Below are 57,671 nucleotides of genomic sequence, written 5' to 3'. Positions count from 1 at the left end.
GGAAGACCTGGCCGAGCTGCTCGAACGCATCGACCCACCGCAGACCCCGGCAGTGGCGGTCGACGATCCCGGCTCGACGCGTTTGTGGGCGGCGCGGGAGTGTTTCGCCGAAGTGGTCGGACTGTTCGGTCCCCCACTGAAATTCGACGCGGCGCTGCCGCTGGACTCGCTTGCCACCTTCGCCGAGGACGCCGCGGCGGTGATCGCGAGTCGTGCCCCCGAGGCAATTCCGATCCTCTTCGGACATGTCGCCGAGGGAAACATCCACCTCAACGTCCTGAACTGCCCGAACGCCGACACCGTGTACCGCAGCGTCCTCGAACTGGTTCGCGACCACGGCGGAAACGTCAGTTCCGAGCACGGGGTGGGCTCGCTCAAACGCAACTATCTGAACCTGGCCCTCTCTGCGGAGGACATAGCCACGATGTGGGCGATCAAGCGAGCCCTGGACCCGAGCGACTATCTCAATCGTGCAGTGATGTTTCCCGACGCGCTTCGGCACTGACGGCCATCGCGTCGTCGTGTGCGTCGCCGCGCAGAGGCCGAGCGAAGCACACCGAAGCGACGAAGCCGATGAGCAGCACGCCTGCGGGCAGCCAGATCGACTCCGACATCGCCGTGCTGAACGGTTCACGGACGAACTCGGGTAGGTGACCCACTCCGGCTTCGGAACTGCCGCCGGTCAGACCCTGAGCCGCCAATCGTGCGGTGATCAGTGCTCCGATCGCGGCACTGCCGAGAACCGCACCCACCTGCCGGGTGGTGTTGTAGACGCCGGCGCCGGCGCCGGCCTGCATCGGAGGCAGGTTGTGTGTGGCGGTGGCCGCGAGCGGCGACCAGATGCATGCGTTGGCGAAGCCGATCAGGCCGATCGGCAGGAGCAGTTCCCAGATCGCGACGTCGGGAGACATAACCAATGCCAGCCAGCCCAGGGCGATCGCGAACAGCAGGAAGCCGGTGCCCGCGATGTAGCGCGGATGCGTCTTGTCGACGAGCTTGCCGATGATCGGCGCAAAAATGCCGGTCAGCACGGCCATCGGAACGAGGAGGAGCGCCGACTGCGTCGGGGAGAGTCCGCGAACTGCCTGGGTGTAGAACATCAGCGGAAGGACCATCGACGTGATCGCGAAGCCCATCGCGGTGATGGCGACGTTGGCGAGCGAGAAGTTGCGGTCCTTGAAGAGTTCGAGTGGGAGCAAGGGCTCGTTCTTGTTGCGCGACTGGTAGAACACGAACACCGCGAGCAACACCACACCGGCGCCGATCAGGCTCCAGACGAATCCGTTCCAGTCGTACGAACTGCCTTCCTGGATTCCGAACACGAGCAGGAACATGCCTGCGGCGCTGAGAATCACGCCGGGAATGTCGAACTTGTGCTCGCTGGTCGGCAACGACGGAACAAGCTTCCACGCGAGGAGGAATGCGATGACACCGACCGGGACGTTGACGATGAAGATCCATTCCCAGCCGAGATTGTCGACCAACACACCACCGGCAAGCGGACCGACCAGCGTCGCAACACCGGCAACCGCGCCCCACAGGCCCATTGCGGCGCCACGCTTGTTCGGCGCGAACGTGCGTGTGATGACGGCCATCGTCTGAGGCGTCATCATTGCGGCGCCCAGACCCTGGAAAGCTCTTGCCACGATGAGCATCTCGACGCTGCCGGACAGACCACACCACAGTGAAGCGCCGGTGAACAGTACGAGGCCGATCATGTACAGGTTCTTCGGTCCGAACCTGTCACCGAGCCGGCCGGTGACGAGCAGCGGCACCGCGTACGCCAGCAGGTACGCGCTGGTGACCCAGACGACCTTGTTGATGTCGGTGCCGAGGTCCTCCATGATCGCAGGGTTGGCGACAGCGACGATGGTGCTGTCCACCAGAATCATGAAGAACCCGATACACAGCGCCCACAGCGCGTGCCAGGGATTGACCTGCTTTTCCATCTTCAGTCCTTAGGTAGTGCGGACGAGCCTGCGGAGCCGGCCAGCCGGTCGAGAAGTTCTTGTGAGAGCCAGGGCATTTCGCCGCTCTCGATGTCTGTCACCAACGCGCCGATCCACTCTCTTTCGGCGACGGTCAGTGCGTGGGCGTAGTCCGCGCCCACCGTGAAGATTCGTGGTTTTTCCGCCGCCTTCAGCGCTTCGTAGTCGGCCTCGAATTTCGCGATCGTCTTGTCGAGGTGCGCGAGACGAATTCGAAGCATCTGACACGCGGTGGACGCGGAGAGGTTGTGCATTTCGGCGAGCGCGAGCGGCAACCGCGGATACTCCCGCACCGGAACCGCCAACATCTCACGTAGTTGATGCTCGAGGGCCTCACGGCCCCGGGCGGTGATCTCGTACGTCGTCCGTTCGGGCCGGTTGCCCTCACGATCGGTCCCGATCGAAGCCAGAAGTTCCTGCTTCTCCAACCGGGAAACCGTGTGATAGAGCGATCCCGGCTTGATCTTCACCAACTGATCGCCCCGGCGAACCGAGGCCAGTTGATACATCTCGTACGGATGCATCGAACGCTCGGACAGCAGGCCCAGAACGGTGATTCCCAGAGGCGTCAGTGACACGTCACCCATGAGTCCCCCTCCCTGACAAGCCGCAATTGACTATTTCTTGACTATTCCACCTGAAATAGTCCACATGGAATATACGACCTCTGTCCATCTCGATCAACCCGTTCGAATCGGACTAGCCTGTAGCGAGTGGACGAACATCACCTCGACATCATCCGACTCGCTTGGGCACGTGAACTGGGCCTCGGCGACTCGGCACTTCGGCCGGGACACACGGCCCGCGTCGTCGGCGACGACATCCACGTTCTCGATCTGGCAGGCTCAGGTGCAATCGTCGGGCCGCAGTGGTTCATCGAGCGCACCGAGGACATCTCCGTCGACGCCCTGCTGCAACCGGCGCGTCTGCTCGAGATCGCCGGCGATCACGGCGGCCGAATCACCGGCCCCGTCGATCTCGCTTTCCTCGGCGACTACACGGACGCGCCACCCGACGAGCAACTACTGATTTCCCACGACATCGACGATGCCCTCGCCGTCGCTGCGCTGTGCCCACCCGACGACAGCACCACAGCCGACCTCGGGAACCGGGCGCGGTGGTTCACCGCCCTCACCGATTCCACCGAGGTGCTCGGATGCGCGGCGTACTCCGAATTTCAGGGATTCGTGGCAGATCTCACGACCCTGACTGCTCCAGCGCATCGCCGTCACGGAATCGGCTGCGCAGTAACGCTTCTCGCTGCGGAGGACGCTCTCGATTCCGGATTGATCCCGCAGCTACGCACAAGTCGCGGCAGTGCGATCGGAGCGACGCTTCCACGTAAAGCCAAATTCGACGTTCTGGGGGCATACGCTCGGGTACACGTGCACCTGCCCAGTTGACACTCGAACGAGAGGGACCGCAGATGAGTACGGAAGACGGCGCGAGCGAACCGACATTCGTCGAAGAGGGTCGTGAATTCAAACGCGACACCAACTACATCCCGACCCGGATCACCGAGGACGGCCGCGACGGGTACCCCGTCGAACCCGGGCGATACCGGTTGATCGTGGCACGTGCCTGCCCGTGGGCAAACCGCGCCATCATCGTCCGCCGCTTACTCGGCCTCGAAGACGTACTGTCGATGGGCATCTGCGGTCCGGTTCACGACAAGCGAAGCTGGACTTTCGATCTCGACCCGGGCGGCGTCGATCCCGTACTGAAGATCCCGCGACTGCAGGACGCATACTTCGCCCGAGATCCCCACTACCCCAGGGGAATCACGGTGCCCGCCATGGTGGAGATCGCCACGGGCAAGGTGATCACGAACGACTACCCACAGATCACCCTCGACTTCTCGACGCAATGGAAGAAGTACCACCGCGAAGGCGCACCGGATCTGTACCCGGAGCCCTTGCGAAACGAAATCGACGAAGTGGCCGAGTACGTTTTTCGCGACGTCAACAACGGCGTCTACCGCTGCGGTTTCGCCGGTTCACAGCAGGCGTACGACGAGGCATACGACACGCTGTTCGCTCGCCTCGACTGGCTCACCGAACGTCTTGCCCGGCAACGTTTCCTGGTGGGCGACACCATCACCGAAGCCGATGTGCGCCTGTTCACCACGCTGGCGCGGTTCGATCCCGTCTATCACGGCCACTTCAAGTGCAACAGAAGCAAACTCAGCGAGATGCCGGTGCTGTGGGACTACGCGCGCGATCTGTTCCAAACCCCCGGATTCGGTGACACCATCGACTTCACACAGATCAAAGCGCACTACTACATCGTGCATTCCGAGATCAATCCCTCCGGAATCGTGCCCAAGGGACCGGAATTGACACACTGGCTCGAACCGCACGGACGCGAACAGTTGGGTGGCCGACCGTTCGGGGACGGCACACCACCTCATCCGCCCATCCCGTCGGAAGTGGTTCCGGCAGAGCACTGGGCCACCAGGTAGGTCGCGGGGGGCTACTCCCCTGCGTACGTGCCGAAACTCCAGTACACACCTTCGGGATCACGGCAGGTGAACCCCCGCGAACCGTAGTCCTCGTCGCGCAATCCCTGCGTGATCGTGGCGCCCGCCGCGACAGCGCGTTCGTGGAGTGCATCGGCGGCGTCCGCGTCGTCCACGACGATGTACACCGAACCGATTCCAGGCGGCAGGCCGGCGATCGCAGAATCGGTGCGCGGCGAACCCAACATGATGCCGCCACCGCCCGGCCAGTCGAGTTGGGCGTGGTCCACCACGTCTCCCTCTCCGTAGACGGCCTTCTCCACGAAACCGAAGGTGCTCACCAGAAAGTGGATTGCCGCACGGGCGTCGAGGTAGCGCAGCGTCGGCCAGATGGTCGTCGAACGAGATTCCGAAGTGGCGGTCATAACACTCGAACTCCTGCCTGGGAAAACTCACGAAGAAAACCGAGTCTCGTACGAGCCTATGGCCCCGGTGATCACCGCCGCCAGCGAAAACTTCACCTATTCTCGAGATACGGTCCACCTCGCTTCAGAGGAGGACAACTGTGGAGGGGCAGCAATGAGCAAGTCGACGAACAACGACAGCGGGCGTATCGAGAAGGTCCTCGTTTCCGTTCTCGACAACGGAAGCCGCCTGCAAGCGCCCGCAGTGGCCAAATACGTCAACCATGTCCGTAAGGCCCACCCCGACGAGTCACCCGCTCAGATCGTCGAGCGGATGGAGAAGATGTTCATTCTCGCCGTGACCGGAAGCGGCAGTGCCGTCGGCGCCACCGCCGCCGTGCCGGGCGTCGGAACGGTCGCGTCCATCGCTGCCGTCGGTGCGGAATCGGCTTTCTTCCTCGAGGCGTCAGCGCTGCTGACGTTGGCAATTGCGTCAGTGCATGGAATCTCCGTACAGGATCACCAGCAACGACGTGCCCTGGTCCTGGCAGTCGCCCTCGGCGAATCCGGTATGGAGATCGTGCAGAAGGCCACCGGAATCACAGCCAAGAACTGGGGAACGGCAATCACGAGCAAGATTCCCGGACCCACGATGAGGGGAATGAACAGCACCCTCGTGCGGAAATTCGTGACCAAGTACGCCGCCAAGCGCAGCGCACTGATCCTCGGCAAGCTCGTTCCGGCCGGAATCGGTGCGGTCATCGGCGGTGCGGGCAACCGTGCAATCGGCAAGGGCGTCGTCAAGAATGCGCGCGAAGCCTTCGGACCGGCACCGGCCAGGTGGACCGACCACCTGATCGTGATGCCTGCCGACGATGCCGCAGTGCTTCCCCAGACAGAGACACGCCGGGCCATCCGCAGATAGCCGTCCGGGCCGTAGGCTCGCATCACGTATTCGCCGCCGACCCGGGAGCAGCATTGACGAACACCGCAATGGGATCCTTCTCTGCCCCCATCGAGATTCGTGGGTTGACGAAGACGTTCAAGGCGGCGCGCGCGGTCAACGACCTGAGCTTCGACGTTCAGGCGGGCTCGATCACCGGGTTTCTCGGCCCGAACGGTTCGGGCAAGACGACCACGTTGCGGATGCTCCTCGGACTGGTGTCACCGACGTCGGGATCGGCCACGATCAACGGCACCCCGATGCGTTTGCTGCCCAACCCGGCTCGGACCGTCGGCGCAGTACTCGACGTCGGCAGTCTCCATCCGAAACGAACGGCGCTCGGTCACCTCGAGATCTACGCGGCCGCTATCGGCATGCCGACTCAGCGCGCGGCGCAGGTGCTGGACATGGTCGGTCTGAGATCGGTCGGAGTCCACAAGACCGGCACCTTCTCGCTCGGGATGCGCCAACGCCTGATCCTTGCCACCGCGATGCTCGGTGATCCCGAGATCCTCGTGCTCGACGAACCCGCGAACGGACTCGACCCCGAGGGCATGGCGTGGCTTCGTCAGTTCCTGCAGACCTTCGCCGGTTCCGGCCGAACGGTTCTGATCTCGAGTCACGCGCTTCGTGAAGTGGAAGCGACCGTCGACAGCGTGGTCATCGTCAGCGCCGGCTCACTCGTCTACCAAGGGACCATGGACGAACTTCGCCGCTCGCAGCGCAGTCGACTGCTCGTCTCGTGTTCCAACCCAGCGCTCCTCGCCACGGCATTGGCCGCTCGCGGAATCATCGACGCCCAGATCACGCAGGACGGACGGCTCGCCGTGGGCGGCACCGACACGTCGGTGCTCCCACCGGTGGCATCCGCCGCCGGTGTCACGATCTTCGGCGTCGCAACCGAAGGCGCAGATCTCGAGCAACTGTTCCTCGCGATGACAACACCGCAGTACGCGGTTCCCCAGGTCGGATACCACCGCCCACCCGGTCCCGGTTCCGGACCGGGCTATTACGGCCCTGCCGCATACGGACCTTCCGGAGGACACCGATGACCACGCTCGTGCGCGCGGAGACACTCAAAGTTCTCACCCTGCGCTACTGGTGGGCACTGGCCATCGCACCGGTCGTCGTGGCCGTGCTGATTGCTGCCTCCACCAGGACGTTCGTCGAAGCCGTGGCCGATTCGGCAGACACCACCTTCGACGTCGATGTCGTGTCCACCGGCGTCAGCCTCGGTGTCTCCAACACGCTTGTCCTGGTGTTCGCGGCTGTCTTCGGAGCACTCACCGCCGGATCCGAATTCGGCTACAAAACTCTCACCACGACGTTCCTCACAGCTCGCGGCCGTGACGGAGTTCTCGGCGCAAAACTTGCCGTCGTCGCGGTATTCGCCGTCGGCTACGCGTTGGCGGTCGAAGTAGTCAGCATCGGCGCGATGTTGCTCTTCGGCCGGGACTTCAGCTTCACCACCGATCTCTTCGCCATCTGCGCCGCAGGCATTCTGGCGTGCGCTCTGTGGGCACTGCTCGGCGCCGGGGTGGCACTGCTCACCGGTTCGTCGATGGCCGGTGCCCTCTCGGTCATCCTGTGGTTCGTCTTCGGTGAATGGATCGTCCGCGCAGTGCTGCTCGCGATGGATCTCGGCGGGGTCGGGGCCGCGCTTCCGGTGTCGGCCACGATCGGCACGATCATCAATGCGGCCCCGTCGATCGACGTCGACGCGTTTGCGTCCTGGCCGAGCGGCCCGATGATGCTGGCAGCTTGGGTGGTTCTGTTCTGCGGGCTCGGTTGGCTGCGGACCAGGACCCGAGACATCACCTGAAAAGGCTGTCTGGGGCCGGGTCTACCGTGGATCTCGATGAACACGATCAACACGGACAGTCCGGTAGCTGGAGAGGTCGATCGAGCTCCGGGCTGGATCCGCCGCTTGGCGCACGCATGCTGGTTGCACCGAAGAGTTGCCATCGGCGCGCTTCTGGTGACCGTCATCGCTTCGGCGATCGACATCTCGTTTCCTCTTCTGACCCGCTATGCGCTCGACGCCGCAAGCCAGGAGAACCCAGGCAAGGTGATCGGGTTCGCCGCGCTGGCGATCGCGCTGCTCGCGGTCGTGCGCTTCGCGTGCCAGTACGGCCGACGGATGCTTGCCGGCCGACTCTCGCTCGATGTTCAACACGACTTGCGGCTCGCCCTGCTCGGCTCGCTGCAACGCCTCGACGGACGCGGGCAGGATCAGATCCGCACAGGCCAGGTGGTATCCCGGTCCATCACCGATCTACAACTCGTCCAGGGTTTGCTCGCGATGGTGCCCATGTCCGCGGGTGCGCTCCTGCAATTCGTGCTCGCGATCGGCATCATGGCGTGGCTCTCGCCGCTGTTGACTCTCGTCGCTGTCGCCGTCATCCCCGCAGTCGGGCTGGTGGTGTTCCTGATGCGACCGATGCTCTTCGCCGCAACATGGTCCGCGCAGCAGCGGGCCGCCGACCTCGCCCAACATGTCGAGGAAACCGTCACGGGCGTGCGCGTCGTCAAGGGATTCGGGCAGGAACAACGAGCCGTCGACCAACTCGAAAAGCACAGCCGCACGCTGTATTCGGAGCGTCTTCGCGCCGCGTGGTTGAACGCGAAATTCGCGCCGACCATGGCCGCCTTGCCCCAGCTGGGGCAGGTGGGAGTGATCGCCCTCGGCGGGTATCTCGCACTGCACGACAAGATCACCGTGGGAACGTTTCTCGCGTTCGCCACCTACATCGTGACGATGACCGGAGTCACCCGAACTCTGTCGTCGGTCATCGTCATGGCGCAGCTGGCGCGCGCCGCTGTAGAGCGTGTCTACGACGTCATCAACGCTCAGCCGGACATCGCCGATCCTGACCATCCGGTGGACCTGCCCGACGGTCCGCTCGGCGTCACCTTCGACGACGTGGCATTCGGGTTCGACACCGAACGCGACGTCCTGACCGGGCTGAACCTCCGCATAGAACCGGGCGAGACCGTCGCCGTCGTGGGGCCGGCCGCGTCGGGCAAGACCGCGTTGTCCTTGCTTCTCCCCCGGTTCTACGCCCCGACTTCGGGTGTAGTGACCGTCGATACCGCGGGCGAGACGTTCCCCATCGGCGAACTGCGCACAGAACAGCTTCGTGCCGCCGTCAGCCTGGTCTTCGACGAACCTTTCCTGTTCTCGGACACCATCGCCGCCAACATCGCACTGGGGCGCGAGGACGCCTCCGACGAGGACATCCGCGCCGCAGCTGCATTGGCACAGGCAGACACCTTCATCGAGGCACTCCCGGACGGATACGACACCGTTGTCGGTGAACGAGGTCTGACGCTGTCGGGCGGCCAGCGTCAGCGCATCGCGCTTGCCCGAGCCCTCCTCGTCGACCCGCGGATTTTGGTCCTCGACGACGCCACCTCCGCGGTCGATGCGGCAACCGAGGCTGCGATCTTCGACGCGTTCCGGGCCAGACGACGGCAAACCACGCTGATCCTCGCGCACCGGCGATCCACCTTGACGCTGGCAGATCGCGTCGCGGTTCTCGACGGCGGACGGATCATCGACTCCGGAACCGTGGACGAGCTGGAAGCGCGATGTCCGCTCTTTCGCGCCCTGTTCTCCTCGCCGCCGGAACTATCCGCCGAAATCGACGAGGCCGGCCCTGATGCTTTCGGACATCAACGCCGCGAGCCCACAGCCGAGCAGCTGTGGCCGCAGGCTCCGGAATCCGAAGCCGACAGCACTACCGCTTCGGCGCAGAGTGCCGGCGGACCGATGGCCGGAGCGCTCAGCGGAATCGCGGTGACTCCGTCTCTGCGGGCAGCAGTCGACGCTCTCCCACCCGCACGCGAAGACCCCGGAATTGCTCCTGAGAGCCTGCGCGAATCGAATCCACAGTTCTCACTCCGACAGATCTTGAGGCCGGTCCGCTGGGTTCTACTGGCGGTTGTCGTGTGCCTTGCCCTGGACTCCGCCGCGGCGATCGCATTTCCCTCCCTCGTCAGATATGCGATCGACCACGGAGTCGTGACCGCAGACAGCACCACACTCTGGATCGCGACGGCGTTCGGCGCGCTCCTGGTCGCCGCAGACTGGGTCATCGTGGCGGTCATGACGGTGCTCACGGCCCGAGCCGGTGAACGCGTGCTGTTCGGGCTCCGCGTCCGCAGCTATGCACACTTGCAGCGCCTGGGTCTGGACTACTACGAACGGGAATTGTCCGGCCGCATCATGACGCGTATGACCACCGACGTCGACGCGCTCTCGTCGTTCATCCAAACCGGTATGTCGACGGCGATCGTGAGCGTCCTGACCGTCGGCGGAATTTCGATCGCCCTCCTGGCGACCGACGTGACGCTCGGCCTGGTGGCGCTGGCCGTCATCCCACCGCTCGTGGTCGCGACCGTGGTCTTCCGCAAGATCTCCTCGGTTGCCTACAGCCAGTCCCGCGAACGGATCTCGCTCGTCAATGCCGACTTCCAGGAGAACATCGCCGGTCTGCGAGCGGCTCAGGCCTACCGCCGCGAAGAAGGTGCTGCGCGTAGGTTCGCAGAACGCTCCGAGAGCTACCGCCGATCGCGGATGCGGTCGCAGCGAGCCATTTCGATCTACTTCCCTTTCATTTCGTTCCTGTCCGACCTCGCGTTGGCCGCGGTCGTGTTCGTCGGTGCGCACCAGATCGCCAACGGATCGACTTCGCCCGGCGTACTGATCGCTTTCGTGCTCTACCTCGGTCTGCTGTTCGGACCGATTCAGCAACTCTCACAAGTGTTCGATGGTTACCAACAGGCAAACGTCGGATTGCAACGAATCGGCGACCTGCTGCGCACTCGCAGTTCGATCGAGACTGCCGACAGCGAGGATCTGATCGCGATCTCCGGACGACTCGACGGCGCCGTCCATCTCGACGGGGTCGGGTTCCGGTACTCGGGTGCGGACGTCGACGCCCTCTCCGATTTCGATCTGCAAATTCCGCCGGGCACGACCGTCGCTCTGGTCGGCCGAACCGGTGCCGGGAAGTCGACGGTCGTGAAGTTGCTCGCCCGCTTCTACGACCCGACGTCCGGGTCGGTCGACGTGGACGGAACCGACATCCGGAACTTCCACCTCTCGCAGTACCGACGTCGCCTCGGCGTGGTCCCACAAGAAGCCCATCTGTTCACCGGCACGGTCGCCGACAACATCGCGTACGGCAGGCCGTCGGCGTCGCACGCGGAGATCGAGGAAGCGGCACGTTCCGTCGGCGCACTGAATTCGATAGCCGACATGCGTGGAGGCATGAATCATCCCGTCGGCGAGCGCGGCCAGGGGCTCTCGGCGGGCCAACGCCAACTGATCGCATTGGCCCGTGCCGAACTCGTCGACCCCGACCTTCTGCTCCTCGACGAGGCGACTGCGACGCTCGATCCCGCGACCGAACGGATGGTGCTCGAAGCAAGTCGGTCGGTCACCCGGAAACGGACTTCCGTCGTCGTAGCTCACCGCCTCGCGACAGCTGCCCGAGCGGACCTCGTTGTCGTAGTTGACCGGGGACGTATCGTTGAATACGGCCCGCACGATGTTCTGCGGTATGCCGGTGGTCACTACTCGGGACTCTGGGATGCATCGCAGGCGCGTGAGGGGAATAATCTGACGTCGAGAACTGTCATCGAAGGCAACCCCGTCGCGTGACAGTCGGCACGGATTTGTACCGCCGAGAGGTAGTGCGCGATCGCAAGATCACGGACTTCCGTGAGACAGCTCACAAATTGTGTGCCGCACAATTGCTCGTCACACGCTCGGGCTAATCTCATGTATATAGGCGCTCTGATCGGGTACCGAAATAGAAACGAGGCGAACACCTGCCGTGAGCAGCAGTTCTACATCCCAATTCGGACAGAACCAGTGGCTGGTTGACGAGATGTACCAACGCTTCCAGGACGATCCGTCGTCCGTGGATCCCAGTTGGCACGAATTCTTGACCGATTACTCGCCGGACTCGGCGAACACGGGAGGTGGAAACGGGACTGCCTCGAACGGCAACGCGGCTGCACCCGCCGCTGTTGTAGCTCCGCCTGCTGCTCCCAAGGCCACGCCTCCCGCCCCCAAGACCGCGCCTCCTGCGCCGCCTGCCAAGGCTGCCGCTCCGGCCCCCGCGAAGACGGCAGCGCCCGCCGCCAAGGCCGCCCCGGCCCAGCCCGCAGCAGCCAAGCCCGCGGCCGCTACTGCGAAGCCCGCCCCTGCCGGCGGAGCCGAGGAAACCAAGGTTCTCCGCGGCGCCGCAGCCGCAGTCGTCAAGAACATGTCGCTCTCGCTCGAGATCCCGACTGCAACCAGCGTGCGTGCCATCCCCGCGAAGCTGATGTTCGACAACCGCATCGTCATCAACAACCACCTCGCGCGTACCCGCGGCGGCAAGATCTCGTTCACCCACCTCCTGGGTTACGCGATCGTCCAGGCAGTCAACGCGTTCCCCAACATGAACCGGCACTTCGCCGAAATCGACGGCAAGCCGAACGCGGTCACGCCCGAGCACACCAATCTCGGACTCGCGATCGACCTTCCCGGAAAGGACGGCAACCGCTCACTGGTAGTTGCCGCCATCCGGAACACCGAGTCGATGAACTTCGTCCAGTTCCACGCGGCATACGAGGACATCGTCCGACGCGCCCGTGAAGGCAAGCTCACCGGCGAAGACTTCACCGGCGTCACCATTTCGCTGACCAACCCGGGCGGTATCGGCACGGTTCACTCCGTTCCTCGCCTGATGAAGGGCCAGGGCGCCATCATCGGTGCCGGCGCGATGGAATACCCCGCCGAGTTCCAGGGCGCCAGCGACGAGAAGCTGGCCGAGATGGGCGTCGGCAAGTTGATGACTCTCACCTCGACCTACGATCACCGCATCATCCAGGGTGCCGAGTCGGGCGATTTCCTGCGCACGATCCACAACCTGCTGATCAGCGACGAGTTCTACGACGAGATCTTCCACGCGCTCGGCAACCCGTACGAGCCGGTGCGGTGGCGCAAGGACGTGCCGGAAGGCGCTGTCGACAAGAACACCCGCGTTCTCGAACTGATCGCTGCATACCGTGACCGCGGCCACCTCATGGCCGACACGGACCCGTTGCAGTTCGTCAAGGACAAGTTCCACAGCCACCCCGACCTCGACGTCATCAGCCACGGCCTGACGCTGTGGGATCTGGACCGTGAGTTCAAGGTCGGCGGCTTCCACGGTCAAGAGAAGATGAAGCTGCGCGACGTGTTGAGCGTGCTGCGCGACGCGTACTGCCGCCACGTCGGCGTCGAGTACACGCACATCCTCGAGACGGATCAGCGTCAGTGGATCCAGGACCGCGTCGAGGGCCATCACGCCAAGCCTTCGGTCGCTCAGCAGAAGTACATCCTGAGCAAGCTCAACGCCGCCGAGGCCTTCGAGACGTTCCTGCAGACCAAGTACGTCGGCCAGAAGCGCTTCTCGCTCGAAGGCGCCGAAGCCGTCATCCCGATGATGGACGCCGTGATCGACCAGGCCGCCGAGCACCAGCTCGACGAGGTCGTCATCGGCATGCCGCACCGTGGCCGTCTCAACGTGCTTGCCAACATCGTCGGCAAGCCGTACTCCAAGATCTTCACGGAGTTCGAGGGCAACATGAACCCGGCAGCCGCTCACGGCTCCGGCGACGTGAAGTACCACTTGGGTGCCAGCGGAACCTACATCCAGATGTTCGGTGACAACGACATCGCTGTCTCCTTGACCGCAAACCCGTCGCACCTCGAGGCCGTCGACCCGGTTCTCGAAGGCCTGGTCCGCGCCAAGCAGGACATCCTCGACAAGGGTGAAGAAGGCTTCACCGTCCTGCCGCTCATGCTGCACGGTGACGCTGCATTCGCCGGTCAGGGCGTTGTCGCCGAGACGCTCAACCTCTCGCTGCTTCGCGGTTACCGCACCGGTGGCACCGTGCACATCGTCGTGAACAACCAGGTCGGCTTCACCACCGCTCCGGAACATTCACGCTCGTCCGAGTACTGCACCGACGTCGCGAAGATGATCGCCGCACCGGTCTTCCACGTCAACGGCGACGACCCCGAGGCTTGCGTCTGGGTTGCTCAGCTGGCCGTCGACTTCCGTGAGAAGTTCGGCAAGGACGTTGTCATCGACCTCATCTGCTACCGCCGTCGCGGTCACAACGAGGGCGACGACCCGTCGATGACCCAGCCGGCCATGTACGACGTCATCGACACCAAGCGCAGCGTTCGTAAGAGCTACACCGAGTCCCTCATCGGTCGCGGTGACATCTCGCTCAAGGAAGCCGAAGACGCACTTCGCGACTACCAGGGCCAGCTCGAGCGGGTCTTCAACGAGGTCCGTGAACTCGAAAAGTTCCAGCCCGAACCGTCCGAGTCCGTCGAACTCGACCAGACTCCCCCGGCTCGCCTGACCACGGCTGTCGCTCCCGAGGTCCTCGAGCGCATCGGTGATGCGTTCGTCAACGTCCCCGACGGCTTCACCGTTCACCCGCGCGTCAAGCCGGTTGCCGAGAAGCGCCGCGAGATGGCCCGTGAGGGACATGTCGACTGGGCGTTCGCAGAATTGCTCGCGTTCGGCTCGTTGGCCGAGCAGGGTGCCTTGATCCGCCTCGCGGGTCAGGACTCCAAGCGAGGAACGTTCACGCAGCGTCACTCGGTCCTCATCGACCGCAAGACCGGCAACGAGTACAGCCCGATCGCCAAGATCGCTGCCGACGCCGAAAACGGCGGCAAGTTCATGGTCTACGACTCCGCACTCACCGAGTACGCAGGTCTGGGCTTCGAGTACGGCTACTCGGTCGGTAACCCCGACGCTCTGGTCCTGTGGGAAGCGCAGTTCGGTGACTTCGTCAACGGCGCGCAGACCATCATCGACGAGTTCATCTCTTCGGGTGAGGCCAAGTGGGGTCAGCTCTCCGACGTCGTGCTGCTCCTGCCGCACGGTCACGAGGGTCAGGGTCCGGACCACACCTCCGGTCGCATCGAGCGTTTCCTTCAGCTGTGTGCAGAAGGCTCGATGACCGTTGCGGTTCCGTCGACTCCGGCCAGCTACTTCCACCTGCTGCGTCGCCATCACCTCGACGGCATCCGCCGTCCGCTGGTGGTTTTCACGCCCAAGTCGATGCTGCGTAACAAGGCTGCCGTCAGCAACGTCGAGGACTTCACGACGGGCAAGTTCCGTTCGGTCTTCGAGGAGCCGGCATACGAGAGCGGCGAAAGCGCACGCGAATCGGTCAAGCGGGTTCTGCTGGTCAGCGGCAAGCTGTACTGGGAACTCCTGGCGAAGAAGCACAAGGACGAGCGTGACGACATCGCCATCGTGCGCATGGAGCAGCTCTACCCCGTGCCGAAGCGTCGCCTCAAGGAGACCCTGGACCGTTACCCGAATGCGGATCAGTTCCGTTGGGTCCAGGAAGAGCCCGCAAACCAGGGTGCGTGGCCGTTCCTCGGGCTGGCTCTGCCGGACCTTCTGCCGGAGACCTTGACCGGTATCAAGCGCATCTCGCGCCGTCCGATGTCCGCTCCCTCTTCGGGATCGAGCAAGGTCCACGCGGTGGAGCAGCAGGAGATCTTGGACGAGGCGTTCCTGCCGACCAACTGATCCCAGTAATTTGACAAGGGCCGGGCCCCACATTCCGCAAGGAGTGTGGGGCCCGGCCTTTCTGCGTTCACGTCAATTCGATTGCAGCAGACCCAGATCCGGCCCGGCATCGAAGCCGACGGCGGCCAGTGCCAACGCAGGTAACGACTGAACCGTCAGGTCGATCAGTTCCTCGCGGGTGATGGCGGGCGCTCGGAGCCAACTGATGGTGGCTTCCTCGACAAACGCGATCCAACCGCGAACGGCCAACTCCACCTGAGGTGTTCGAGTCAGGCCGATCTTCGGGAGCTGATCGAGGGTTCTCTTGGCCATGATGTCGCGAGTCTGCTCGAACACCTCACGCATCTGCGGATCCCCGCTGGCGGTCCCCCGGAGCAGCGAGACGTAGGTATTGCGGTTCTCGGTCACGTAGTCGACGTACGACGCCAGCACCGAGCGGAGGGTGAGCATCGGATCGTCCGACTCGCTCGGCTCGGTGCGCTGGAGCATCTGTTCACTGCTGTGTCGGACGATCGCCAGATGGAACTCGCTTTTCGACGCGAAGTAGTGGAACAGAAGCCCCCGCGAGACACCAGCCTGATCGGCGATGTCCTCGACGGAAATCTGTTCGAGCGGCCGTTCGGCCAGCATCCGCGCCCCGAGGTCGATGAGTTGCGCTCGGCGTTGCGCAGGGTCGAGCCGTGTTCGCTTTACTGCGTCCATGCCCAATAGACTACTGAATATTCGTCAATAAGCTATTGACCGTGACTCAATAAAGGCATATCGTTCCCTACATGAGTCTTCCAGTTACAGATACCTCAGCACCTGCCGCGGATACTCGCCACGTCGGCACACTGATCATCGGCAGTGGTTTCGCCGGTCTCGGTGCGGCGATCAAACTGGCACAGGCCGGCATCACCGACTACGTCGTTCTCGAGCGCGGCAACGACGTCGGCGGGACCTGGCGTGACAACAGCTACCCGGGCGCCGCGTGTGACGTGCCGTCGCATTTGTACTCGTACTCTTTTGCACTCAATCCGGAGTGGACGCGCTCCTTCTCCACTCAGCCCGAGATCTACAAGTACATCCAGTCGGTGGCCAACCGCCACAAGGTGCTCGACAAGCACATCTTCGACTGCGATGTTCTCTCCGCACGCTGGGACGAGGCGTCTGCTCGGTGGCACGTCAGCACCAACAAGGGCGAATTCGTCGCAAAGATCGTCGTCTCGGCCGTCGGCGCATTGTGTGAGCCTTCACTTCCGGACATCAAGGGCATCGACGGCTTCAAGGGCGAGATCTTCCACTCCTCGCGTTGGAACCACGACGCCGATCTGACCGGCAAGCGTGTGGCCGTCATCGGAACCGGCGCCTCGGCCATCCAGATCGTGCCGGCCATCGGCAAGAAGGTCTCGCATCTCGACGTGTACCAGCGCACGGCGCCGTGGATCCTGCCCCGCGCAGACCGCGAGTACACCAAGATCGAGCACCTCGCGTTCAAGTACCTCCCCGGCTTCCAGAAGTTGTGCCGCACCGGTATCTACTGGATGCGAGAGACGCAGGTCGTCGGCCTGGCCAAGGCGCCGGTCTTCATGAAGCCGTTGCAGTTCGCCGCCGAGCGTCACCTGAAGGCCCAGATCAAGGACAAGGATCTTCGCAAGAAGGTCATGCCCAACTTCCAGATCGGCTGCAAGCGCATGCTGATCTCGAACAACTACTTCCCCACCCTCGCCCAAGACAATGTCGACCTGGTGACCGAAGGCATCGAGGAGGTCACCGCCAACGGGATCGTCTCGAAGACCGGCACCACCCGTGAGATCGATGCCATCGTCGTGGCGACCGGATTCCACGTCACCGACTCCCCCACCTTCGCGGGAATCTTCGGCAAGGACGGACGCTCGCTCGCCGAGGTCTTCGAAGAGACCGGCATGCAGGGATACAAGGGCGCGGCAGTTGCCAACTTCCCCAACATGTTCTTCCTCGTCGGACCCAACACCGGCCTCGGACATTCGTCGATGGTCTTCATGATCGAGTCGCAGATCAACTACCTGGTCGACGCGATCGCCACCATCGACAAGTACGACATCGGCACCATCGAGGTGCGCAAGGACAAGCAGGACAAGTACAACAAGGACCTGCAGGCAGCTATGTCCAAGAGCGTGTGGAACAACGGCGGTTGCGCCAGCTGGTACATGGACAAGCACGGAAACAACACCACCCTGTGGCCTGGCTTCACCTTCCAGTTCCGCAACGCCACCAAGCATTTCGACCTCGCGGCATACCGCAGCGTCGCCACCTCGGATCTCGGCGCCGTCGGCACCGCGACCACTTCACAGATCGACCTCGACGACGAGAAGGCAGTAGCACAATGAGTGATTTTGCAGGCAAGGTCGTAGTCATCACCGGAGCGGGATCGGGCATCGGTCGCGCACTAGCACTGAACCTGGCCGGCCAGGGCGCCAAGTTGGCAATCTCCGACGTGGACACCATCGGGCTCGCCGAGACAACGCGTCTGGTGGAAGCCATCGGCGCCGAGGTGAAGTCGGACCATCTCGACGTCACCCAGCGCGAAGCGGTTCTCGAGTACGCCGACGCGGTTGTCGCCCATTTCGGCAAGGTCAACCAGATCTACAACAACGCCGGAATCGCCTACCACGGCACTTTCGAGAAGTCCGAATTCAAGGACTTCGAACGTGTCATGGACGTCGACTTCTGGGGAGTTGTCAACGGCACCAAGGCATTCCTCCCCCACGTCATCGCATCCGGCGACGGGCACATCGTGAACGTGTCGAGCCTCTTCGGTCTGCTGTCGATGCCGGGTCAGAGCGCATACAACTCGGCCAAGTTCGCCGTTCGCGGTTTCACCGAGTCGCTTCGCCAGGAAATGCTGATCGCCAAGCACCCGGTGAAGGTGACCTGTGTGCACCCGGGCGGAATCAAGACCGCCATCGCACGCAACGCCACCGCAGGCCCGGGTGAAGATCTTGCGGTCTTCTCCGAGTTCTTCGACCGCAAGCTCGCGCGCACCACACCGGAGGACGCCGCCAAGACGATCGTCAACGGTGTTCGCAAGAGCAAGCCGCGAGTTCTCATCGGGATGGACGCAATCGCACTCGACGCCTGGGTTCGCCTCGTAGGATCGGGCTACCAGCGCATCGTCGCGATCGTCGCCGGCCGAATGATGCCCAAGTCCAGCTGAGTTCGTTTCACAGCGCAGTTCGTTTCACAGCGCAGTTCGCATATAGAGTCAGGAGCCCTGCCGGTGAGCACGTTCACCCTTCCGCTGCCCGTGGTCGCATTCTTGTTGAAGCCGTACTTCCGTCTGGCTTTCAACTCGCGGCTGCCGTATCGGATTCAACGTCTGTTGCTCGAGGCCGGGGCACCGCTACAGCAGGTTCCAGCGGGCGCCGTCGTGCGCCCGCTGGAGCTGGCTTGCCGACCGGCAGAGAAGATCACCGTCGGCGCAACCGAGCGCCCCACCGCAGTTCTCTACCTGCATGGCGGGGCGTACACGCTGGGTTCGCTGTCCACACACCGTTCTCTCGCAGCTCATCTCGCCCGTGAGTCGTCCAGTGCGGTCTTCACCTTGGACTACCGTCTCGCGCCGGAGAATCCGTATCCCGCCGCTCTCGACGACGCGGTCTCAGCCTTCATGCAGTTGGTCACCGAGTTCGACTATTCGGAAGACCGCGTTGCCATTGCCGGCGATTCGGCCGGTGGCGGTTTGGCCGCGGCGACCGCTATTCGTCTGATCGAGCGTCACGGCGTGACCCCCGGCGCGCTTGCACTGATCTCACCGTGGGTCGATCCCGGCGATCGGGGTGCCACCAAAAAGGCCGACCTGGTGGTCAACACAGCGTGGTCCTTCGACGCCGCCGACGCCTACCTTGCCGGAGGCGACCGTACTGATCCCGGCTACGCACCGATGCACGGCAAGCTCGACGGGTTGCCACCCACCAGGATTCACGTCGGTTCCGAGGAAGTCCTCTACCCGCAGATCATGACGTTCACCGACAAGCTCGCCGCTGCCAGCGTCGATGTGTCCCTGGTCGAGTACGCAAGACTCTGGCACGTGGCTCACGCACAGGCGTCACTGGTGAAGGAAGCAGCAGACGCCGTTTCCGACCTCGGCCAGTTCATCGCATCGAAACTGATTCGTGCCAAGGATGATTCGAGTTCAGCAGTGGGATCAAGCGCTCACTGACGGGTGGCCCACTCCGTCTATGTCGCTGACGGGTGGCCCACTCCGTCCATGTCACTGACGGGTGTCCCACCAGGTGCGGGCGACTTCCGAGGCTGACGCCTTGCCGGTCCGCACCTGCTCGATCATTGCGGCGAGATCGGTGGTGGACAGTTCACCGGCAACGACGCTGAGCGCCTTGACAGCCGAATCTCCCAGTGCGCCCGCTCGAAAGAGCGGAACGACATTCTGCGCAGCCAGAACGTGATTCGAATCAGCGAGCACTGTGACGGCATCGGATTGTGCCAACGCCGACAGCGTCGTGGTTCCGAATACTTGTGCACCGGGTACGTCTGCCGGCGTTGCCTGATCGACACCGGCGAAGACACACTCGGCGCCCTCGGCCAACTGTTCCACTGCCCCGTCCTCGACGAATCTCGCGGAGACGAGCGGCCTCGCCGCGGCACACGAAGGAGCAAAGGCTTCTATCGTCTTCGCTCCCAACGACTGTGCGTATCCGGTGTCGAGTGCGAGGACCGCACGATCTTCGGCCATCGCATAGTCGGAGACCGAAAGACCCTCCGGCAGAGAGCGACTCAAGGCTTCGAAGACGTCGTCGGCCTTGCGGGCCGGGGATGACGGGTCGTAGTGATCGAGCAGCGCGCCGGTGAACTCGGGCACCAAAGTGACTCGCGCTGCGTCCAGAGCCTCGAGTGATTGGTTTCGGCCACCACCCACCGATTCGACGCGAGCCGACAGGCCGGAGGAGGAGAGCACCGTCGAATACACCTCGGCCAACACCGAACTCTCCACCGATGCGTCAGCAGCCACCACGATCTGGTCACGAGACTCCGCTTCGGCACCCTCTACCACCGAATCACCGTTTGCGCATCCGCTGAGAATCGGCAGGACCATCAGTGCTGCAACAACAGTCGAATACTTCGTGCGTGTGCTCTTCACCGAAATCCTCACATCCAATCCCATGGATCGAAAACCGTGCCATGTCGGTACCTATCGTTACACTTGTCGGGCGATGCGCGGTAACCAGTCCTGACGCAGCCACTCGGTGGCGGCGCCGTCGAAGTCACTCGGGTGGCTTCGCCACAAGGGAATGGTTTCCGACGCCCGAAACACGGGACGCCCGAAAAACCGGAAGGACGCTCATGCGCACCTCACGATTTCGTTCCAACCGTTGGCTCGTAGCCGCGGCAACCGTTGTCTCTCTGACTGCACTGACAGCGTGCGGTAGCAGCGACGGTGACTCCAACAGCGATCCCAACGCGATCGTCGTCGGCTCCGCCAACTTCACCGAATCCGAGACGATCGCCAACATCTACGCCGAAGCACTGCGTGTCAACGGGTTCGATGTGTCCACGTCGTTCAACGTCGGCAGCCGCGAGGCGTACATTCCGGCACTCAAGGACGGGTCCATCAGTGTCATTCCGGATTACACGGGAAATCTCCTGCAGTACTTGGATCCCGACAGCACGGCCACCAGCTCCGCTGACGTCCTCGCTGCTCTTCCCGCAGCTCTCGGGTCGGAATTGGCAATTGCGACGCCTGCATCCGCCGAGGACAAGGACGCCGTCGTCGTCACGAAGGAAACCGCTGACAAGTGGAACCTGAAGACGATCGCCGATCTGGCTCCGCATTCCGCCGAGGTCAAGTTCGGTGCTCCGGCCGAGTTCCAGGAACGTCCAGCCGGATTGCCCGGTTTGAAGTCCAATTACGGCCTCGACATCTCGGCAGCCAACTTCGTTCCGATCGCCGACGGCGGTGGACCGGCAACCGTGAAGGCTCTCTCCTCCGGTGACATCACCGCGGCAAACATCTTCACGACGTCGGCCTCCATCCCGGAGAACAACTTCGTGGTTCTCGAAGACCCGAAGAACAATTTCCCGGCTCAGAACGTGGTGCCGGTGCTGCGCGCGTCGAAGTCTTCCGACAAGTTGAAGACAGTCCTCGATGCGGTGTCCGCCAAGCTCACCACCGAAGAGTTGTTGGCACTCAACGTCCAGGTGTCCGGCGACACCAAGACGGAGCCGGCAGCGGCGGCCAAGGCGTGGGTGACGGCGCAGGGCCTCGACAAGCCGGTCTCGTAGTCACGTGATCACCTTCGAGGGCGTCACCAAGCAGTATCCGGACGGCACCACCGCCGTCGACCGTCTCGATCTCACCATCGAGGCCGAGTCGTTCACGGTGTTCGTGGGGCCGTCCGGGTGCGGCAAGACGACGTCGATGCGCATGATCAACCGGATGATCACACCGACGTCGGGCAAGATCTTCGTCGACGGTCGTGACATCGCCCAGACCGACGCGGTGAAGCTGCGTCTCGGCATCGGGTACGTCATCCAGAACGCCGGCCTGCTTCCGCACCGCACCGTGATCGACAACGTCGCAACGGTTCCGGTGCTGCGCGGTGAGTCCCGCCGCGCCGCCCGTAAAGCCGCGTTGGGTGTGCTCGAACGAGTCGGTCTGGACATCTCACTTGCCACCCGCTACCCCGGGCAACTCTCGGGTGGACAGCAACAGCGTGTGGGAGTTGCGCGTGCATTGGCGGCCGATCCGCCGATCCTGTTGATGGACGAGCCGTTCAGCGCCGTCGACCCGGTGGTGCGTGAGGATCTGCAGACCGAAATGCTCCGTCTGCAAAGCGAACTGAAGAAGACGATCGTCTTTGTCACCCACGACATCGACGAGGCAGTCAAACTCGGTGATCACATTGCCGTCTTCGGTCCCGGCGGGCGGCTTCAGCAGGTGGCGGCACCTCGCGACGTGTTGGCCGCTCCGGCAACGGATTTTGTCGCCGGATTCGTCGGACGCGATCGCGGCTATCGGGGATTGTCGTTCCGCGCTGCCGACGAGGTTCCGTTGCACCCTGTACGCACGGCCGTCGAGAACGAATTGAAGGCTCTACGTCTCGAATTGGGCGAATGGGTTCTCGTGGTCACGGACAACGGAACTCCGCAGGGATGGATCGACGTGACCGGCGTCGAAGGCCTGCGCTCGGGACGAACCCTTGCTCAGTCGACGTCTGCCGGTGGTTCGCTGTTCTCCCCCGGCGGCGACCTCCGCCAAGCACTCGATGCGGCAATCTCGTCGCCGTCCGGTATCGGCGTTGCCGTCGACGGCGAGGGCGCGGTCATCGGCGGGATCCTCGGTTCCGAAGTCGTTGCGAAATTGGCAGATCAGCGTCGACGCGAGGACGAGGAACGCAACCGCGTCGCCTTCACCGAGGGATTCGGGTCGTAGCGGCATGCGCTGGCTCATCGACAATTTCTCGACGGTCGTGGATTACTCGAAGACCCATCTGTATCTGGCACTGCTTCCTTTGCTGATCGGTCTCCTGATTGCCGTTCCGGTCGGAACAGCGATCCGCAACGTCAGATGGCTGCGCCGAATCACGTTGACCCTGGCGAGCATTGCGTTCACGATTCCGTCGCTCGCGCTGTTCGTCACCATCCCCCAGTTGTTCGGACTCAAGACCCTTGATCCTCTCAACGTCGTGATCGCACTCAGCGTGTATGCGACGGCACTGCTCATCCGGGCAGTACCCGAAGCACTCGACTCGGTGCCGGACAACGTCATCGACGCCTCCACCGCCGTCGGTTTCACACCACTACGACGCGCTCTGACGGTCGAGTTGCCATTGGCGCTGCCGGTGATGATCGCGAACATCAGAGTTATTGCCGTTACCAATATTTCGCTGGTGTCAGTCGGATCTCTGATCGGAATCGGCGGGCTTGGAGTCCTGTTCAAACAAGGCTACGACCGCGACTATCCCGACCAGATCGTTGCGGGCATCATCGCGATCGTCGTGCTGGCACTGGCGCTCGATCTGATCCTGTATCTGATCGGCCGATTCCTGACCCCGTGGACCAGAACGTCGACCTCGTCGAAGGTTCCCGCCGTCCTGTCAGCCGAGGGGGAACCCGTATGAGCATCTTCACCGGGGCCTGGGACTTCATCGTCGATCCCGGAAATTGGAGCGGCGACACCGGAATCGGCACCCGCATCCTCCAGCACCTCTGGTACAGCGTTCTGGCCGTGGCACTTTCGGCTGTGATCGCGGTGCCCATCGGATTACTCATCGGCCATCTGCGTCGCGGTGAGATCGTGGTCGTCAGTCTGGTCAACGCACTGCGGTCACTGCCCACTCTCGGCCTGCTGACCTTCCTCGTTCTTCTCATGGGTCTGGGAGTGATGCCGCCGATTCTCGCCCTCGTCATTCTTGGTATTCCCCCACTACTCGCCGGCACGTACGCCGGAATCGCCAGCGTCGACCGCGGCGTCGTCGAGGCCGCACGGGCGATGGGTATGACCGAACTCCAAGTGCTCTTCCGCGTCGAGATACCCAATGCGCTGCCATTGATTCTCGGCGGACTGCGTAACGCAACACTGCAGGTGATTGCCACGGCAACGGTCGCCGCCTACGTCAACCTCGGCGGCCTCGGCCGGTACATCTTCGACGGTCTCGCACTCTACAAGTACGACCGAGTCGTCGTCGGCGCAATCCTGGTCGCGGTTGTGGCTCTCGTCGTGGACGGCTTACTGGCGCTGGTGGTCTGGGCATCGGTTCCCGGGACCGGCAGGCTGCGCCGAACACCCGACCTCACTCGTCTGTAGCTCTCGGTACACACGAAAAAGCCCCGATCGGAACCTTGTGTGCGGGTTCCGATCGGGGCTTTCGTAGTCCCTCTTAGCTGGTCACGCCCTCAGCATGCGCTGCGGCCGCGACGGCTTCCGCTACTGCGGGTGCCACGCGAGGGTCGAGTGGGCTGGGGACGATTTTGTCCGCCGCCAACTCGTCGCCGACCACCGACAGGATTGCCTCGGCGGCAGCGAGCTTCATACCTTCGGTGATGCGACGGGCGCCGGCGTCGAGCGCGCCCTTGAAGACACCGGGGAAGGCAAGAACGTTGTTGATCTGGTTCGGGAAATCACTACGGCCCGTCGCCACGATCGCCGCGTACTTCGACGCGGTTTCGGGGTGAATCTCCGGGTCCGGGTTGGAGAGTGCGAACACGATCGACTCGGGAGCCATCGAAGCGATGAGCTCCTCGGGGATCTTGCCCGCCGAGACACCGAGGAACACGTCAGCACCTTCGAGAGCCTCGATGGCACCACCATGCAGGTCACGGGGATTGGTGCGGGCCGCGAGTTCTGCCTTCACGTCGTTGAGGTCGCTGCGCTCACCCGAGATGATGCCCTTCGAGTCCAGCACGATGACGTCGCTGATTCCGGCGGCAAGCAGGATGTTCGCGCAGGCAACACCCGCAGCGCCGGCGCCGGAGATGACGACCTTGAGTGTGGTGATGTCGCGGCTCTGGACCTTCACGGCGCCCTTGAGTGCCGCGAGGACCACGATGGCGGTTCCGTGCTGATCGTCGTGCATGACGGGGCAGTCGAGAGCTTCGATAACGCGCTTCTCGATCTCGAAGCAACGCGGCGCCGAGATGTCCTCGAGGTTGACCGCGCCGAAGCTCGGACGCAGTCGGATGAGTGTCTCGACGATCTCGTCGGGATCCTTGGTGTCGAGAACCAGCGGAATGGAGTTCAGTCCGGCAAAGTTCTTGAACAGCGCCGACTTGCCCTCCATGACGGGCAGCGACGCGCGAGGGCCGATGTCGCCGAGTCCGAGAACCGCGGTGCCGTCGCTGACCACGACGACGAGTCGGTTGGTCCACGTGTATCGATCGGCAAGGGTTTCGTCTGCAGCGATGGCGCGGCTCACCTGAGCAACACCCGGCGTGTAGGCGATCGAGAGGGCCCGCTGCGTATCGAGCGGTGCTGTGGTCTCGACCGAGAGCTTGCCACCGACGTGAGCGGCAAAGATTTCTTCGTCGGTCAACTCGACCTTGGGTACGTTGATGGCTTCAGTCACGAGGGACACGATGACACTCCTGATTAGTCCAGCCTCAAGCGGGGCTGGGTTACTGGGAAGTAATCCTTCGGACCGGTGCGAAACTACGTTCACAACGGTCAGAGATCATTTCTTCCGCGAACGACTACTGAGAAGAAGAGCATTCGGCGTGCGCGAGAAAGTGGGCCGCAATACATCCGAAGCGTCATGGTGTGGGGCGGGTGAGCCCTGGCGTACCCATGCAATCTAGGTTTCGGGAGAAATTCTGACGAAACCTGCACTTCGGGGCCGGGCTGTGGCGCCGCCTCGAAGTAACTCCAGTTTGCCACCAGAGTCGGATCACAATCAAATCCTCCAAGCGGTCGGATTCCTCACCACACTCGAAACCGAACCGTCATCCCCACCGTGTCATCCCCACCGTGTCATCCCCACCCAGTCATCCCCACCACTGCGTCACCAATAACAGCCCCGCCACCACGAGCACGACCACCGATCCGGCAACCGCCGCGATACCCCGCCTGCGGTCGCACCAGATCTGCGCGGCGAGAGCAACCACCGAGGCCGCAATGTGCGCGGTGATCGACGTTGTTCCCGGACCCGGGAATCCGCGGTTGCCGCCCAGATATGCCGAACCGATGATCACGAGTGTCAAGACCACGATTCCGGCCGCCACGGTGCCACTCAGGGCGCGTAGAGCGCGGACCAGCAGCCATTGTCGTTTGTCGGCGGGATAGTCGTAATCGTCTTCGTACTGATAGTCCTGATATTCCTGGTACTGGTAGTCGTCCTCGTACCTGTCGTTCCGGTCGTACCTGTCGTCGTATGTCATCTCTTACGCTCCCGCGACGAATCCGCGGACTGATTCCGCAATGAGTTGAACCGCGATGGCGGCGAGCAGAAGACCGGCGATGCGTGCCAGCAGACTGATGCCACCCTCGCCCAGTATCCGGATCAGTGCGGTCGAGAAGCGCAGGACCACGAACAGCACGAGGTGGATGGACAGAATCGCCAACGCGATCGCCAGATACGACGCCGCTTCACCGTCGGCCTGGGCGACAAAGACGATGACGGCTGCAATCGCACCGGGACCGGCCATCATCGGCGTTCCCAGAGGAACGAGTGCGACGTTTACGTCGTCGGCTCCCTGCGGACGGTTGGAGGCCTTGCCGGTCAGCAGTTCGAGTGCGATGAGAAGCAGCAGCAATCCGCCGGCGCCCTGCAACGCCGGAATGCCGATGTGGAGGTAGTTGAGGATCGCCTGACCGCCGATGGCAAAGACCGAGATGACCGCAAGGGAGACGGCGGGGGCCTGCCATGCCGCTCGGTTGCGATCTTCACGGCTTTTGCGGCCGACCAGTGACAAGAACACCGGGATGACTCCGGGCGGGTCCATGATCACGAACAGCGTGATGAACACGGTGAGGTAGAGCGTGGTGTCGAGCATCAGCGCCCAAGTACCTCCACGCCGGTGGCAGCCGAGACGAGTTTGTCGAACTCGGCCTCGTCCGTGAGCTCGTCGCCGAGTCCGATCGTCTTGTTCTCGCCGTGGTAGTCCGAGGATCCGGTGACTGCCAAACCCAGGTCGACAGCCAGGCGGCGCAGGACGTCACGATCGTCGCTGCGATGGTCTGGGTGATCGACTTCGAGACCCCCGAGACCCAGCTCGGCCAGATCGCGGATGTGGTCGAGCGCAAGCAATCCGCCGCGCGAACGGGCCCGTCCATGCGCAAGGACAGTTACTCCCCCGGCCGCTGCCACCAGTTCGACGGCGTACTCGAGCGGAGTGTCGTACTTGGGAACGTCGTATCGCCCTCGACTGGACAACAGGTCGGAGAAAGCCTCACTGATGCTCGACACCACTCCCGCTCGCATCAAGGCCGCTGCGACGTGCGGGCGTCCGACGGACGGACCGGCGTCGGCGAGGATCTGATCGGGATCGACGGGCAGACCGTCACGCGCCATCATGGTCGTCATCACCCGGATACGTTCGACGCGTTCGGCGCGCAGTCGCTCACGTTCTTTTGCGAATTCGGGGTGCGTCGGATCGAACAGGTACGCAAGCAGATGTACAGCGACCGGCCAACCACGCTCACCTCGACCTTCGCACGACATCTCCATCCCACGAACCAGGCTGACGCCGGCCGGCAAGGCCTGCGCCGCCTCGGCCCAGCCCGAAGTCGTGTCGTGATCGGTGATGGCGACGACGTCGAGTCCGGCGTCGGCTGCGGCGCGCATGAGGGCAGCCGGGGTGTCGGTGCCGTCCGATGCGTTGGAGTGGGTGTGAAGATCTATTCGCACTGTTCCAGTGTGTCAGCAATCGGCAACTTCATCGCGCTCCGGTGGGCGAGCCGGAAGCTGACGTACGATTACGCCGCAGCGGCAGCGCAATTCGATCAGGTGTCGCTGTAGTGCCGTTCCCCTGCCGTTCCACTGCATTACAGACCGAGAAGGAGCGAGCGTGCCAACCATGCCGTCACTGCCGAATTGGTCGAACGGCAAATCGACGCAAGCCGATGCGCCCAAGATCCCCGTTCCGGCTGCCCGCGCGATCGTCGACTGCGCGGTCTACGTGGATGGCGTGCGGTTGCCGGGCAAGTACACGCACCGCGCCGCGTTGGCCGAGGTTCGTAGTCGCGACAACGCGTTCGTCTGGGTGGGCATGCACGCTCCCGACGAAGGTCAGATGCAAGATGTCGCAGCAACTTTCGGACTCCACGAGCTGATGGTCGAGGATGCCGTCCATGCACACGAGCGCCCGAAACTCGAACGCTACGACGACGTCATGTTCCTGGTGCTGCGCACGGTCGTCTACGTACCGCACGAGTCCGTCGCGACGGCGAGCGAGATCGTCGAAACCGGCGAGATCATGGTGTTCGTCGGCCCCGACTTCGTGGTGACCGTCCGGCACGGGGATCACTCCGAACTGGCAAGCGTGCGCAAGTCACTCGAGCAGAACCCCGAGCGCCTCACCATGGGCCCGTTCGCGGTGTTGCACGCGATCACCGACCACGTCGTCGACAGCTATCTCTCCGTCATCCAACTCGTCGAACAGGACGTCGACAGCATGGAAGAGTTGGTGTTCAACCCGCGGAACACCGTTGCCGTCGAGCACATCTACCTGCTCAAACGTGAAATCGTCGAACTACGACGCTCGGTCACTCCACTCGGATTGCCACTGCTCCAGCTGACCCAGCCCGCGGGCGGCCTCGTCCCGAAGGAGATCCGGCGATACTTCCGTGACGTACGAGATCACCACACGATCGTGGCCGAACGTATCTCGGAATACGACGAGGTGTTGAGTTCGCTGGTCGACGCCGCACTCGCGAAGATCGCGGTGCAGCAAAACACCGACATGCGCAAGATCTCCGCGTGGGTCGCTATCGCCGCCGTGCCGACCGGCGTTGCCGGTATCTACGGGATGAACTTCGAGAACATGCCGGAACTCGGTTACAAGTACGGCTATCAGTCCATCCTGTTCCTCATCGCGTCGGTGTGTGTCGGCTTGTTCTTTCTCTTCCGTCGCAACAACTGGCTGTGAACCTCGCACGCTGACTCCCTGTACTTGCCACCGTCGCAGGCGGACAATGGATATGGGTACGCATTTTCATTCCGTTCCCGAAATCCATTTTGCGACAAGCAAATTCAGATCCAAAGAGAAGTGGAGGAGCAACCATGCCTACAGTCGAGCAATCCGTGGAGATCGCGTTGCCACCCAAGGACGTCTGGGAGTACATCGCCGTCGCCGAGAACTGGCCCAACTGGGAGAATTCGATGGTCGAGTGCAAACAGATCACCGACGGCCCGATGGGCGTGGGAAGCCGCTGGCACGGTGTCTCGCGAATCCTGGGCAAGCGTCTCGAGTGGACATCCGAATTCACCGAGTACGACCCACCGAGATCGTCGAAATCGACGTCCGTCGAAAGTCCGGTCAGCTTCTCGCAGACCACGACCTGCGAAGAAGTCGGTGACGGCACTCGGGTCACCTACCGACTCGACAGCGAAAGCGGCCTGGGAGGAGTATTCGGCAAGATGGCCGACCCGATCGTCACGAAAGCATTTTCACGGACGGTTCGGGTAAGTCTCGAGAACTTGGCGGACATCCTCGTGCACGCCGAATGATCTGACGGACAAAGCGCCAGCGCAGCTAGAGCGAGGCAGCGGAACGGTGCGGATCGCGGATGTCGATCCCCGCCTCGGTCCACGCTTCCCTCAGTGCCTCCGCGCCGCGCAGACGCACCCAGGCGGCTTCGGTACCGGTCAGGGGGACCACACCAAGGAAGCGCACCGGGTCGAACGGCTCCGGCAGCGTCAGGTCTTCGATCCCGCTGTCACCGAGAAGCACCGCCGTGAACGCAGTGTCCTTCCACAGCGGCTCGCCCAGGTCCAACAGTGCGTCCTCGAGCAGCACGACGCCTTCGACGGACGGCGCCGCGGCCAGCACCGCGAGCGTCCTGGCCACACCTGACGCCACACCGGTGCCACCGCGCAGCGTGAGTACCAACTCGGCGCGGGGTCCGCGTGTGGGGTCTGCGACCAGTTCGTTGGGGTCGCCCATCGGATGACGCGAGCACCCCAGTGTGACGTAGCGGACCAGGCCGTCGGGTGATTCGAAACGCAGCACGTCCAGCGGTTCGACACCGAGGAACGTCACCGAGGCCGCGGTGGGGTCCGGCCCCTCGATGCTGCTGACGAGATGGGCCCGGACGGAAGATACGACGCTGTCTGACACTCGTCCATCTAAACACCGTGCCCGCGAGGTTCGCAGCGCAGATACCTCGCGGTGGCGGTAGCGTCGTCGAAATGGTCTCCGTTCTCGCTGTCAGCGACGAGACCGTCGAATTCCTGTGGAGCAGTCAGGTTCGTTCACTCGGAGTCGACGTGATCCTGGGCGCGGGCGATCTGCCGTTTGCGTATCTGGAGTACCTGTCTGACCAACTGAATGCGCCTTGCGTGTTCGTTCCCGGAAACCACGACGCCGATCTGTCCGGATATTCGAACAAGAGATCGGGTTGGACGCGGGCCGGGATGCCGGCGCAGTGGCCGGGGCCTACCGGCGCAGTCAACGCCGACGGACGCATCGTGACCGTCGCCGGTCTGCGGATCGCGGGCCTCGGTGGTTCCATCCGATACAACACGGGTCCCAATCAATGGTCCGAGCGCCAGCAGAGCCGACGCGCTCGCTCGCTCGCCTGGCGAAACGCCTGGCAATCGCGGCTTCCCGGCGGCCGGGCGGGCGTGGATGTGCTGCTCACCCACAGTCCCGCCCGCGGTGTCGGCGACGCCGAGGATCGGCCACATCGAGGGTTCGAATGCTTCACGCATTTGATTCACAACCTCGATCCGACGGTGATGGTCCACGGACACATCCACCCGCACGGGCGAACCCCTCTCGATCTGGAGGTAGGCCGGACTATCGTGCTCAATACCGTCGGCTTCACGCTGATGGAGATTTCCCCAGGTACTCCGCCGACGATCGTGAGGCGCCGACATGGCTCGTGACACCGGATTTCCCACAGCCGACGCGGAGAACGACTTCGCTCGTCAGCGTCGACGTGCCGACGTGGCACGTCTGGTCAGTTGGCTACGACGCGAACCCGACGACGTCAACGCGATCCTGCCGTTCGACGAGGTTGTCGCAGCTCTGGGCAAGGTCGGCGAGAAGTCTCTGGGGCTGCAGGTCGTCACCATCGAATCGATCGTCGGAAGTGTCGACCGCACAGGTGATTTCGACAGGTACTTCCGTCCGACGTCCACTCACTCGCGCGCTCGTTGGGAGCGACTTGCGGTGGCGCAACGACGCGGCGAATCGGTACCACCTGTTCAGTTGTATCGCGTCGGCTCCATGCATTTCGTGATCGACGGGCACCACCGAGTGTCCATTGCGTGTGCGATGCACCAGAAGACAATCGACGCGTACGTCACCGAGATCATCACGCGTATCTCGCCGGAAGGCATCACTCAGCGCGCTGATCTGCTCATCAAGGATCATCGTCGACTCTTCCTCACCCGCGTTCCGCTGCAGGGTTCACAACGCGAAGCCGTCCAGGTCACCGACCCGTGGGAGTACGCCGAACTCAGTGAGTGTGTGGAGGCGTGGGGTTTTCGGCTCATGCAGGAGAAGGGTGAGTTCCTCGGCCGAGACACCGTCGCCCGCCGCTGGTTCGGCGAGGAGTTTCTGCCCGTCGTGCGAATGCTGCGGGGTGCTGACATGTTGCCCGAGCACACCGACGCCGAGGCCTACTTGTGGATCGCCCGGGAGCGGTACCGACTGGTGCGGCGTCACATGTGGAACGACGAGATCGTGGCCGAACTACGCGATCGAGCACCGCGAAAGCACAAGCCCGCTACGTAGCGACAGCGAACCGCACCTCTCGGTTCGGGATCTTCGGGTGCATGAATTTCAGCAACGCACGCGCTTCCTTCTCGATGGATGCGAGCGCCGTCTTCGGTTGCTGCGCAAACAGAGTCGCGCCCAATTCGACCGTCTCCTTGTCCGGCGTCACCGTCGCGAATCCCACCACCTTTCCGCGCACCAGGATGGCGGGCTTGACGATGCCGTTGACGGTGAAGACGCGAGTTCGGTACTGCTCGTCCATGATTCGCGAGCGGTCGGCGTGCGAGAGCAGGATGTTGTCGAACGGAGCAAGGATTCTGACCGGCGGTGTTCCGGAGGTCGGTCGTGGCGCGTCCGGCAGGTCGAACACCTCGGCCCCTTTCGCGTTGACAAAGGTGATCAAGCCGGGACGTAGCCTCTCGAAGACTTCGGCGAGTCTCGTGAGCCCTGACCACGCTTGCGCATCTTTCACACTGGCGGGCCCGAAGGCCGCCAGATAACGAAGCACCATCGCATCCGGATCCGGCGATGAACTCACTTCCGTGCCAAGCCAATTCTCCAAGGTCGTCAGTGCCGGTACTCCGGATCGTCCCCACAGGCCTCGCGGTGGGACCTGCACCATCGGCAGAAGTCCTCGAACTCCGTGCGCCAGTCCCTCGGCCGCGTGACCGGGAAAGCGCTCTGCCAGTATCGGTCTCATCTGCATCTGGGTGAGCGGCCCGTCCGCTACGAGGTCCCGTCCCGCCCGCGCCAGAGCGTCGAGATCCAACCCGGTGAGCGCCGCACGCTGTGTGCTGTTGGTGTGGAGATCGCGTTCCATGATCGTCTGAACCGTGGCCCGGAAGGGGCCCGCATCCGCGGCCGAGAGAGCAAAAACCGTGCCCCGCATGGCAACCAGCCGCACCACCTGGCGCTTCTCGACAAGGGTGGAGAGGTCTTCTGCTGCAAAGTTCTTCAGCCGCGCCCACAGTGCCAGATAGGGAGGCGTCGGCGCCTGGGCCTGCAGACCTGCCAGGTGCTCGATCGCATCCAACGCACTGACCTCGGCCCTCCGCAGCATGAACTGCCGCGCCAGAGTCGCCAGGTTGAGCTCGCGATCGGTGATCAGTGCAGCCATCGACAACTCCTCAACGATCGTGGTCAGTGGCGGTGACGATCTCGAACGGTATCTCCACTCGCGCGAGGGTTCCGGACTCTTCACCCGGTCCGACCGAGAACGAGCCACCCGCGGCAACCACACGCAGTTCGTGCGAGAGCAGTCCGATGTGCCCGGCGGCCCGTCGTTCGGCAATCCGATCGGCGCTGATCCCCCGGCCGTCGTCCGAGACCACGAGCACCGCACGGTGGTCCAGTCGTGCAAGCTCGATCCGGACGTTCTGCGCGCCGGCATGTTTGACGACGTTGCCCAGAAGCTCTCGGGTGGCGCCGAACAAGACCTCGTCGGCAGACGTGCGTAGATCGTCGTTCCAGCCCGAAGTGTCGACGTCGACCACCACTCCGCCGCGTCCCTGCGCCGAGCGCGCGAGGTCCCCGATCGCGCGGGCAAGACCCACGTGAACAAGGACAGTGGGATGCAACTCCGAGACGGAGGATCTCAACAGCGTTGTCGCTTCACCGAGCGCTTTCGCGGCTCGCGCCAGGGCGACAGGCTCCGCGCTGTCTGCCAATTCGTCGAGATCCATCCGCGCCGCGAGGACGTACTGCAGCGCCCCGTCGTGTAATTGCTCCGACAGTTCCGTGCGCTCACGCTGCTCGAGCCCCATGAGCTCGGCAAGAAGGCTCGTGCGATGCCCGACGAGTTGTCCGATGGTCAACACGCGTGATCTTTGAATCCGAGTCAATCCGATTGCGCCCGCGCCCACTCCGGCCAAGGCCATGGTGCTCAGCAGGATCGACGGCCACGGCTCGGAGTTCGAAGTCATCGTTGCCCAACTGGAAACGAAGAACACCCCGATCGTGCAGGCAACGACGCCGACACACACGTCCGTCCGCAGTTGCGTACACGCAAGAACCGGAATGACGAAGAGCCCGTTGCTCAAGATGTCGGCGGTCCAACTCTGCTCGGCTGCGAGACCGGTCAGCAATGTCAGAGTTGCGAGCACGGCGAGGTCGACGAACAAGCCGAGCCAGATCATCGTCACCGGGCCGGTGCCGCCCTTGCGGATCCACAGCGCCACGGCTGCCGACCAGAGGGCATAGGCGCCCAGAATCGCGAAACACCATCCCGCGTCGTTCATCGGCGGGACGAAGATCAGTGTCAGGGCGATGAACAGCACCAGAGCGCCGCGCACCGTCAGTTGGAGGTACGCACCGCGGTAGGCGTGTTCGCGCAAGATCCGCTCGAGGTCCGGGCCGCCGGGCAGGTGCTCGGTTCGTACCGAGGATTCGTTCATCTGTCCTCCTGTGCCGCCCATCCCAGTTCCCTGTGAATGAGCTTCGCACACGAGATTTCACAATCAACCCGCAATACCGTGAATGGCACAGCATTCACCGAACCTCGAAACCACGCAGGAGTGCTCATGATCTCGACCCGAGCAAGCAAGCGCCGCATCGCCACTCGATTTGCCGTCGCCGGCGCCCTGGCAGCGGCGCCGATCGCCGTGGTGGCCGGGACAGCGCAAGCCGCCCCGGCCTCCACCCATCACGAACAATTCGGCCGCCTGGTCCCCCTACCCGAACCGGCCGACGCAGCGCCCGGCCCCGAACAGGTACCGCTGCCCTGGGCCGCGACGTATTCGGTCACCTTGCCCGGGTAGAGGTTCACAGCAGCAGGTTGGCTCCCGTACCGCCGTCGAACACTGCGATCTTGGCGGGGTCGAACCACAGATCGATCGACCTGCCCTTGGCCACCGTGGACTCGGATGAGAGCCTGGCAACCAGTTGGCCGCCACCAGCGACGGCCGTTCCCGAATCTGCGGCGAGTTCCTCGAGTTCACGAGAATTGACGGCAGGACCACCGGCAAGGAAATACGCGTACTTGTCCGAACCCATCGACTCCAACACGTCCACGTCGACGGTGAACGTACCGCCGTGCGGCTTCTGCGCTGCATCGACCAGCGCCACGTCCTCGAAATGCTCCGGTCTGATACCGACCACGACGTCCTTGCCCGAACCGCTGCCCGAGATCTTCGACTGCGCCGCCGCTGGCAGGCGAACATCGCCGATCGGCGTGCTCACACCGTCGGCCGTCAACTGTCCGGGGAAGAAGTTCATGGACGGGGACCCGATGAATCCCGCCACGAACAGATTGTTCGGACGATCGTAGAGTTCCTGCGGCGCACCGATCTGTTGCACGATTCCGCCGCGCAGCACGACTACCCGATCGCCGAGCGTCATCGCCTCGGTCTGGTCGTGGGTCACGTAAATCGTTGTCGTACCGAGTCGCTGCTGCAGACGGGCGATCTCCGTCCTCATCTGCACGCGCAGTTTGGCGTCCAGGTTGGAAAGCGGCTCGTCCATGAGAAACGCCTTCGGGCTGCGCACGATTGCGCGTCCCATCGCGACACGCTGACGCTGACCGCCCGACAGGTTCGCCGGTTTGCGATCGAGATGCTGGGTGAGGTCGAGGACCCGCGCAGCGTCGTCGACCTTGGCGTTGATCTCGTCCTTGGACATCTTCGCCAAGGTCAACGGGAACGCGATGTTCTGGCGCACCGTCATGTGCGGATACAGCGCATACGACTGGAACACCATCGCGATGTCGCGGTCCTTGGGGGCGCGTTCGTTGACGCGTTCACCCGCGATCCGCAACTCACCGGTCGAAATGTCTTCCAGCCCGGCAATCATGTTGAGAGTCGTGGATTTTCCACAACCGGACGGGCCCACGAGAATGATGAATTCTCCGTCGGCGATGGTGATGTCGACATCACTGACCGCCTTGGCTCCGTCCGGGTACAGCTTGGTCACCTTGTCCAGCACGATCTCGGCCACAGGCTTATCCCTTCACTGCGCCGGAAGTAAGCCCGGCCACGATACGACGTTGGAAGAACAGAACAAAGATGATGATCGGAATGGTGATGACCATGGCGGCCGCGGCGATCGACCCGGTGGGCTCCTCGAATTGTGAAGCGCCGGTGAAGTTCGCGATGGCCGCGGGGGCGGTGATGGAGCGTTCGGTCGACGTCAGCGAAATCGCGAACAACAGGTCGTTCCAGCAGAAGATGAACACCAGGATTCCCGCAGTGACGATGCCGGGCGCGGCCAGTGGAGCCACCACCTTCCGGAACGCCTGCCCCGGAGTCGCGCCGTCCATCTGCGCCGCCTTTTCGAGTTCCCAAGGAATCTCTTTGAAGAACGCCGAGAGCGTGTAGATCGCCAACGGCAACGCAAAGGTGATGTACGGCAGGATGAGTCCGGCCCAGGTGTCGAAGAGTCCGAGCCGTCGTTCGATGTCGAACAGCGGGCTCACCAATGAAATCTGCGGGAACATCGCGATCAGCAGGGCAACAGCCACCAGCAGCTTCTTGCCCGGAAAATCCAGGCGCGCAATCGCGTAAGCAGCCATGGTTCCGATCACCACGGCGATGACCGTCGAGATGAGTCCGATACCGATGGAGTTGATCAGAGCACTGGTGAAGGCGCTGGTGTCGAAGATTCCTCGGTAGTTGTCCAGGGTCCACTTCTCCGGAATGAACTTGCCGTCCTTGATCGTTCCGGCCGGTTTGAATGACAGGCTGGCGATCCACAGGACGGGAACCAGCGCGTACAGCAAGACCAGAAGGTTGACGACGGACCAGCTGATCTTGAGTCTGGGAGTCACGGTCATGTCAGCGTCCTTCCGTATCGGATCCGGGAGCCGAAGCACCGAAAAGTTTGATGAAGATGAACGCGATCACGGCCACACACACGAAGATCAACACGCTGATCGCGGATCCGATGCCCAAGTTGAATGCCTTGAACAGATTGTCGTAACCCAGAATCGACACCGACCCGGTGTCGTTCGCTCCCTTCGTGAGCACGTAGATGTTGTCGAAGATGCGGAATGCGTCGAGTGTGCGGAACAGCAGAGCGACGAGGATGGCGGGCTTCATCAGCGGAAGGATGATGCGTACCAACCGGGTCCACGCACCGGCGCCGTCCACCTGAGCCGCCTTGAGGAGGTCGTCGGGCACGAGCGCCAGGCCGGCGAGCAGGAGCAGCGCCATGAACGGCGTCGTCTTCCACACCTCGGCAAGGACGATGATCGCGAGCGACGGGATCTGGTCGGTGAGCGGCGCACTGCCGTCGGGCAGGAGATTGGCGAGGTAGCCGGTCCCCGGCGTCCACGCGTAATACCAGCTGTACGCCGCCGCGACGGTGACGATGCCGTACGGGATGAGCACAACGGTGCGGACGAGCCCCTTGCCCACGATCGTTCGGTGCATCACCAGTGCGATGGTCAGTCCGAGAACGAACTCGATGACGACCGAGACAACCGTGATCGACGTCGTCACCGCGAACGCTTGCCACCAGTAACCGTCGGTCAGCACCGACACGTAGTTGTCGAACCACACGAACTTTCGTTGATCCGGGAAGCGCAGGTCGTAGCGCTGCAAACTCAGCCAAACGGCGTAGACCACCGGATATGCGGTCACCGCGATCATGAGAATCGCGGCCGGGGCCACCAGCCAGAGACCGAGGCGACGCTCGGCCGCCTTTCCGTCGGACATCTTCGTTTTCGCGGAGTGCTTCGGCTCCGGCGATGCCGTCGCGACTGTTGGTGCAGCTCCCGAATTCTCGCTGTCGATCGTCACGGAATCAGCCCCTCGGAATTGACTGCCTTGCGTACCTGCTCGGCAAGATCGTTCACGGTCGATTCCGGATCGATGTTTCCCACAGGGTTCAGCGTGGCAGTGATGAGCGTCGAAATACTCTGATAGGCAGGAGAAACCGGACGAACCGAAGCGGTGTCCAGGCTGTCGCGAACCTCACGCCACGCCGGGTACGCCTCCTGGAACGCCGGGTCGTCGTACAGGCTCTCGAGAGTCGGCGGAACGCCACCGGCTACCGCGTTGTTGCGCTGATTCTCCTCGTTACGCAGACAGGTCAGCGCCTCGAAAGCGAGGTCCGGATGCTGACTGGTCTTGGCCACCGCCACGTTGAAGCCGCCGATCGTGACCTCGGCCGGCTTACCCTCGATCACCGAGGGATACGGAGCGGCAAGGAAATTCCGTTCTCCGTTCACCGTGAGCACCGTGTTTCCGGTGTTCTCACTGGTGACGTTGCCCTTGCCGTCGATGTACGGCAGATCGCCCTTCTCGGCATTCTCCATGATGCCGGGCAGCACGAACGGCCAGTTGACCTGGAAGGCAGATTTGCCGCTCTCCATACCCAGTCGCGACGACGCTTCATCCCCCTGCGAGATCGAGGGATCCGCACCCTTCGCGGTAGCGACGCGCTTCATGACGGTCAGCGCCTGCTGGGCAGCATCACCGTCGGCCACCGTCACGGTTGTTCCGTCCGGCCCCACCACCGATCCGCCGGCACTGGCGAGAAGGGTGTTGAACCAGACCATCAATCCTTCGTACTGCTTGCCCTGCACACCGATCCAGCTGGGGCGCCCCTCCGCGGCCAGGCCTTCGGAGATGTCGATCATCTGATCCCAGGTCTGGGGTGGTTGCCCGTCCGGCATCAAATCCTTTCGATACCAGAGCAATTGGGTGTTGGTGTTCAATGGCGCCGCATAGAGCTGGTCCTGCCACTTCGCCGACTCCAGCGGACCCTCGAGCGTCCCGTTGCTGACCTCGGCCGCCACGTCGTCAGGAAGCGGCAATGCCCATCCCGCTTCGGCGAATTCGGCAGTCCACACCACGTCGAGCGTCATCAGATCGAGTGACTTGTCATTGCCGGTCAGACGCCGGGCCAACTGAAGTCGCTGGTCGTCGGCACCCTTGGGCAGAGTTTTCTGCTCGACCCGGTACGCGCCGTTCGACGCCGCCGAACAATTGGCGGCGGCCTCCGCATACTGCTCGGCGCCGTCGGCAGCGGTGTAGAAGGACAGCACCACGCCGTCGTCATTGTCCGATCCGCACGCACTGAGCAAGGGCGCCAACAACAATGTTGCCGCGCCGAGCAACCCCGCCCGCAATTTCTTCTTCTGTCCCGCCCGCGATCTCTCGTTCTGCCCCGCCCGCGATCTCTTGTTCTGCACAGCCGTCCTCCTCGGGCGGCGAGACGGCGCAGTCGTTACGGCTGGCCGACGCACCACACATCGGCACTTTTGCCGGAGAAGGGACCTATTTCCTTGTCCGGCAAACGGTCACGGGAAGCGAGTACTACCTCGCCCGCGTGTACATAAAGTAACCGAGATCACACAAGTTGGCAGCCCGAGCGAGAATGTCAGATGGCGAGCTTGGCGAGCAGGTCGCGCGCCGACTCCGCCGTCTTGGGCTCACACAGTACGTCGTAACGTCCGGCGACCAACTGCATCGTCGAGGCGAAGTCCCGCTGCCCACGCGTCGCGGCGTACGGAATCGTCGTGGAGATGACACCGAAGATGATGCCGCCCACGATGCCCGCGATCAGCGGAGCGAGGAAACCACCGGTGACGATTCCGAGCACCAGGCCGAAGAAGACACCGAGCCAAGCACCGGAGACGATGCCGCCACCGATCACCTTGGCCCACGTCAACCGACCGAGAACTCGCTCGACCTGCATCAGGTTCACGCCGACGATCGTGACGTCCTGAACCGGGAATTCCTGATCGGAGAGGTAATCGACTGCGCGCTGCGCCTCGGCGTAGGTGGGGTACGACCCGATGGGCCATCCCGAAGGCGGTGTCGGCAACGCTCCACGGCGCGACCCATTCGACGATTGACCGAGCGGATTGGACATGGCTGGCTGCGCTCCTCTTTTCGGGCACGTCATCCACGCGGATGACGCAAGTACATCTACCCCCTATTGTGCCCTTTACAGACCTGATTCGTTCGGCTATGCGAGCGTCAGGCGTGTTCGGGCGGCGTGAATTCCGAGGTGCGCGTCATCCCCGCGGCGCGGCCCTTGGCCGAAATCACCAGTGCCATCTTGCGACTCGCCTCGTCGATCATCTCGTCGCCGAGCATGACGGCGCCCCGCCCTCCCCCGGCAGCCGAGGTGTGGAACGCGTACGCGTCCAAGATGAGTTCCGCACGGTCGTAATCGGATTGGCGCGGACTGAACACCTCGTTGGCCGCCTCGATCTGCGTGGGGTGCAGAACCCACTTGCCGTCGAAACCGAGCGCTGCCGTTCGCGCAGCCGACCGAGTGAAAGCCTCGACGTCGCGGATCTGCAGGTACGGCCCGTCGATGGCCTGGACGCCGTGCGCCCGCGCGGCCATCAAGATGGTCATCAGGATGTGGTGATACGCGTCACCGCGGTCGTAGCCGTCCGGTTGCTCACCGACGACCAGAGTTCGCATGTTCAAGCTCGCCATGAAGTCGGCCGGGCCGAACACGAGCGCCTCGACGCGGGGACTCGCGGTGGCGATCGCGTCGATGTTGGTCAAGCCGATCGCGTTCTCGATCTGCGGTTCGATCCCGATCCTGCCGACCTCGAGACCGTTGGCCTTCTCGACCTGCGTCAACAACAAATCGAGCGCCTGGACGTGACTCGCATCGGGAACCTTGGGCAGCAGAATGGCGTCCAGATGCGCTCCGGCGCGGCCCACCACCTCCACGACGTCGGCATACGTCCATTCGGTGGTCCAGTCGTTGACCCGGACGACCTTGACCTGTTTGCCCCACCCGTCCTCGGCCAACGCGTCGCCGATCGACTCCCTGGCCGCCTGCTTCGCCAGCGGCGCCACCGCATCTTCGAGGTCGAGAAAGATCTCGTCGGCGGGCAATCCCTTCGCCTTGTCGATCATCTTCCGACTGCTGCCGGGAACTGCCAATACCGATCGACGGGAACGGTTGCGTGAAGTCATTGCGGACTGCCCTTCTCGATTTTCGGTGGCGCCGTTGCAGATTTTGACGCTGGACGAATTAGCCTTGCAATCATGGCAGCAGCAGGCAAGGTATTTGCAGCCAGGCTTGCCGGCCTGGTTGTACTCGGCCCGGACGGCGAATCGATCGGTCGTGTGCGCGACGTCGTCATCACGGTCCGCATCGGACGCCAGCAACCCCGCGTTCTCGGTCTGGTGATCGAAATGTTCACGCGCAAACGTATTTTCGTTCCGATGTTGCGTGTGACAGCAATCGAACCGAGTGCAGTCACCCTCACCACCGGCAACGTCAGTCTGCGGCGCTTCAACCAGCGCCCGGGCGAAGTGCTCGCTCTGGCGCAGGTACTCGATTCGCATGTGCGCGTGGACGACCCGGAACTCGAGGAGCTTCACGGCGTCGACACGATAGTCGTCGATCTCGGAATCGAATCGACGCGGACGCGAGACTGGGTGGTCTCCAAGGTCGCGGTTCGCGGCCATCGCGGACGCCTCGGTCGACGCGCGGCGATTCACATCGTCGACTGGCAGCACGTCGCCGGCCTCACCCAGAGCGACCTCTCACTCCCCGGCCAGGGCGTAGCTCACCTGCTTCTCCAGTACGAAGGCATGCGACCCGCCGATGTGGCCAACGCCATGCGCGAACTGCCGGAGAAGCGCCGCCACGAACTGGCCGTGGCGCTCGACGACGAACGCCTCGCCGACGTCGTGCAGGAACTGCCGGCGGACGACCAGACCGATCTGCTGATGCACCTGGAAGTCGAACGCGCCGCCGATCTACTCGAAGCGATGGATCCCGACGACGCCGCCGACCTGTTGGGCGAGCTGCCCGAAACCGAGGCCGAGTCACTGCTTCAGTTGATGGACCCGCAGGATTCCGAACCTGTTCGACGCCTGCTCGAGCATTCCCCGGACACTGCCGGTGGTCTGATGACGCCCGAACCGGTGGTACTGACGGCCTCGACGACGGTCGCGGAGGCCCTTGCCCGCGCCCGCAACTACGACGTGACCCCGGCGCTGTCGAGCATGGTCTTCGTCGTACGTCCGCCGACGGCGACTCCGACCGGGCGGTATCTCGGCTGCGTCCACTTGCAAAAGCTTCTCCGCGAGCCTCCCGCCAGCCTGGTAGGCGGACTACTCGACACCGACATGCCCCGGTTGGCCCCGGACGACTCGTTGGCGTCGGTCACCCGATATTTCGCGACGTACAACTTGGTATGCGGGCCGGTCGTGGACGACGAGAACCACCTGATCGGGGCCGTGACGGTCGACGACGTGCTCGATCACCTCCTGCCGGAAGACTGGCGTGAGGATTACTCCGACGACGAGGAACTACTCCGATGAGCGAACGGGCGTCGAGCACGACCGCACGGCAACGACTGGAAACGCCCCGCGGAAGCCGCCGGTTCAATCTCGATTTCGACGTCGAAGCTGTCGGGCGCGTCAGTGAACGCATCGCCCGCTTCCTCGGCACCGGGCGTTATCTCGCAATCCAGACGATCATCGTGATCGTCTGGATCCTGATCAACGTGTTCGCGGTGGCCCTGCAGTGGGACCCGTACCCGTTCATCCTGCTCAACCTGGCCTTCTCCACCCAGGCCGCCTACGCGGCGCCGCTGATCCTGCTGGCCCAGAACCGTCAGGAGAACCGCGACCGGGTCTCACTCGAGGAGGACCGCTCACGCGCCGAGCAAACCAAGGCGGATACCGAATTCCTCGCCCGAGAACTCGCAGCTCTGCGTATCGCCGTCGGCGAGGTTGCCACCCGCGACTACCTGCGACGGGAGCTCGAGGAGATCAAGTCGATCCTTGCTGCCGACGGCGAACCGACCCCGAAGAAGAAGCACCGTGACTCGAATACTGCGAAACAAAGTCACAACTAGCTGAGCGTTCGCTGAGTTTTGCTGCACGCACCGTGACCGATATGTAACGTAAGTCACAGCAATATGGATATCACGGTGGGTACTCCGGAGCGGGAGCACCAGCAAAGGGGAATCGTGCGAGTACGCGGAATGATTGCAGCATCCACACTGGTGGGGGGACTGCTCGTCGTCACAGGTCCAGCGGCCCTCACTGCCGGAAGCGCACCGACCGGAGGGTCACAGGTTCCGATCGCACTGGCGGGCTCCGCCTCGATTGCGCAGCCGGACTCTGTCGACTTCCTCCCGACGCCCCGCACGGTCCGAACGCAAAGATCGGCCCCGCCCAGCGATACGGTCGCCGGCGCCCCGGCAGCGCCCAACGCTGCGGCCGTCGTCCTCACCTCTCTGGGCATCCCCGAGATCGTCCTGAACGCGTACCGCTCCGCGGAGCTGGTGATGATGACCGAGGCACCGGGATGCGGAATCCCCTGGCATCTTCTGGCCGGCATCGGACGCATCGAATCCGGTCACGCCAACGGCGGCAAGACGACCTCGGTGGGTACGACGGTCACCCCGATCCTCGGCCCCGTCCTCGACGGACGGCTGGCAGGCAACGAAGTCATTCGGGACACCGACAAGGGCGCGATCGACGGCGACCCCACTCACGACCGCGCCGTCGGGCCGATGCAGTTCATTCCGGCCACCTGGGCCGGATATGCCAGCGACGGCAACGGGGACGGAATCAAGGACCCCAACAACGTCTTCGATGCGGCGCTCTCGGCAGCGAAGTACCTCTGCAGCGGCGGACTCAACCTGCGCGATGTCGCCCAGGAGACCAAAGCTGTTCTGCGATACAACAACTCGGCCGCTTACGCAGCAAACGTGATCATGTGGTCGACGGCATACAAGAACGGTGTCATTCCTTCCGGTCAGCTGCCGTACACCTCGGGCATCAACACCGGCAGCTCCGCGATCAACGCCGCCGCCTCGGCAGACTCCGCCGCTTCGGCCGTACTCGCCGCGGCTGCGGCTACCGATCCGGCGGCCGGCGACAAGGAATCAGCGTCGACGACGCCGACCCCGACCACCACTCCCCTCTTCCCTGGTCTGCCGGACATGCCTGCACTCTCACCCGAGATCCAGGCACTGATCCCGCCGGGCGTCATGCCGACCAGCCCCGCTCCGGGACCCAACGCCGCACGGAACGCAGCTCCCGGTCCGATCATCCCGCTCCCCGTCCTCACCTCACGGGGTCTCGTGTGGCCGATTCTGACGGCCGAGGGATGGCGCTGGCCCGACGACATGTGTGTGATCCTTCCGGACCCCGCAGCCCTCGACGCCTTGCAGGACGGCATCCTTCTGCCGTGCACGATCCCGGGCATGGCAGTGGCCGCCACGGCACCCGCCACCACCGACGCGGCTCCCGCGGAATCCTCTCCGGCCGCCGCCCCCTCGCCGGAGCCCGCTCCGGCCCCGGCCCCCGCACCCGCACCGGAGCCCGCTCCGGCCCCGGCTCCGGCATTCGTGCCGTTCTTCCCGGGCCTGCCCGGCATGCCCGCTCTGTAACCGAAAAATCACGAAAGAACAGTGCATATGCCCCAAACTGCCCTTCTAGATCACGGTTGAATAACGGAAACGCAACAAATCAGGTAGCCTCGACTCCGTCAGTTGAACGGAAAACCTCCTCGCGGAGGTTCAGGAGGCATACACAGTGGGTCGGCACAGCAAGAAGACAGATTCGCACATCCGTCGAAATTCGGTCATCGCGCTCACCGGACTCATCCCTATCGGACTCGTCACCGCAGCCAACACGGCCGGCGCCGCTCCCAAGGTCCCGTTCTTCAACACCAGCTCCGCCGAAACGGTGGACACCGCCGCACAAGCCACGCAGGAGCCGCAGGCGCAGATTCTGCCCGCCGTCGAAGCAATCGCCGAGCCGGCTCCCGCCCCCGCGCCGGAACCCGCGCCGCTGGCTCCCGTGCAGGCCACTCCCCCGCTCCCCGCGTCCATGGCCGAGGGAGCACTCGGAATCCCGAGCGTGAGCGTCGCCGCCTACCAGAACGCCGAGCGAATCCTCGCTGTCGAGAAGCCCAACTGCAACATGCACTGGACGCTCCTCGCCGGTATCGGCCGCGTCGAATCCGGCCACGCCAACGACGGCAAGGACGCCGACGCGAACGGCAACCTCTACAAGCCCGTGATCGGCCTGCCACTCAACGGCAGCCTCCCCGGCCAGGCCGTCATCATGGACACCGACGGCGGCGCCCTCGACGGCGACACCGTCTACGACCGCGCAGTCGGCCCGATGCAGTTCATCCCGTCCACGTGGAACCAATACGCCGGTGACGGCAACGGTGACGGAATCGCCGACCCCCAGAACCTTTTCGACTCCGCACTGACCACCGGCAAGTACCTGTGCGACGGCGGACTCAACATGCAGGACGTCACCCAGGTTGCCTCCGCGATCCACCGCTACAACAACTCGGCCGCCTACGTCGCCAACGTTCTGGCCTGGTCGCTCGGGTACTCCACCGGCATCGTGCCCGCCGCATCGGACCTGCCGCGCATCCACTGACCTACCTGGACTTACCATGGAGTCATGTCTGTACTGACCGAGTCCGACGTTCGCTCCGCGCTCGCGCGAGTTCTGGACCCAGAGATCCGCAAACCCATCACCGAACTGGGGATGGTCAAGGGGATCTCCCTCTCCAGTGACAACAGCGTCGACATCGGCATCTATCTCACGACCGCCGGCTGCCCGATGCGCACCGAGATCACCGAACGCGTCACCAAGGCCGTCGCCGATGTCGCCGGGGTCGGTGCGATTCGCGTCGAACTCGACGTCATGGACGACGCTCAGCGAACCGAGCTTCGCAAGTCGCTTCGCGGCGATTCCGCCGAGCCCGTCATCCCGTTCGCCCAGCCCGGTTCACTCACCCGCGTCTACGCCGTGGCCTCCGGTAAGGGCGGAGTCGGAAAGTCCAGCGTGACAGTCAATCTCGCGGCAGCAATGGCCGCGCGCGGACTGTCCGTGGGTGTACTCGACGCGGATATCTACGGCCACTCGATCCCCCGCATGCTCGGCACCGACGCCAAGCCGACTCAGGTCGAGCGCATGATCATGCCGCCCGTCGCCCACGACGTGAAGATGATCTCCATCGCGCAGTTCACCCAGGGCAACACACCTGTCGTCTGGCGCGGACCGATGCTGCACCGCGCGCTCCAGCAGTTCCTCGCCGACGTGTTCTGGGGCGATCTGGACGTGCTGCTGCTCGATCTGCCGCCCGGCACCGGTGACATCGCCATCTCGGTGGCTCAGCTCATCCCGAGCGCCGAGATCCTGGTCGTCACCACACCGCAGCAGGCTGCTGCAGAGGTCGCCGAGCGCGCGGGCGCGATCGCCCTGCAGACCCGCCAGCGCGTCGCCGGCGTCGTCGAGAACATGTCCTGGCTCGAACTTCCCGACGGCACCCGTATGGACGTCTTCGGCGAAGGCGGCGGGCAGACCGTCTCCGATCGCCTCACGAAGGCCGTCGGCGCCAAGGTTCCGCTTCTCGGACAGATCCCGCTGGATCCGTCCGTCCGCGAGGCAGGCGACGCCGGGACGCCGATCGTCCTCAGCGCTCCCGATTCACCCGCAGCCATCGCACTCAAGGACATCGCCGACAAGTTGGCCGTCCGTCAGCGCGGGCTGGCCGGAATGTCGCTCGGTATCAACACGGTTCGCAACCTGTAGAACCCCCTCATACGGAAGGGCGCCTGTCACCGATCGGTGACAGGCGCCCTTGCGTATGTCGAATCTAGGTGGCGTCGAAGTCCACCGGAGGACGTTCGCCGGCGGTGAGTGGCTTGTCCTTCGACAGCGTCTTCGGCTCCTGCACTCCGCTCTGCGGCTTCTTGTCGAAGTTGCCCGTGAAGATGGAGTCGTCGCCGTCGAGGAGGTGCTGGGTGATCACAGCGCGCGGCGTCATTCCGCGCAGCTTGTTCAGATCTGCGAGCGGTTTACGCAGATCCTCGAAATCGGTGCCCAGTTCTTCCTTGAGCTGATTGGAAGCGCCCGAAGCATATTCGCGCACCTGCCTCAGGGATTTCGTGACCCAGGAGACCGCACCAGGAAGCCGCTCAGGTCCCAAGATGACCAGAGCCGCTACGAGGAGGATCATGAACTCGCCCCAACCGATGTTGCCAAACACAGGGTCAGCCTACTGTGTGCTCGCTCGGTGCGCGCATGTCCGGATCAACCTCACAGGAAGATCGCAGGGTCCGATCAGTCCGACACCGGCGTGACCGAAATGTCGACCTGCCGTCCATCCCGGATCAACTGAACGTTGACGGGTTGGTCGACGGTCGTCGCGTTGACCGCAACCACCAATTCGTCGGCGCTTGTCACCGGTCGGTCACCGACCTTGACGATGACGTCCCCCTCGACGATCCCCGCACGTTGAGCGGGGCTGCCGTCGCGCACGTTGGCCACCGCAGCACCACTGGTCGCGTCATTGACCGCGGTGCGGGCATTCACGCCGATGTCGGGATGATGAACCTTGCCGTCACGGATGATGGTCTGAGCCACCTCGGTGACCGTGTCGATCGGAATCGCAAAGCCGAGCCCGACCGAACCGCCGGACTCACTGAGCATTGCGGTGTTGATGCCGATGACGCGGGCTTCGTCGTCGACGAGCGCACCACCGGAGTTGCCGTGGTTGATCGCCGCGTCGGTCTGGACGGCGTCGATGACGGCGTTGGTGTCGGTGCCTTCACCCGACAACCGCAGAGGCCGGTTCAGTGCACTGACGATTCCGCGGGTGACGGTCTTGCTCAATCCGAGCGGTGAGCCGACGGCGACGACGTCGTCGCCCACCTGAACATCCTCGGATTTTCCGAGCTGAGCGACCGTCAGATTGTTCGCCGACACCTTGAGCACTGCGAGGTCTGTCTTGACGTCCCGTCCGACGATCTGGGCGTCGGTCTTGGTTCCGTCGGAGAAGATCACCTGGATCTTCGCGTCCTGAGCGGGCGGAACGGCCGAGGAGATCACGTGGTTGTTGGTGACGATGTATCCGGCGCCGTCGATGACCACACCGGAACCCGTGCTGCCCTGGTCGCCGACGGCGACCTGAATCGACACCACGGATGGCAGTACGGCGTCGGCGACCTTCGCCACCTGAGACTCCGGCTGTTCCCCACCGCCGGATTGAACGAGCGTGACACGTGAGCTGGTGAGTGAACTGCGATCGGCAGTGATGACAGTGGCAAGCAACCCACCGACGAGAGCGATGACAAGCGCCATGCCCGCAAGCGCGGCCAGTGCCGAGGGGGCGACCTTGCGACCGAACAACAGCTCACGCACGTCGAGTTTCTGGGCGGGAGGCAACTGCACCGGCGCCTCGGACTCTGCGGGCTTGCCCAGCGAGACGGCGGATTCAGGATCGCGCCACGGATCACGCGGCGTTTCTTCGTCGGGCGTGTTGTTCGCCGTCGCATCGGGATCGCGACCGATCGACTCGGTGGCGTCTGCGGGTCGACCGAACGCTTCGGCCAGAACCGGGTCCGGAGTCCCGATCACGACATCGGAGGACGGAGTCGATCGCGCGGCCACCGGAGTGAACGAGCCCTCGACTCCACTCGGCCGACCGAACACCTGGCGCGAGGCCGGATCGATCTGGGGTCGATAGACCGGACGGGGGTCGAGAACCGGCGCATCTGCCGGTCTGTCCACCGAACCGTTTGCCGAAGAATCCGAACTCACTCCGGAGTGCCCCCTTTTTCCGTCAGTCACATGGTCCAGTATCACTGATCCGCGCCGGGAAGCTGGCGCGCGGCGTCATTTGCGCCAGCGACGGGACAACCTCTTGCTGATGGTGGAGAAGCCGGCGGGTTGATTACCGACGGAACTGTCGGCGTTTTCCGAATTCGGCCCGGCAGTCGGACTGTTGCACGAAGGAATCTGGCTGAGAAGTCCCACCAGGGACAACGGCATCGTCATCTCGCCGCTTCGACGCAGCGCACCACGTGCCTGCTGCTGAGCATCGACGGCCGCAGCGCACTCGGCGCAGATCGAGATGTGATGCGAGGCCCGCAAGTAGGCCTGCATTCGGAGTTCTCCGTCGACGTAGGCAGCGATTGCCTCGCTGGCCAGATGTTCGGTCGAACCGAACTGGCGATGTGCCCGCGCCTCCGTCATTCGTCCCTCCAGGTGATTGACCACGTCCCGCTCTGTAGCTCGAACCCGACCGTCAGAAACCGACGAGTTCGGATTCGGCTGCGCGCTGCGCTGCCAGATGATCACGAATCGCCTGTCGCCCACGATGGATACGGCTACGAACCGTTCCGAGCTTCACTCCCAGTGTGGCACCGATTTCCTCGTACGACAGACCTTCGATGTCACAGAGCACGACAGCGGCACGAAATTCAGGTGCGAGCGAGTCCAGTGCGGCTTGCAGACCTGCGTCGAGGCGCGCGTCGTGGTAGATCTGCTCGGGGTCGGGACCGGGCGAGGGAACGCGGTCGTAGTCCTCGGGCAGCGCTTCCATACGGATGCGATTGCGTCGGCGAACCATGTCGAGGAACAGGTTTGTGGTGATGCGGTGCAACCAGCCCTCGAAAGTTCCGGGCTGATAATCGGAGAGCGAGCGGAACACCCGGATGAAGGTGTCCTGCGTCAAGTCCTCGGCATCCTGGGCATCGCCTGACAACCGGTAGGCCAGGCGGTACACCCGGTCACCGTGCTGACGCACGAGTTCGTCCCAAGACGGCATGGAGGACTTCTCACCAGTTGCATCGAACACAGCAGTGCCGATCAATTCGGAATCCACAGCCGATTCCGTCGTCAAAACTTCCGACTCTCGAGGGCGAGGCTCGTCGTTGACCTGGTAAATAAGTTGATCCTCCTGCTCGGGATCGCGTAGTTCGATCACCGCGTTGTCCGAATCACGTGATGCGCGATATTCGGGAGAACCAGCCGATGCTGTGATTTGTTCCCGATCACCGAGCTGCGAAAGATCAACTTGGTAGAAATCGATACCGCCGTGCGATCTTCGATCCGGCGATGTATACACCTTTTCTCATCGCGGTGTGCACGCCATATGAGGAGCCTGAGGGATTCCTGAGAATCCTGGTGACTGCGCGCCTTGCAGCGACAATCCGAACCGCCCGATAACCTCATGAGCGTGACCCACGCCGAACAGATACTCCGCCACGTCGAGGACGTAGTTTCCGAGGACGAGATTTTGACCGCGGCGCGAGATCGAGCGCTGGATCTCGGAGCCCATCCGGTGACGCCCGCCGTCGGCGCGACGCTCGCGATGTTCGCGAGAATGCTCGACGCGAAGACGGCCGTCGAGGTAGGTACCGGAGCCGGCGTGAGCAGCCTGTGGCTTCTGCACGGCATGCGCGACGACGGCGTCCTGACCACGATCGACAGCGAACCCGAACATCAACGAGCAGCCAAGCTGACCTTCCGCGAAAGCGGAATCGCTCCGGCACGCACTCGCCTCATCAACGGACGGGCTCTCGACGTGCTTCCCCGGCTCGCGGACGGCGGCTACGACCTGGTGTTCGTCGACTGCGCCGCGATCGACCACCCGCACTACGTCCGCGAAGGCGTCCGCCTGCTGCGCTCCGGCGGTGTCATCGTTCTGCACAACGCCCTGGCCGACGGCCGCGTTGCAGACAGCTCCGCACGCGACGCGACAACGGTTGCGGTCCGAGAAGCGGCAAAGGCCGTGACCGAGGACGAGCGACTCATTCGAGTCCTCCTCCCCCTCGGTGACGGCCTCCTCTGCGCGAGCAAGCTCTAGATCCAGACGCCCTTACCGATGGCGACGACGCCACCCTGACTGACGGCAAATCGTTCGCGGTCACGTTCGAGATCGACGCCGATGATTTCGCCGTCACCGACGACGACGTTCTTGTCGAGGATCGCTCGCCGTACGACGGCACCCTTGCCGATGCGCACACCCGGCATCAGCACGCTGCCCTCGACGGTCGCACCGTCCTCGATCATCACGTTGGAACTGAGTACCGAATTGCGCACGGTCGCCGCGGACAGGATCGACCCCGCACCGACGACCGATTCCTGCGCGAGTCCGCCCTTCACGAACTTTGCGGGCGCGAGATTCTCGGTGGCGCCGCGGATGGGCCAGCGACGGTTGTAGAGATTGAAGATCGGGTGCACCGACACCAGGTCCATGTGAGCGTCGTAGAAGGCGTCGAGGGTACCGACGTCACGCCAGTAGCCGCGGTCTCGATCGGTGGCACCGGGAACGACGTTGTCCTTGAAGTCGTAGACCGACGCCTCACCCGCGGCGACCAAGGCGGGAATGATGTCGCCGCCCATGTCGTGATCGGAATCGGAATTCTCTGAATCAGCGCGGATGGCGTCCACGAGTACCTTGGTGGTGAACACATAGTTACCCATGGACGCGAACGTCGAATTGGGGTCGTCCGGTGTCCCGGGAGGATGGGCGGGCTTTTCCAGGAATTGGGTGATGCGTCCGGACTCGTCACTGTCGATGCAGCCGAAAGCAAAAGCCTCACTTCGCGGTACACGAATACCCGCGACCGTCACGCCTGCCCCGGATTCGATGTGGTGCTGAACCATCTGTTCCGGATCCATCCGGTACACGTGGTCGGCACCGAAAACCACGATGTACTCGGGGTCCTCGTCGTAAACGAGATTGAGCGACTGCAGGATTGCGTCGGCACTGCCGGTGTACCAGCGCGGCCCGAGTCGCTGCTGGGCCGGGACCGGGGTGATGTACTCACCCGCGAACCCGGACAATCGCCACGTCTGCGAAATGTGGCGGTCGAGTGAATGTGACTTGTATTGCGTCAACACACAAATACGCAGATATCCCGCGTTGACAAGGTTGCTCAACACGAAGTCGATAAGTCGATATGCACCTCCGAAGGGCACTGCGGGCTTCGCTCTGTCCGCGGTCAGCGGATACAAGCGTTTGCCCTCGCCCCCGGCGAGCACGATTCCAAGCACATGCGGCTGGCTTCTCACACCGCTAACCTATCCGCACTGGTGAACTCCCGCTAGCGAAGCAGTCCGAGAGGTCCGATCGTGTCCCCCTCCGAACGGTCGGGGATAACGTGATCGGTAGCCGGATCGACCACGGGCGGTTAGGTTTAGCGCGTGCGAGTCGCGATGATGACCAAGGAATACCCGCCGGAGATCTACGGCGGCGCAGGAGTACACGTAACCGAGCTCGTCGCTCAGATGAAACGGCTGTGCGAGGTCGACGTGCACTGCATGGGCGCCCCGCGCGAAGGCGCGATCGTCCACTCTCCCGACCCCGCTCTCGCCGGATCCAACCCGGCCCTGACGACGCTCTCCACCGAACTGCGCATGGCGGACGCCGCGGCCGGTGTCGACATCGTCCACTCCCACACCTGGTACACCGGACTGGCCGGGCATCTCGCGTCGGCTCTCTACGACGTGCCGCACATCCTCACCGCGCACTCACTCGAGCCCAGACGCCCGTGGAAGGCCGAACAGCTAGGCGGCGGCTATCGGATCTCGTCGTGGTCCGAACGCAACGCCGTCGAGCACGCAGACGCGATCATCGCCGTCAGTTCCGGTATGCGACTCGACGTCCTCGACGCGTACCCCGCTGTCGATCCGAGTCGCGTTCACGTAGTCCGCAACGGAATCGACACCGAGGTATGGCATCCCGGGGGATCTGCGCCGGGAGCACAGTCCGCACTCGCGTCGATCGGCGTCGACCCGGCGAAACCCATCGTGGCCTTTGTCGGACGCATCACGAGGCAGAAGGGCGTCGGGCACCTCGTCGCGGCAGCCCACCACTTCGACCCGGAGATTCAGCTCGTGCTGTGCGCCGGCGCTCCCGATACGCCGGAGATCGCCGCCGAGACGGAGAAGGCGGTGGCCGAACTCGCCCGGCACCGGGGCAATGTCTACTGGGTGCGCGAGATGCTCCCGACCGAGCAGATCAGGGAAATACTTTCGGCAGCAACGGTATTCGTCTGCCCTTCGGTGTACGAACCCCTCGGGATCGTCAATCTCGAAGCCATGGCGTGTGAGACCGCCGTGGTCGCTTCCGACGTCGGCGGCATCCCCGAGGTGGTCGCCGACGGCGTCACCGGTCGACTCGTGCACTACAACGCCTACGAGCCGAACGCATTCGAGGAATCGCTCGCGGCCACCGTCAATGCCGTTGTCGCCGACCGAGAAGGCGCCGACGCGATGGGTCGTGCGGGCAGGATCCGTGCGATCGACGAGTTCTCCTGGGCCGAAATCGCCAAGCAGACGCTCGAGGTCTACGCGGACGCCGTCACGAGACGCTGATCCGCGTCAGGTCTTGCGATAGCTCGAGACCGTCGCCGACGCGGTGACGGTGCTCGGCTGCGGCAGCTTCGCCACGGCGGCAGCCAGATCGGCGGGCGTCAGGTGTCTCGCCGACGGTCCCATCCCCACCAAGTCGAGGACGTCCTGGTGTGAGAGTGACATCGTGAACTCGACCTCGTCGCTACTCACACGCTCGAAGTATCCGGCCATCGACGATTCGAGACGTTCCACTTTGCGGTCGTCGACCCGGACCATCGCGAGAATGTCGATCAGCTCGCGCAGATGCCTGTCGGTGGGCGTCAGGACCACCAGAACTCCGTCTTCGGCGAGAACTCGATGGGACTGCGGACCGTTACGAGGAGCAAACACACAGAGCACGTGAGAGAGCGCTGCGTCGCGAATGGGTAGTGGTTGCCAGACGTCTGCGACGATCGAACCGATTCTTTCGTGGACCTTCGCGGCACGCCGGGCCGCGAACTTGGACACGTCCAACGCTATCGCCCGAGAATCAGGCAGCGAATCCACGACGTGTGCGAGGTATTGTCCTGTGCCTGCGCCGATTTCGACGATCCGCGCGGGGTCCGACCCCGCCGTCGTCGCGCAGGCCCGGGTGACGGCATCCATCAGCGGGCCGAAGTGGCCGGCGCCGAGCAATCGTGCACGCGCGGCAATCATCTCGGCACTGTCGCCGGTGAACTTCGTGGCACCGCCACTGATCAGGCTCACGTAACCCTGACGAGCGATATCGAATCGATGTCCGCGGTCGCACTCGGCGGCGCCGTCCACCAATTCCAGATCAGCAGCACACTGCGGGCAGGACAGAAGATCGATCACGGCGGCAAGCATTGATCCGTCCTTTCGGCTACCGGCGGTGCGCACACACTTCAGGCCCCGTACCGAAACGGATACGGAGCCTGCGTGCAATCACGTGCTGTTGTTCGTACTGCTACAACCTGGACCCGACTAGCTGGTGACGTTCGTGAGTTCCACACCGAGCGCTGCAGCTTCATCCGGGGTCAGCTCGACGACGAGGCGTCCGCCACCCTCGAGTGGAACCCGCATGACGATTCCTCGTCCCTCTTTGGTTGCTTCGAGGGGACCGTCCCCGGTCCGGGGCTTCATGGCCGCCATCCTCTGCTCCCTCCAGATCTGCGCTGCATTGCTCTGCGCCTCGACTAACGGTGCGCCCCGCCAACAATCAGCGAGGCTCGTACCCTCCATTGTTCCCTATGGATGCGGGAACCGGGAATCTGAGTCACATTTAGGGGTGTTCAGTCGACCGTCACACCTGCACCGGAACCCAGCAATCAGCCACGTGATCATCGACCATTCCGGTAGCCTGCATGAGCGCATAAGCCGTGGTAGGACCCACAAACTTGAACCCGCGCCGCTTGAGTTCCTTAGCCATGGCAGTCGACTCGGGAGTGACCGCGGGAACCTCTGCAATTGATGTCAGTCTTCTGGTGCGTCGAGGCGGCGAGAACGACCAGAGTAACGAATCGAGGTCCAGATCGGGCGAATTCACGAGCACTCGGGCGTTGGAAATCGTCGCCTCGATCTTCGCGCGATTGCGGACGATCGCGGCATCGGAGAGCAATCTCTCGACATCCGCAACTCCGTACGCTGCGACCTTGTCCGGATCGAACCCGTCGAAGGCTTCGCGGAACGCCTCGCGTTTGCGCAGAATCGTGATCCACGAAAGTCCCGATTGGAATGCTTCGAGGGCGAGTCGTTCGAACAGTTCGTCGCGCCCGTGCAGCGGACGCCCCCACTCCTCGTCGTGATAGTCGCGGTAGAGCGTGTCGCCGGGCGTCTCGACCACCCAGCCGCACCGAACCAGTCCGTCGGCCATCAGCCCTGGGAATCCTTCGATTCGGATACGGTCTCAGGCTCCTCCTGCGATGCTTCTGCCTTGGCCGGAGCATCCGCTTTCACCAGGACCTCAGACCGCTCGTCACGGCCCAGTTGTGCACGCAGAGAATCGATTTCCAACCCGAGGCGATGCAGGGCCCAATCCACTTCACTCGCCTTGTAGCCACGCAGCACCTGCTGAAAACGCAGCGCGTCGACATCCGCCCCGGTGACGTCCTCTGCCGGGAGTACGGTCGCCGTCGTGCCAGGAGGCAGCGGCGGCAGCTCTTCCGAGCGCCCGAACACAGCGCTGGCGGCGAGGAAGATCATCGCGCCGACCAGAGCCATGACAATCAGGTACAGGAGGATCGTCATCATGGACCGATACTCCCATACCCGAGTGTGAGCGGTCAGACCCCCGCGGTGCGCACTATCGAATTCATCGGGGGTCGATCGAGTAGCGAAACCTCGGTGGTCTCGGGCACGAAAGAATCGCCGTCGACCAGGAATTGGGTCAACCCGGCACCCGAATCCTCGATCCCGCACCGCCTGAGCATCGTTCCGATGATCTGCCGGCTCATCACGCCGAGGTCGGCGAGCGGCCGGTTGCGATGCTTGCGCACGCCGAGATTGACCTGACCGATCGCCGCCAGCCCCAACGTGTCGTACGTGTCGAGCAGCAAACCGATCTCGACGCCGTAGCCGGGCGCGAACGGGACAGCGGACAGCAGCTCACGGGTGCCCGCGTATTCACCGCCAAGCGGTTGCAGTACCGACGTGAGTTCCGGCCGCAGCGCGGCCAACATGGGCCGCGCAACCAATTCCGTGACTCGCCCGCCGCCGTTGGCATCCTCCGTGCCGCTCACGCGCAGCGGACGGCGGTAGTAGCCCTTCACCAGATGGATGCCGTCAACCGTGAGCAGTGGCCCCAGCAGTTTGGGCACGAACGCCGGATCGGGATTGATGAGATCGGAGTCGACGAATGCGATCAGATCACCGGTCGTTGCGGCGACCGAACGCCAGAGCACCTCACCTTTGCCCGCAGTCGGCGGGATGGACGGGACCGCGCTCTCACGACTGATCACCGTTGCTCCAGCAGCGCGAGCACGCTCGGCGGTTCTGTCGGTCGAACCGGAATCGAGAACGATCAACTCGTCGACCAGGCCACCGAGCAACGGATGAATGGTGTCGACCACCGCGGCAACGGTGTCCTCTTCGTTGAGTGCGGGCAACACCACCGAGACGGTTCGGCCACCCTTCGCCCGTTCGAGCTCGGCGACCGTCCAACTCGGATGGTCCCAACTGTTGGCGTCTGCCCATACGCGGGTCGGGCCCGCACCGGTGATGCTCATGCCAGACCTCGAACCGTACGTACCGGGGCACGGCGTCCCTGGATCGCGGCCACCATGTCGACGACTCGACGGGTGGACGCCACCTCGTGAACACGGAACACCCGGGCGCCGCCCGCCGCGGCCATTGCTGTCGCTGCCAATGTTCCCTCCAACCTCTCGGAAAGCTCCACACCAAGAGTCTCCCCGATGAAGTCCTTATTACTCAGCGCCATCAGCACTGGCCACCCGGTGTTTACAAGAACGTCCACTTTCCGCAACAACTCGAGCCCGTGAAAGGTGTTCTTACCGAAATCGTGGGTGGGATCGATCAGGATCGCGTCACGCGGAACCCCGAGTGCCAGGGCGCGCTCTGCCGCCGACACGACCTCGGTGACCACATCTGCGACGACGTCGTCGTAGCGGACACGATGCGGGCGGGTGCGCGGAACCGCGCCACCCGTGTGCGAGCAGACGATCCCGGCACCAGTCTCGGCAGCAACCAGGACGAGGTCGGGATCCGCACCCGCCCACGTGTCGTTGATCAGGTCGGCGCCTTCGACGCGTGCCAACCGCGCGACGCCGCTCCGCCAGGTGTCGACGCTGATGATCAGCTCGGGGTACTTGGCTCTGATCGCGGCGACGAACGGAACGACTCGCCTGACCTCTTCGTCGGCGTCGACGAGGTCACCGGGCCCAGCTTTCACTCCCCCGATGTCCACCAGATCGGCGCCCTCGTCGACGGCCCTGTCGACGGCAGCCATCGCTGCCGAATCCGAGAACGTCGCGCCTTGGTCGTAGAAGGAATCGGGAGTGCGGTTGACGATGGCCATCACCAGTGCACGGTCGACCGCGACCGGACGCCCACACAGGGTGGGCGCCGGACCTGGCTGCGCGGTAGAACCGGGGAGTGAAGACATGCCACTCATACTGGCATGACGGAACTCGGTCTAGCCCTTGGGTACCGAGCCCGCCGCGACCTTTCCGACGTATTCGTCGTACGAGTCCACGTAACCACCCTCGCGGCCTTCGAGAACGTGCAGAGTGTCGGCGCCGACGTCGTAACCCTCGTTGCGCAATTCCACCTTGCGCGACTTGAAAGTGCTGGTGTGTTCGAGTGAGTCGACGATGCGGATGAACAGCGGGACCGCGTAGTTGGGGAGCTTGCCGTAGAGGTGTGCCGCGACTTCACTTCCCTCCAAGCTTTGACCGTCCCGCAGCTTGACTGCCGCCATGCCCGCGCGACCGTCGGTGCCCGGAATCTCGACGCCGTAGACAACTGCTTCCTCGACGGCCGGGTGCGAACTCAGCGCGCCCTCGACCTCCGTGGTGGCGACGTTCTCGCCCTTCCAACGGAAGGTGTCGCCGAGACGGTCGACGAAGGCGACGTGGCCCCATCCCTGCTTGCGCACCAGGTCTCCGGTGTCGAACCAGGTGTCGTCGTCCTTGAATCCGCCGCGTACCAGTTTGCTGTTGCTCGCCGCTTCGTCGGTGTAACCGTCGAAAGGCGCCCGGTCGGTGACCTTCGACAGCAGGAGTCCGACCTGACCCGTGGAAACCTTGCGGAGTCGACCGTCGGCTCCACGCAACGCTTTTCCGGTGTCCTCGTCGAACTCCACGACGGCGTGCGGCAACGGGCAGATGCCGGCCGTCTTGTCGACGTTGAGTGC

General features: G+C 63.5%; 57 protein-coding genes (1 of these 57 running past the window's edge). 27 read left to right on the top strand and 30 right to left on the bottom strand.

Annotated features, from left to right (window positions below):
* Positions 1–505, top strand: the final stretch of a protein-coding gene (locus tag QM609_RS21295; RefSeq protein WP_050656191.1) for an FAD-binding oxidoreductase. Its footprint begins 896 nt before the window's first position; the window shows 505 of its 1,401 coding nt (coding positions 897–1,401); the start codon falls outside the window, past its left edge; it ends in the stop codon at positions 503–505.
* Here the strand turns inward: QM609_RS21295 and QM609_RS21290 are convergent.
* Together QM609_RS21290 and QM609_RS21285 are read right to left on the bottom strand one after the other, a co-directional pair.
* A complete protein-coding gene (locus QM609_RS21290) occupies positions 465–1,949 on the bottom strand; it encodes a DHA2 family efflux MFS transporter permease subunit (protein ID WP_003945132.1) in 1,485 nt (494 codons plus the stop codon). The two genes, QM609_RS21295 and QM609_RS21290, sit on opposite strands and share 41 nt — an antisense overlap.
* 2 nt (positions 1,950–1,951) lie before the next feature.
* The gene (locus QM609_RS21285) at positions 1,952–2,575 is read right to left on the bottom strand and encodes a PadR family transcriptional regulator (RefSeq protein ID WP_007736146.1); all 624 of its coding nucleotides are present in this window, start codon (positions 2,573–2,575) and stop codon (positions 1,952–1,954) included.
* Between the two features lie 126 nt (positions 2,576–2,701).
* Between QM609_RS21285 and QM609_RS21280 the strand changes: the two genes are divergently transcribed.
* Both QM609_RS21280 and QM609_RS21275 read left to right on the top strand, forming a co-directional pair.
* Positions 2,702–3,391, top strand: coding sequence for a GNAT family N-acetyltransferase (locus QM609_RS21280; protein ID WP_050656192.1), 690 nt, complete (start codon positions 2,702–2,704; stop codon positions 3,389–3,391).
* A 23-nt stretch (positions 3,392–3,414) separates the two neighbouring features.
* Positions 3,415–4,449 carry a glutathione S-transferase family protein gene (locus tag QM609_RS21275; RefSeq protein WP_042450363.1) on the top strand — a complete coding sequence of 345 codons (1,035 nt, stop codon included), beginning with the start codon at positions 3,415–3,417 and terminating at the stop codon, positions 4,447–4,449.
* Positions 4,450–4,460: 11 nt separating this feature from the next.
* Here QM609_RS21275 and QM609_RS21270 read toward each other — a convergent pair whose 3' ends face one another.
* Positions 4,461–4,871 carry a VOC family protein gene (locus tag QM609_RS21270; RefSeq protein WP_003945129.1) on the bottom strand — a complete coding sequence of 137 codons (411 nt, stop codon included), beginning with the start codon at positions 4,869–4,871 and terminating at the stop codon, positions 4,461–4,463.
* Positions 4,872–5,025: 154 nt separating this feature from the next.
* Between QM609_RS21270 and QM609_RS21265 the strand changes: the two genes are divergently transcribed.
* From QM609_RS21265 to QM609_RS21245, 5 genes are all read left to right on the top strand, one after another.
* On the top strand, positions 5,026–5,775 hold the full coding sequence (locus QM609_RS21265; protein ID WP_003945111.1) for a hypothetical protein: 750 nt from the start codon (positions 5,026–5,028) through the stop codon (positions 5,773–5,775).
* A gap of 68 nt (positions 5,776–5,843) precedes the next feature.
* Positions 5,844–6,845, top strand: a complete 1,002-nt coding sequence (locus QM609_RS21260) for an ABC transporter ATP-binding protein (protein ID WP_007736138.1) — start codon at positions 5,844–5,846, stop codon at positions 6,843–6,845.
* Positions 6,842–7,615, top strand: a complete 774-nt coding sequence (locus QM609_RS21255) for an ABC transporter permease (RefSeq protein WP_007736136.1) — start codon at positions 6,842–6,844, stop codon at positions 7,613–7,615. Before QM609_RS21260 ends, QM609_RS21255 begins: the two co-directional genes overlap by 4 nt.
* 36 nt (positions 7,616–7,651) lie before the next feature.
* Positions 7,652–11,461 (top strand): ABC transporter ATP-binding protein, encoded by a 3,810-nt coding sequence (locus QM609_RS21250; RefSeq protein ID WP_050656194.1) that lies wholly within the window; start codon positions 7,652–7,654, stop codon positions 11,459–11,461.
* 175 nt (positions 11,462–11,636) lie between these two features.
* Entirely contained in the window at positions 11,637–15,398 is a 3,762-nt protein-coding gene (locus QM609_RS21245; RefSeq protein ID WP_050656195.1) for a multifunctional oxoglutarate decarboxylase/oxoglutarate dehydrogenase thiamine pyrophosphate-binding subunit/dihydrolipoyllysine-residue succinyltransferase subunit, read from the top strand.
* A 72-nt stretch (positions 15,399–15,470) separates the two neighbouring features.
* Here QM609_RS21245 and QM609_RS21240 read toward each other — a convergent pair whose 3' ends face one another.
* Entirely contained in the window at positions 15,471–16,100 is a 630-nt protein-coding gene (locus tag QM609_RS21240) for a TetR/AcrR family transcriptional regulator (RefSeq protein ID WP_007736130.1), read from the bottom strand.
* Positions 16,101–16,171: 71 nt separating this feature from the next.
* On the opposite strand from QM609_RS21240, the gene QM609_RS21235 reads away from it, so the two are divergent.
* The 3 genes from QM609_RS21235 (at position 16,172) to QM609_RS21225 (ending at position 19,578) form a co-directional block, all read left to right on the top strand.
* Complete coding sequence (locus QM609_RS21235) at positions 16,172–17,746, top strand: flavin-containing monooxygenase (protein WP_003945071.1); 1,575 nt, start codon at positions 16,172–16,174, stop codon at positions 17,744–17,746.
* Positions 17,743–18,573 (top strand): SDR family NAD(P)-dependent oxidoreductase, encoded by an 831-nt coding sequence (locus tag QM609_RS21230; protein WP_007736128.1) that lies wholly within the window; start codon positions 17,743–17,745, stop codon positions 18,571–18,573. Before QM609_RS21235 ends, QM609_RS21230 begins: the two co-directional genes overlap by 4 nt.
* 63 nt (positions 18,574–18,636) lie before the next feature.
* Positions 18,637–19,578 carry an alpha/beta hydrolase fold domain-containing protein gene (locus QM609_RS21225; RefSeq protein ID WP_050656196.1) on the top strand — a complete coding sequence of 314 codons (942 nt, stop codon included), beginning with the start codon at positions 18,637–18,639 and terminating at the stop codon, positions 19,576–19,578.
* A 51-nt stretch (positions 19,579–19,629) separates the two neighbouring features.
* On the opposite strand, the gene QM609_RS21220 is transcribed toward QM609_RS21225, so the two are convergent.
* Entirely contained in the window at positions 19,630–20,514 is an 885-nt protein-coding gene (locus QM609_RS21220) for an ABC transporter substrate-binding protein (protein WP_030536932.1), read from the bottom strand.
* A 203-nt stretch (positions 20,515–20,717) separates the two neighbouring features.
* Here QM609_RS21220 and QM609_RS21215 point away from each other — a divergent pair, with 203 nt between their 5' ends.
* Genes QM609_RS21215 through QM609_RS21200 form a run of 4 tightly spaced genes read left to right on the top strand, consistent with a single transcriptional unit; the run spans position 20,718 to position 24,180 of the window.
* On the top strand, positions 20,718–21,656 hold the full coding sequence (locus tag QM609_RS21215; protein WP_003945094.1) for an ABC transporter substrate-binding protein: 939 nt from the start codon (positions 20,718–20,720) through the stop codon (positions 21,654–21,656).
* A 4-nt stretch (positions 21,657–21,660) separates the two neighbouring features.
* On the top strand, positions 21,661–22,806 hold the full coding sequence (locus QM609_RS21210) for an ABC transporter ATP-binding protein (protein WP_003945084.1): 1,146 nt from the start codon (positions 21,661–21,663) through the stop codon (positions 22,804–22,806).
* A gap of 4 nt (positions 22,807–22,810) precedes the next feature.
* Positions 22,811–23,494, top strand: a complete 684-nt coding sequence (locus QM609_RS21205; protein WP_007736121.1) for an ABC transporter permease — start codon at positions 22,811–22,813, stop codon at positions 23,492–23,494.
* Positions 23,491–24,180 carry an ABC transporter permease gene (locus tag QM609_RS21200; RefSeq protein WP_003945081.1) on the top strand — a complete coding sequence of 230 codons (690 nt, stop codon included), beginning with the start codon at positions 23,491–23,493 and terminating at the stop codon, positions 24,178–24,180. Before QM609_RS21205 ends, QM609_RS21200 begins: the two co-directional genes overlap by 4 nt.
* A gap of 73 nt (positions 24,181–24,253) precedes the next feature.
* Here the strand turns inward: QM609_RS21200 and QM609_RS21195 are convergent, their stop codons facing one another.
* The 4 genes from QM609_RS21195 to QM609_RS21180 form a co-directional block, all read right to left on the bottom strand.
* Entirely contained in the window at positions 24,254–25,447 is a 1,194-nt protein-coding gene (locus tag QM609_RS21195) for an NAD(P)-dependent malic enzyme (protein WP_003945072.1), read from the bottom strand.
* Between the two features lie 406 nt (positions 25,448–25,853).
* Positions 25,854–26,246: a hypothetical protein gene (locus tag QM609_RS21190; protein ID WP_007736120.1), complete on the bottom strand. Its 393-nt coding sequence runs from the start codon at positions 26,244–26,246 to the stop codon at positions 25,854–25,856.
* A 3-nt stretch (positions 26,247–26,249) separates the two neighbouring features.
* Positions 26,250–26,864, bottom strand: coding sequence for a MarC family protein (locus QM609_RS21185; RefSeq protein ID WP_164490628.1), 615 nt, complete (start codon positions 26,862–26,864; stop codon positions 26,250–26,252).
* Positions 26,861–27,715: a PHP domain-containing protein gene (locus QM609_RS21180; protein WP_007736119.1), complete on the bottom strand. Its 855-nt coding sequence runs from the start codon at positions 27,713–27,715 to the stop codon at positions 26,861–26,863. The genes QM609_RS21185 and QM609_RS21180 overlap by 4 nt, the downstream gene beginning before the upstream one ends.
* A gap of 169 nt (positions 27,716–27,884) precedes the next feature.
* Here QM609_RS21180 and QM609_RS21175 point away from each other — a divergent pair, with 169 nt between their 5' ends.
* Both QM609_RS21175 and QM609_RS21170 read left to right on the top strand, forming a co-directional pair.
* Positions 27,885–28,955, top strand: a complete 1,071-nt coding sequence (locus tag QM609_RS21175) for a magnesium and cobalt transport protein CorA (RefSeq protein ID WP_007736118.1) — start codon at positions 27,885–27,887, stop codon at positions 28,953–28,955.
* A 134-nt stretch (positions 28,956–29,089) separates the two neighbouring features.
* Positions 29,090–29,536, top strand: a complete 447-nt coding sequence (locus tag QM609_RS21170) for an SRPBCC family protein (RefSeq protein ID WP_007736117.1) — start codon at positions 29,090–29,092, stop codon at positions 29,534–29,536.
* Positions 29,537–29,561: 25 nt separating this feature from the next.
* Here QM609_RS21170 and QM609_RS21165 read toward each other — a convergent pair whose 3' ends face one another.
* Complete coding sequence (locus QM609_RS21165; RefSeq protein WP_007736116.1) at positions 29,562–30,146, bottom strand: suppressor of fused domain protein; 585 nt, start codon at positions 30,144–30,146, stop codon at positions 29,562–29,564.
* Positions 30,147–30,217: 71 nt separating this feature from the next.
* On the opposite strand from QM609_RS21165, the gene QM609_RS21160 reads away from it, so the two are divergent.
* Both QM609_RS21160 and QM609_RS21155 read left to right on the top strand, forming a co-directional pair.
* Positions 30,218–30,916 (top strand): metallophosphoesterase family protein, encoded by a 699-nt coding sequence (locus tag QM609_RS21160; RefSeq protein WP_050656197.1) that lies wholly within the window; start codon positions 30,218–30,220, stop codon positions 30,914–30,916.
* Positions 30,906–31,769, top strand: coding sequence for a hypothetical protein (locus QM609_RS21155; protein ID WP_003945080.1), 864 nt, complete (start codon positions 30,906–30,908; stop codon positions 31,767–31,769). The genes QM609_RS21160 and QM609_RS21155 overlap by 11 nt, the downstream gene beginning before the upstream one ends.
* Here the strand turns inward: QM609_RS21155 and QM609_RS21150 are convergent.
* Both QM609_RS21150 and QM609_RS21145 read right to left on the bottom strand, forming a co-directional pair.
* Positions 31,762–32,868: a winged helix DNA-binding domain-containing protein gene (locus tag QM609_RS21150; protein ID WP_050656198.1), complete on the bottom strand. Its 1,107-nt coding sequence runs from the start codon at positions 32,866–32,868 to the stop codon at positions 31,762–31,764. The genes QM609_RS21155 and QM609_RS21150 overlap by 8 nt on opposite strands.
* Before the next feature lie 10 nt (positions 32,869–32,878).
* A complete protein-coding gene (locus QM609_RS21145; protein ID WP_050656204.1) occupies positions 32,879–34,144 on the bottom strand; it encodes a sensor histidine kinase in 1,266 nt (421 codons plus the stop codon).
* A gap of 126 nt (positions 34,145–34,270) precedes the next feature.
* On the opposite strand from QM609_RS21145, the gene QM609_RS21140 reads away from it, so the two are divergent.
* Complete coding sequence (locus QM609_RS21140) at positions 34,271–34,507, top strand: hypothetical protein (protein WP_218959858.1); 237 nt, start codon at positions 34,271–34,273, stop codon at positions 34,505–34,507.
* 4 nt (positions 34,508–34,511) lie between these two features.
* On the opposite strand, the gene QM609_RS21135 is transcribed toward QM609_RS21140, so the two are convergent.
* The 6 genes from QM609_RS21135 to QM609_RS21110 form a co-directional block, all read right to left on the bottom strand.
* Positions 34,512–35,681 (bottom strand): ABC transporter ATP-binding protein, encoded by a 1,170-nt coding sequence (locus QM609_RS21135; protein ID WP_050656200.1) that lies wholly within the window; start codon positions 35,679–35,681, stop codon positions 34,512–34,514.
* A 4-nt stretch (positions 35,682–35,685) separates the two neighbouring features.
* Positions 35,686–36,516 carry a carbohydrate ABC transporter permease gene (locus tag QM609_RS21130; RefSeq protein WP_003945075.1) on the bottom strand — a complete coding sequence of 277 codons (831 nt, stop codon included), beginning with the start codon at positions 36,514–36,516 and terminating at the stop codon, positions 35,686–35,688.
* A 1-nt stretch (position 36,517) separates the two neighbouring features.
* A complete protein-coding gene (locus QM609_RS21125; protein ID WP_044480569.1) occupies positions 36,518–37,399 on the bottom strand; it encodes a carbohydrate ABC transporter permease in 882 nt (293 codons plus the stop codon).
* 80 nt (positions 37,400–37,479) lie between these two features.
* Positions 37,480–38,817 carry an ABC transporter substrate-binding protein gene (locus QM609_RS21120; RefSeq protein ID WP_050656205.1) on the bottom strand — a complete coding sequence of 446 codons (1,338 nt, stop codon included), beginning with the start codon at positions 38,815–38,817 and terminating at the stop codon, positions 37,480–37,482.
* 251 nt (positions 38,818–39,068) lie between these two features.
* Positions 39,069–39,563 (bottom strand): general stress protein, encoded by a 495-nt coding sequence (locus QM609_RS21115; RefSeq protein WP_003945065.1) that lies wholly within the window; start codon positions 39,561–39,563, stop codon positions 39,069–39,071.
* Positions 39,564–39,670: 107 nt separating this feature from the next.
* On the bottom strand, positions 39,671–40,633 hold the full coding sequence (locus tag QM609_RS21110; protein WP_003945087.1) for an HpcH/HpaI aldolase/citrate lyase family protein: 963 nt from the start codon (positions 40,631–40,633) through the stop codon (positions 39,671–39,673).
* Between the two features lie 72 nt (positions 40,634–40,705).
* Here QM609_RS21110 and QM609_RS21105 point away from each other — a divergent pair, with 72 nt between their 5' ends.
* From QM609_RS21105 to QM609_RS21085, 5 genes are all read left to right on the top strand, one after another.
* A complete protein-coding gene (locus tag QM609_RS21105; RefSeq protein WP_003945077.1) occupies positions 40,706–41,992 on the top strand; it encodes a magnesium transporter MgtE N-terminal domain-containing protein in 1,287 nt (428 codons plus the stop codon).
* Positions 41,989–42,531: a DUF1003 domain-containing protein gene (locus QM609_RS21100; protein WP_003945067.1), complete on the top strand. Its 543-nt coding sequence runs from the start codon at positions 41,989–41,991 to the stop codon at positions 42,529–42,531. The genes QM609_RS21105 and QM609_RS21100 overlap by 4 nt, the downstream gene beginning before the upstream one ends.
* A 75-nt stretch (positions 42,532–42,606) precedes the next feature.
* Positions 42,607–44,076 carry a lytic transglycosylase domain-containing protein gene (locus QM609_RS21095; protein ID WP_256718027.1) on the top strand — a complete coding sequence of 490 codons (1,470 nt, stop codon included), beginning with the start codon at positions 42,607–42,609 and terminating at the stop codon, positions 44,074–44,076.
* 145 nt (positions 44,077–44,221) lie between these two features.
* Complete coding sequence (locus QM609_RS21090; RefSeq protein WP_003945171.1) at positions 44,222–45,085, top strand: lytic transglycosylase domain-containing protein; 864 nt, start codon at positions 44,222–44,224, stop codon at positions 45,083–45,085.
* Positions 45,086–45,109: 24 nt separating this feature from the next.
* Positions 45,110–46,246, top strand: coding sequence for an Mrp/NBP35 family ATP-binding protein (locus QM609_RS21085; RefSeq protein ID WP_003945178.1), 1,137 nt, complete (start codon positions 45,110–45,112; stop codon positions 46,244–46,246).
* A gap of 64 nt (positions 46,247–46,310) precedes the next feature.
* Here the strand turns inward: QM609_RS21085 and tatB are convergent, their stop codons facing one another.
* The 4 genes from tatB to sigE form a co-directional block, all read right to left on the bottom strand.
* A complete protein-coding gene (tatB, locus tag QM609_RS21080; protein ID WP_003945177.1) occupies positions 46,311–46,703 on the bottom strand; it encodes a Sec-independent protein translocase protein TatB in 393 nt (130 codons plus the stop codon).
* Between the two features lie 74 nt (positions 46,704–46,777).
* Positions 46,778–48,256, bottom strand: a complete 1,479-nt coding sequence (locus QM609_RS21075) for a trypsin-like peptidase domain-containing protein (RefSeq protein WP_050656817.1) — start codon at positions 48,254–48,256, stop codon at positions 46,778–46,780.
* A 75-nt stretch (positions 48,257–48,331) separates the two neighbouring features.
* Positions 48,332–48,691 carry a hypothetical protein gene (locus tag QM609_RS21070; protein WP_050656820.1) on the bottom strand — a complete coding sequence of 120 codons (360 nt, stop codon included), beginning with the start codon at positions 48,689–48,691 and terminating at the stop codon, positions 48,332–48,334.
* Between the two features lie 52 nt (positions 48,692–48,743).
* Positions 48,744–49,340 carry an RNA polymerase sigma factor SigE gene (gene sigE / locus QM609_RS21065; RefSeq protein ID WP_029255812.1) on the bottom strand — a complete coding sequence of 199 codons (597 nt, stop codon included), beginning with the start codon at positions 49,338–49,340 and terminating at the stop codon, positions 48,744–48,746.
* Between the two features lie 330 nt (positions 49,341–49,670).
* Between sigE and QM609_RS21060 the strand changes: the two genes are divergently transcribed.
* Positions 49,671–50,306 carry an O-methyltransferase gene (locus QM609_RS21060; protein WP_007736091.1) on the top strand — a complete coding sequence of 212 codons (636 nt, stop codon included), beginning with the start codon at positions 49,671–49,673 and terminating at the stop codon, positions 50,304–50,306.
* Here QM609_RS21060 and glgC read toward each other — a convergent pair.
* Entirely contained in the window at positions 50,303–51,517 is a 1,215-nt protein-coding gene (gene glgC / locus QM609_RS21055; protein WP_003945185.1) for a glucose-1-phosphate adenylyltransferase, read from the bottom strand. The genes QM609_RS21060 and glgC overlap by 4 nt on opposite strands.
* Before the next feature lie 132 nt (positions 51,518–51,649).
* On the opposite strand from glgC, the gene glgA reads away from it, so the two are divergent.
* Positions 51,650–52,822, top strand: a complete 1,173-nt coding sequence (gene glgA, locus QM609_RS21050) for a glycogen synthase (RefSeq protein WP_003945186.1) — start codon at positions 51,650–51,652, stop codon at positions 52,820–52,822.
* Positions 52,823–52,828: 6 nt separating this feature from the next.
* Here glgA and QM609_RS21045 read toward each other — a convergent pair whose 3' ends face one another.
* From QM609_RS21045 to QM609_RS21015, 7 genes are all read right to left on the bottom strand, one after another.
* Positions 52,829–53,668, bottom strand: coding sequence for a putative RNA methyltransferase (locus tag QM609_RS21045; protein ID WP_050656819.1), 840 nt, complete (start codon positions 53,666–53,668; stop codon positions 52,829–52,831).
* A 117-nt stretch (positions 53,669–53,785) separates the two neighbouring features.
* On the bottom strand, positions 53,786–53,953 hold the full coding sequence (locus tag QM609_RS21040) for a DUF3117 domain-containing protein (protein WP_003945169.1): 168 nt from the start codon (positions 53,951–53,953) through the stop codon (positions 53,786–53,788).
* A gap of 151 nt (positions 53,954–54,104) precedes the next feature.
* Positions 54,105–54,674: a DNA-3-methyladenine glycosylase I gene (locus tag QM609_RS21035; protein ID WP_030536943.1), complete on the bottom strand. Its 570-nt coding sequence runs from the start codon at positions 54,672–54,674 to the stop codon at positions 54,105–54,107.
* On the bottom strand, positions 54,674–55,051 hold the full coding sequence (locus tag QM609_RS21030) for a DivIVA domain-containing protein (RefSeq protein ID WP_003945181.1): 378 nt from the start codon (positions 55,049–55,051) through the stop codon (positions 54,674–54,676). The genes QM609_RS21035 and QM609_RS21030 overlap by 1 nt, the downstream gene beginning before the upstream one ends.
* 32 nt (positions 55,052–55,083) lie before the next feature.
* Positions 55,084–56,025 carry a glucosyl-3-phosphoglycerate synthase gene (locus QM609_RS21025; protein ID WP_003945188.1) on the bottom strand — a complete coding sequence of 314 codons (942 nt, stop codon included), beginning with the start codon at positions 56,023–56,025 and terminating at the stop codon, positions 55,084–55,086.
* On the bottom strand, positions 56,022–56,921 hold the full coding sequence (folP, locus tag QM609_RS21020; RefSeq protein ID WP_050656816.1) for a dihydropteroate synthase: 900 nt from the start codon (positions 56,919–56,921) through the stop codon (positions 56,022–56,024). The genes QM609_RS21025 and folP overlap by 4 nt, the downstream gene beginning before the upstream one ends.
* A gap of 30 nt (positions 56,922–56,951) precedes the next feature.
* Positions 56,952–57,671, bottom strand: a 720-nt coding sequence (locus QM609_RS21015) for an AMP-binding enzyme (protein ID WP_502942722.1), incomplete at its 5' end; no start/stop codon positions are given.

This window comes from Rhodococcus sp. IEGM 1302, assembly GCF_030056935.1.
Lineage (GTDB): Bacteria > Actinomycetota > Actinomycetes > Mycobacteriales > Mycobacteriaceae > Rhodococcus_F > Rhodococcus_F qingshengii.
The sequence above is the reverse complement of the archived record's forward strand: the minus strand, read 5'-3'. Positions and strand labels throughout refer to the sequence as shown.

Bases quoted from the DNA above. Each gene is read 5' to 3' on its own strand.
- QM609_RS21290 (WP_003945132.1), bottom strand. From the start codon at position 1,949: ATGGAAAAGCAGGTCAATCCCTGGCACGCGCTGTGGGCGCTGTGTATC.
- QM609_RS21285 (WP_007736146.1), bottom strand. From the start codon at position 2,575: ATGGGTGACGTGTCACTGACGCCTCTGGGAATCACCGTTCTGGGCCTG.
- QM609_RS21275 (WP_042450363.1), top strand. From the start codon at position 3,415: ATGAGTACGGAAGACGGCGCGAGCGAACCGACATTCGTCGAAGAGGGT.
- QM609_RS21270 (WP_003945129.1), bottom strand. From the start codon at position 4,871: ATGACCGCCACTTCGGAATCTCGTTCGACGACCATCTGGCCGACGCTG.
- QM609_RS21265 (WP_003945111.1), top strand. From the start codon at position 5,026: ATGAGCAAGTCGACGAACAACGACAGCGGGCGTATCGAGAAGGTCCTC.
- QM609_RS21260 (WP_007736138.1), top strand. From the start codon at position 5,844: ATGGGATCCTTCTCTGCCCCCATCGAGATTCGTGGGTTGACGAAGACG.
- QM609_RS21255 (WP_007736136.1), top strand. From the start codon at position 6,842: ATGACCACGCTCGTGCGCGCGGAGACACTCAAAGTTCTCACCCTGCGC.
- QM609_RS21250 (WP_050656194.1), top strand. From the start codon at position 7,652: ATGAACACGATCAACACGGACAGTCCGGTAGCTGGAGAGGTCGATCGA.
- QM609_RS21240 (WP_007736130.1), bottom strand. From the start codon at position 16,100: ATGGACGCAGTAAAGCGAACACGGCTCGACCCTGCGCAACGCCGAGCG.
- QM609_RS21235 (WP_003945071.1), top strand. From the start codon at position 16,172: ATGAGTCTTCCAGTTACAGATACCTCAGCACCTGCCGCGGATACTCGC.
- QM609_RS21230 (WP_007736128.1), top strand. From the start codon at position 17,743: ATGAGTGATTTTGCAGGCAAGGTCGTAGTCATCACCGGAGCGGGATCG.
- QM609_RS21215 (WP_003945094.1), top strand. From the start codon at position 20,718: ATGCGCACCTCACGATTTCGTTCCAACCGTTGGCTCGTAGCCGCGGCA.
- QM609_RS21205 (WP_007736121.1), top strand. From the start codon at position 22,811: ATGCGCTGGCTCATCGACAATTTCTCGACGGTCGTGGATTACTCGAAG.
- QM609_RS21200 (WP_003945081.1), top strand. From the start codon at position 23,491: ATGAGCATCTTCACCGGGGCCTGGGACTTCATCGTCGATCCCGGAAAT.
- QM609_RS21190 (WP_007736120.1), bottom strand. From the start codon at position 26,246: ATGACATACGACGACAGGTACGACCGGAACGACAGGTACGAGGACGAC.
- QM609_RS21175 (WP_007736118.1), top strand. From the start codon at position 27,885: ATGCCGTCACTGCCGAATTGGTCGAACGGCAAATCGACGCAAGCCGAT.
- QM609_RS21170 (WP_007736117.1), top strand. From the start codon at position 29,090: ATGCCTACAGTCGAGCAATCCGTGGAGATCGCGTTGCCACCCAAGGAC.
- QM609_RS21160 (WP_050656197.1), top strand. From the start codon at position 30,218: ATGGTCTCCGTTCTCGCTGTCAGCGACGAGACCGTCGAATTCCTGTGG.
- QM609_RS21155 (WP_003945080.1), top strand. From the start codon at position 30,906: ATGGCTCGTGACACCGGATTTCCCACAGCCGACGCGGAGAACGACTTC.
- QM609_RS21150 (WP_050656198.1), bottom strand. From the start codon at position 32,868: ATGGCTGCACTGATCACCGATCGCGAGCTCAACCTGGCGACTCTGGCG.
- QM609_RS21145 (WP_050656204.1), bottom strand. From the start codon at position 34,144: ATGAACGAATCCTCGGTACGAACCGAGCACCTGCCCGGCGGCCCGGAC.
- QM609_RS21140 (WP_218959858.1), top strand. From the start codon at position 34,271: ATGATCTCGACCCGAGCAAGCAAGCGCCGCATCGCCACTCGATTTGCC.
- QM609_RS21130 (WP_003945075.1), bottom strand. From the start codon at position 36,516: ATGACCGTGACTCCCAGACTCAAGATCAGCTGGTCCGTCGTCAACCTT.
- QM609_RS21125 (WP_044480569.1), bottom strand. From the start codon at position 37,399: ATGTCCGACGGAAAGGCGGCCGAGCGTCGCCTCGGTCTCTGGCTGGTG.
- QM609_RS21115 (WP_003945065.1), bottom strand. From the start codon at position 39,563: ATGTCCAATCCGCTCGGTCAATCGTCGAATGGGTCGCGCCGTGGAGCG.
- QM609_RS21110 (WP_003945087.1), bottom strand. From the start codon at position 40,633: ATGACTTCACGCAACCGTTCCCGTCGATCGGTATTGGCAGTTCCCGGC.
- QM609_RS21105 (WP_003945077.1), top strand. From the start codon at position 40,706: ATGGCAGCAGCAGGCAAGGTATTTGCAGCCAGGCTTGCCGGCCTGGTT.
- QM609_RS21100 (WP_003945067.1), top strand. From the start codon at position 41,989: ATGAGCGAACGGGCGTCGAGCACGACCGCACGGCAACGACTGGAAACG.
- QM609_RS21085 (WP_003945178.1), top strand. From the start codon at position 45,110: ATGTCTGTACTGACCGAGTCCGACGTTCGCTCCGCGCTCGCGCGAGTT.
- QM609_RS21070 (WP_050656820.1), bottom strand. From the start codon at position 48,691: ATGACGGAGGCGCGGGCACATCGCCAGTTCGGTTCGACCGAACATCTG.
- QM609_RS21060 (WP_007736091.1), top strand. From the start codon at position 49,671: ATGAGCGTGACCCACGCCGAACAGATACTCCGCCACGTCGAGGACGTA.
- QM609_RS21045 (WP_050656819.1), bottom strand. From the start codon at position 53,668: ATGCTTGCCGCCGTGATCGATCTTCTGTCCTGCCCGCAGTGTGCTGCT.
- QM609_RS21040 (WP_003945169.1), bottom strand. From the start codon at position 53,953: ATGGCGGCCATGAAGCCCCGGACCGGGGACGGTCCCCTCGAAGCAACC.
- QM609_RS21035 (WP_030536943.1), bottom strand. From the start codon at position 54,674: ATGGCCGACGGACTGGTTCGGTGCGGCTGGGTGGTCGAGACGCCCGGC.
- QM609_RS21030 (WP_003945181.1), bottom strand. From the start codon at position 55,051: ATGATGACGATCCTCCTGTACCTGATTGTCATGGCTCTGGTCGGCGCG.
- QM609_RS21025 (WP_003945188.1), bottom strand. From the start codon at position 56,025: ATGAGCATCACCGGTGCGGGCCCGACCCGCGTATGGGCAGACGCCAAC.
- folP (WP_050656816.1), bottom strand. From the start codon at position 56,921: ATGTCTTCACTCCCCGGTTCTACCGCGCAGCCAGGTCCGGCGCCCACC.